43 protein-coding genes, 6 tRNA genes and 1 pseudogene (1 of these 50 running past the window's edge) are annotated in these 57,671 nt (G+C 60.3%); 17 read left to right on the forward strand and 33 right to left on the reverse strand.

Annotated features, from left to right (window positions below):
• Together G1C97_RS10165 and G1C97_RS10170 are read right to left on the reverse strand one after the other, a co-directional pair.
• Window positions 1-286: pseudogene (locus tag G1C97_RS10165) on the reverse strand (carbohydrate ABC transporter permease); the annotation flags it as partial.
• Between the two features lie 189 nt (window positions 287-475).
• A complete protein-coding gene (locus G1C97_RS10170; RefSeq protein WP_169241655.1) occupies window positions 476-1,825 on the reverse strand; it encodes an ABC transporter substrate-binding protein in 1,350 nt (449 codons plus the stop codon).
• Between the two features lie 446 nt (window positions 1,826-2,271).
• Between G1C97_RS10170 and G1C97_RS10175 the strand changes: the two genes are divergently transcribed.
• The gene (locus G1C97_RS10175) at window positions 2,272-4,452 is read left to right on the forward strand and encodes a sugar porter family MFS transporter (protein WP_169241656.1); all 2,181 of its coding nucleotides are present in this window, start codon (window positions 2,272-2,274) and stop codon (window positions 4,450-4,452) included.
• A gap of 40 nt (window positions 4,453-4,492) precedes the next feature.
• Here the strand turns inward: G1C97_RS10175 and G1C97_RS10180 are convergent, their stop codons facing one another.
• On the reverse strand, window positions 4,493-8,278 hold the full coding sequence (locus tag G1C97_RS10180; protein ID WP_169241657.1) for a thiol reductant ABC exporter subunit CydD/CydC: 3,786 nt from the start codon (window positions 8,276-8,278) through the stop codon (window positions 4,493-4,495).
• Between the two features lie 226 nt (window positions 8,279-8,504).
• Window positions 8,505-10,094 carry a sugar porter family MFS transporter gene (locus G1C97_RS10185; RefSeq protein ID WP_169241658.1) on the reverse strand — a complete coding sequence of 530 codons (1,590 nt, stop codon included), beginning with the start codon at window positions 10,092-10,094 and terminating at the stop codon, window positions 8,505-8,507.
• A 479-nt stretch (window positions 10,095-10,573) separates the two neighbouring features.
• Between G1C97_RS10185 and G1C97_RS10190 the strand changes: the two genes are divergently transcribed.
• Window positions 10,574-12,397: an AMP-dependent synthetase/ligase gene (locus G1C97_RS10190; protein ID WP_100496433.1), complete on the forward strand. Its 1,824-nt coding sequence runs from the start codon at window positions 10,574-10,576 to the stop codon at window positions 12,395-12,397.
• A gap of 104 nt (window positions 12,398-12,501) precedes the next feature.
• Here the strand turns inward: G1C97_RS10190 and G1C97_RS10195 are convergent, their stop codons facing one another.
• A complete protein-coding gene (locus G1C97_RS10195; protein WP_169241659.1) occupies window positions 12,502-13,362 on the reverse strand; it encodes a hypothetical protein in 861 nt (286 codons plus the stop codon).
• 189 nt (window positions 13,363-13,551) lie between these two features.
• On the opposite strand from G1C97_RS10195, the gene G1C97_RS10200 reads away from it, so the two are divergent.
• Together G1C97_RS10200 and G1C97_RS10205 are read left to right on the forward strand one after the other, a co-directional pair.
• Complete coding sequence (locus G1C97_RS10200; protein WP_165775858.1) at window positions 13,552-14,241, forward strand: response regulator transcription factor; 690 nt, start codon at window positions 13,552-13,554, stop codon at window positions 14,239-14,241.
• 3 nt (window positions 14,242-14,244) lie between these two features.
• Window positions 14,245-15,654: a hypothetical protein gene (locus G1C97_RS10205; RefSeq protein WP_169241660.1), complete on the forward strand. Its 1,410-nt coding sequence runs from the start codon at window positions 14,245-14,247 to the stop codon at window positions 15,652-15,654.
• 383 nt (window positions 15,655-16,037) lie between these two features.
• Here the strand turns inward: G1C97_RS10205 and araA are convergent, their stop codons facing one another.
• The 8 genes from araA to G1C97_RS10245 all read right to left on the reverse strand — a co-directional run bounded on the left by araA (window position 16,038) and on the right by G1C97_RS10245 (window position 25,169).
• A complete protein-coding gene (araA, locus tag G1C97_RS10210) occupies window positions 16,038-17,555 on the reverse strand; it encodes an L-arabinose isomerase (RefSeq protein WP_169241661.1) in 1,518 nt (505 codons plus the stop codon).
• A gap of 230 nt (window positions 17,556-17,785) precedes the next feature.
• Window positions 17,786-18,478 carry an L-ribulose-5-phosphate 4-epimerase gene (locus G1C97_RS10215; protein ID WP_100496438.1) on the reverse strand — a complete coding sequence of 231 codons (693 nt, stop codon included), beginning with the start codon at window positions 18,476-18,478 and terminating at the stop codon, window positions 17,786-17,788.
• A 45-nt stretch (window positions 18,479-18,523) separates the two neighbouring features.
• The gene (locus G1C97_RS10220) at window positions 18,524-20,170 is read right to left on the reverse strand and encodes a xylulokinase (RefSeq protein ID WP_169241662.1); all 1,647 of its coding nucleotides are present in this window, start codon (window positions 20,168-20,170) and stop codon (window positions 18,524-18,526) included.
• A 268-nt stretch (window positions 20,171-20,438) separates the two neighbouring features.
• Window positions 20,439-21,554: a LacI family DNA-binding transcriptional regulator gene (locus G1C97_RS10225; RefSeq protein WP_169241663.1), complete on the reverse strand. Its 1,116-nt coding sequence runs from the start codon at window positions 21,552-21,554 to the stop codon at window positions 20,439-20,441.
• A 143-nt stretch (window positions 21,555-21,697) separates the two neighbouring features.
• Entirely contained in the window at window positions 21,698-22,426 is a 729-nt protein-coding gene (locus tag G1C97_RS10230) for a ribonuclease HII (RefSeq protein WP_335341361.1), read from the reverse strand.
• Window positions 22,427-22,519: 93 nt separating this feature from the next.
• Window positions 22,520-23,398 (reverse strand): signal peptidase I, encoded by an 879-nt coding sequence (lepB, locus tag G1C97_RS10235; protein WP_169241665.1) that lies wholly within the window; start codon window positions 23,396-23,398, stop codon window positions 22,520-22,522.
• 185 nt (window positions 23,399-23,583) lie between these two features.
• Window positions 23,584-23,949, reverse strand: coding sequence for a 50S ribosomal protein L19 (rplS, locus tag G1C97_RS10240; protein WP_033891529.1), 366 nt, complete (start codon window positions 23,947-23,949; stop codon window positions 23,584-23,586).
• A gap of 206 nt (window positions 23,950-24,155) precedes the next feature.
• Window positions 24,156-25,169: a LacI family DNA-binding transcriptional regulator gene (locus G1C97_RS10245; protein ID WP_169241666.1), complete on the reverse strand. Its 1,014-nt coding sequence runs from the start codon at window positions 25,167-25,169 to the stop codon at window positions 24,156-24,158.
• Between the two features lie 298 nt (window positions 25,170-25,467).
• On the opposite strand from G1C97_RS10245, the gene G1C97_RS10250 reads away from it, so the two are divergent.
• The gene (locus G1C97_RS10250) at window positions 25,468-26,730 is read left to right on the forward strand and encodes an MFS transporter (protein WP_169241667.1); all 1,263 of its coding nucleotides are present in this window, start codon (window positions 25,468-25,470) and stop codon (window positions 26,728-26,730) included.
• 163 nt (window positions 26,731-26,893) lie between these two features.
• Window positions 26,894-28,471 (forward strand): alpha-N-arabinofuranosidase, encoded by a 1,578-nt coding sequence (locus G1C97_RS10255; RefSeq protein WP_169241668.1) that lies wholly within the window; start codon window positions 26,894-26,896, stop codon window positions 28,469-28,471.
• A gap of 90 nt (window positions 28,472-28,561) precedes the next feature.
• On the opposite strand, the gene G1C97_RS10260 is transcribed toward G1C97_RS10255, so the two are convergent.
• From G1C97_RS10260 to G1C97_RS10270, 3 genes are all read right to left on the reverse strand, one after another.
• Entirely contained in the window at window positions 28,562-28,990 is a 429-nt protein-coding gene (locus tag G1C97_RS10260; RefSeq protein WP_169241669.1) for a DUF1893 domain-containing protein, read from the reverse strand.
• Between the two features lie 101 nt (window positions 28,991-29,091).
• A complete protein-coding gene (locus G1C97_RS10265) occupies window positions 29,092-29,673 on the reverse strand; it encodes an ECF transporter S component family protein (protein WP_169241670.1) in 582 nt (193 codons plus the stop codon).
• Between the two features lie 47 nt (window positions 29,674-29,720).
• Window positions 29,721-30,338, reverse strand: coding sequence for a DUF362 domain-containing protein (locus tag G1C97_RS10270; protein WP_240951112.1), 618 nt, complete (start codon window positions 30,336-30,338; stop codon window positions 29,721-29,723).
• Between G1C97_RS10270 and G1C97_RS12350 the strand changes: the two genes are divergently transcribed.
• The gene (locus G1C97_RS12350) at window positions 30,337-30,642 is read left to right on the forward strand and encodes a hypothetical protein (RefSeq protein ID WP_240951113.1); all 306 of its coding nucleotides are present in this window, start codon (window positions 30,337-30,339) and stop codon (window positions 30,640-30,642) included. The genes G1C97_RS10270 and G1C97_RS12350 overlap by 2 nt on opposite strands.
• A gap of 138 nt (window positions 30,643-30,780) precedes the next feature.
• Here the strand turns inward: G1C97_RS12350 and G1C97_RS10275 are convergent, their stop codons facing one another.
• From G1C97_RS10275 to pgi, 3 genes are all read right to left on the reverse strand, one after another.
• On the reverse strand, window positions 30,781-31,737 hold the full coding sequence (locus tag G1C97_RS10275) for a class C sortase (RefSeq protein WP_169241671.1): 957 nt from the start codon (window positions 31,735-31,737) through the stop codon (window positions 30,781-30,783).
• A gap of 84 nt (window positions 31,738-31,821) precedes the next feature.
• Window positions 31,822-33,549: an isopeptide-forming domain-containing fimbrial protein gene (locus G1C97_RS12355; RefSeq protein WP_169241672.1), complete on the reverse strand. Its 1,728-nt coding sequence runs from the start codon at window positions 33,547-33,549 to the stop codon at window positions 31,822-31,824.
• 693 nt (window positions 33,550-34,242) lie between these two features.
• Window positions 34,243-35,943 (reverse strand): glucose-6-phosphate isomerase, encoded by a 1,701-nt coding sequence (gene pgi / locus G1C97_RS10285; protein ID WP_100496451.1) that lies wholly within the window; start codon window positions 35,941-35,943, stop codon window positions 34,243-34,245.
• A gap of 462 nt (window positions 35,944-36,405) precedes the next feature.
• On the opposite strand from pgi, the gene G1C97_RS10290 reads away from it, so the two are divergent.
• From G1C97_RS10290 to G1C97_RS10300, 3 genes are all read left to right on the forward strand, one after another.
• A tRNA-Thr gene (locus G1C97_RS10290) sits at window positions 36,406-36,478 on the forward strand.
• 76 nt (window positions 36,479-36,554) lie between these two features.
• Window positions 36,555-36,635: transfer RNA gene (locus tag G1C97_RS10295), tRNA-Leu, on the forward strand.
• A gap of 167 nt (window positions 36,636-36,802) precedes the next feature.
• Window positions 36,803-37,804, forward strand: a complete 1,002-nt coding sequence (locus tag G1C97_RS10300; RefSeq protein WP_100496452.1) for an AEC family transporter — start codon at window positions 36,803-36,805, stop codon at window positions 37,802-37,804.
• 144 nt (window positions 37,805-37,948) lie between these two features.
• Here G1C97_RS10300 and G1C97_RS10305 read toward each other — a convergent pair.
• The 3 genes from G1C97_RS10305 to G1C97_RS10315 all read right to left on the reverse strand — a co-directional run bounded on the left by G1C97_RS10305 (window position 37,949) and on the right by G1C97_RS10315 (window position 38,246).
• Window positions 37,949-38,021: transfer RNA gene (locus G1C97_RS10305), tRNA-Val, on the reverse strand.
• A gap of 45 nt (window positions 38,022-38,066) precedes the next feature.
• Window positions 38,067-38,138 (reverse strand) — tRNA-Val (locus G1C97_RS10310).
• A gap of 35 nt (window positions 38,139-38,173) precedes the next feature.
• Window positions 38,174-38,246 (reverse strand) — tRNA-Gly (locus tag G1C97_RS10315).
• Window positions 38,247-38,590: 344 nt separating this feature from the next.
• Between G1C97_RS10315 and G1C97_RS10320 the strand changes: the two genes are divergently transcribed.
• The 6 genes from G1C97_RS10320 (at window position 38,591) to G1C97_RS10345 (ending at window position 45,316) form a co-directional block, all read left to right on the forward strand.
• The gene (locus G1C97_RS10320; RefSeq protein ID WP_169241673.1) at window positions 38,591-39,151 is read left to right on the forward strand and encodes an NADPH-dependent FMN reductase; all 561 of its coding nucleotides are present in this window, start codon (window positions 38,591-38,593) and stop codon (window positions 39,149-39,151) included.
• Between the two features lie 381 nt (window positions 39,152-39,532).
• Complete coding sequence (locus tag G1C97_RS10325) at window positions 39,533-40,054, forward strand: methylated-DNA--[protein]-cysteine S-methyltransferase (protein ID WP_417852230.1); 522 nt, start codon at window positions 39,533-39,535, stop codon at window positions 40,052-40,054.
• 369 nt (window positions 40,055-40,423) lie between these two features.
• Window positions 40,424-41,791: a DUF2974 domain-containing protein gene (locus tag G1C97_RS10330; RefSeq protein WP_169241675.1), complete on the forward strand. Its 1,368-nt coding sequence runs from the start codon at window positions 40,424-40,426 to the stop codon at window positions 41,789-41,791.
• A 221-nt stretch (window positions 41,792-42,012) separates the two neighbouring features.
• Window positions 42,013-42,699: a TetR/AcrR family transcriptional regulator gene (locus tag G1C97_RS10335; protein WP_169241676.1), complete on the forward strand. Its 687-nt coding sequence runs from the start codon at window positions 42,013-42,015 to the stop codon at window positions 42,697-42,699.
• A 164-nt stretch (window positions 42,700-42,863) separates the two neighbouring features.
• Window positions 42,864-44,366, forward strand: coding sequence for an aspartate ammonia-lyase (locus G1C97_RS10340; protein WP_240951114.1), 1,503 nt, complete (start codon window positions 42,864-42,866; stop codon window positions 44,364-44,366).
• Window positions 44,367-44,518: 152 nt separating this feature from the next.
• Window positions 44,519-45,316, forward strand: coding sequence for a mechanosensitive ion channel family protein (locus G1C97_RS10345; protein WP_169241677.1), 798 nt, complete (start codon window positions 44,519-44,521; stop codon window positions 45,314-45,316).
• A 131-nt stretch (window positions 45,317-45,447) separates the two neighbouring features.
• On the opposite strand, the gene G1C97_RS10350 is transcribed toward G1C97_RS10345, so the two are convergent.
• From G1C97_RS10350 to G1C97_RS10395, 10 genes are all read right to left on the reverse strand, one after another.
• Complete coding sequence (locus G1C97_RS10350) at window positions 45,448-46,446, reverse strand: CPBP family intramembrane glutamic endopeptidase (protein ID WP_169241692.1); 999 nt, start codon at window positions 46,444-46,446, stop codon at window positions 45,448-45,450.
• Between the two features lie 369 nt (window positions 46,447-46,815).
• Window positions 46,816-48,063 (reverse strand): ABC transporter ATP-binding protein, encoded by a 1,248-nt coding sequence (locus G1C97_RS10355; protein WP_335341362.1) that lies wholly within the window; start codon window positions 48,061-48,063, stop codon window positions 46,816-46,818.
• Between the two features lie 45 nt (window positions 48,064-48,108).
• Window positions 48,109-48,996, reverse strand: a complete 888-nt coding sequence (locus G1C97_RS10360; RefSeq protein WP_100496457.1) for an ABC transporter permease — start codon at window positions 48,994-48,996, stop codon at window positions 48,109-48,111.
• On the reverse strand, window positions 48,993-49,922 hold the full coding sequence (locus G1C97_RS10365) for an ABC transporter permease (RefSeq protein ID WP_100496458.1): 930 nt from the start codon (window positions 49,920-49,922) through the stop codon (window positions 48,993-48,995). The genes G1C97_RS10360 and G1C97_RS10365 overlap by 4 nt, the downstream gene beginning before the upstream one ends.
• A 49-nt stretch (window positions 49,923-49,971) precedes the next feature.
• Window positions 49,972-51,138 (reverse strand): ABC transporter substrate-binding protein, encoded by a 1,167-nt coding sequence (locus G1C97_RS10370; RefSeq protein ID WP_100496459.1) that lies wholly within the window; start codon window positions 51,136-51,138, stop codon window positions 49,972-49,974.
• Between the two features lie 553 nt (window positions 51,139-51,691).
• Entirely contained in the window at window positions 51,692-52,885 is a 1,194-nt protein-coding gene (locus G1C97_RS10375; protein ID WP_417852231.1) for a D-alanine--D-alanine ligase family protein, read from the reverse strand.
• A gap of 137 nt (window positions 52,886-53,022) precedes the next feature.
• The gene (locus G1C97_RS10380; protein WP_169241679.1) at window positions 53,023-54,024 is read right to left on the reverse strand and encodes an NAD(P)H-dependent glycerol-3-phosphate dehydrogenase; all 1,002 of its coding nucleotides are present in this window, start codon (window positions 54,022-54,024) and stop codon (window positions 53,023-53,025) included.
• Window positions 54,025-54,113: 89 nt separating this feature from the next.
• Window positions 54,114-55,037, reverse strand: coding sequence for a lysophospholipid acyltransferase family protein (locus G1C97_RS10385; protein WP_100496462.1), 924 nt, complete (start codon window positions 55,035-55,037; stop codon window positions 54,114-54,116).
• Window positions 55,038-55,172: 135 nt separating this feature from the next.
• Entirely contained in the window at window positions 55,173-55,562 is a 390-nt protein-coding gene (locus G1C97_RS10390; protein WP_100496463.1) for a Rid family detoxifying hydrolase, read from the reverse strand.
• 301 nt (window positions 55,563-55,863) lie between these two features.
• Window positions 55,864-55,939, reverse strand: a tRNA-Arg gene (locus G1C97_RS10395).
• A 228-nt stretch (window positions 55,940-56,167) separates the two neighbouring features.
• Between G1C97_RS10395 and G1C97_RS10400 the strand changes: the two genes are divergently transcribed.
• Window positions 56,168-56,794 carry a CYTH domain-containing protein gene (locus tag G1C97_RS10400; RefSeq protein WP_169241680.1) on the forward strand — a complete coding sequence of 209 codons (627 nt, stop codon included), beginning with the start codon at window positions 56,168-56,170 and terminating at the stop codon, window positions 56,792-56,794.
• A gap of 62 nt (window positions 56,795-56,856) precedes the next feature.
• Here G1C97_RS10400 and G1C97_RS10405 read toward each other — a convergent pair whose 3' ends face one another.
• Window positions 56,857-57,671, reverse strand: partial view of a tetratricopeptide repeat protein gene (locus tag G1C97_RS10405; RefSeq protein ID WP_100496465.1) — the 3' portion only. It continues 145 nt past the right edge of the window; the window shows 815 of its 960 coding nt (coding positions 146-960); the start codon falls outside the window, past its right edge — the gene reads right to left on this strand; its stop codon occupies window positions 56,857-56,859.

Consider the following 57,671-nt stretch of genomic DNA (forward strand, 5'->3'; position numbering starts at 1 on the left):
GGGCCACACGACCCACCGACGACCAGAACTGCTGGTCGACCAGCAGGCGCGAGTAGTTCTCAAGCCCCACGAACCTCGTGCCGCCGATCATCTGCTTCTTGAAGAACGAAATGTAGATGGCGTACACAATCGGGATGATGAACACGAACACGAACACCACCGCGAACGGCCACATGAACTTCCACCCACGCCAATCCGCCTTATGCTTATTGACGCGGGCCTGAGCCGTATGCTGTCCCGTCATGGCGGGATCCGCGCCCGTGGCACCCAATGCTTGCTCCGACATGTTTTGCCTCTCTCTTATTACCTATCGGCTTGCTTGCCTTGTCCGGGCATGGAAGGAGCGGGGACGCTGGGGAGCATCCCCGCTCCTGTTTGCCTACCTATTGATCTACCGACTACCCCTCAGTCCGTCTGCGGCGTCCGTCTCCTCTGGCAAGGAGAACCGGGAAAAGCCCGGACTGCGGCACAGCCGTTACTTGACGGTGACGGTGTAGCCCTGCTGCTCACCCTGCTCGGCGAGCTTCTTGCCGTAGTTCTCCAGCGCCTGTTCCAGGGTGATGTCGCCGGAGTAAGCCTTGGAGACCTCATCGCCGTAGGCGCTCTGGGCGAACGGGTTGTATGGCAGGTACTGGAACTTCTCAGTCGGGCGCTGCGCCGCCTCGGAGAGCACTTCATTCACGTTCTGCCCACCGAAGTAGTCGTTGGTCTTCTTGTTGGCTTCAGTGGTCGGATCGGTGAAGGAGTCCGAGGTGAGGATCTTCTTCAGGGACGGGAAGGTGCCGGTATCGGCCATGACCTGAGCGCCATCGCCGTGGGTCATGTATTCGATGAACTTGTAGGCTGCGGCCTGGTTCTTGGAAAGCTTGACCACGGCGAGTGCGGAACCACCGTCTTCGGCGGAGACCTCCTTGCCTTCCTCCCATTGCGGCAGCTGAGCCACACGCCAGTTGCCAGCCTGGTCCGGGGCGCCGGTCATCAGGTTGATCGGCATCCAAGCGCCGATGGTCAGCGAGGCGATGGTGCCGTCGTTCAGCTCACGGTTCCAATCGTCGGACCAGTTCGGGGTCTTGGTATCGACGAGGTCTTCGTCGATGAGCTTCTGGACGAACTTGATGTAGCGCTGCATGCCTTCGTCCTTGGTCATGTTGATGGTGATCTTCTCACCGTCGACCTTCCAAGGCTGAGCGCCGGCCTGCCAAATCTGTGCGGTGAACGGCTGATAATCGTTGGAGGTGCCAGCCAGGTTGGTGATGTAGGAGCCGGTGGTGCGAATCTTCTTGGCGGCCTCGTAGTAGTCGTCCCAAGTCTTGATGGATTCGCCATCAACGCCGGCCTTGTCGAACACGGCCTTGTTGTAGAAGAACATTTCCGGGCCGGAATCAATCGGCAACGCGTACGGCTTGTTGTTGTACTGGAGCTTGTTCCACGGGCCGGCAGCGAAGTCATCGGCAAGCTTGTCGGCTCCGAATTCGCTCAGGTCCACGAGGCCATCGGTGACGGCAAACTGGGTGACGGTCGGATCTTCGAGCATCACGACGTCCGGAGCACCGTTGCCTGCGGCGATGGCGTTGGAAAGCGCGGTGGAGGTCTTCTCTGCGGTACCGGTGTTGTTGAACTTCACGGTGATGCCAGGGTTGGCCTTTTCGAACTTGGCGATGATGTCCTTCATCGAATTGCCGGAATCCCAGCCCCAGAATACGAGCTCAGCCTTGTCGGCATCACCCTTGTTGGCGCTGCCGTCCGAGCTGCTGCCGCAGGCTGCAATGCTGACGAGAGTGGCCACGGCAGCCGTTGCCGCGAGAACTTTCTTGATGGTACGCATGAGCGATCTCCTCCTGACTTCGAAAGCATGAAAAGCACGGAATACCACTATGCATCCGAACGCCTTACGCGCTTGCCGAAGACTCCTGTTTCCTTGGGTGTTTACTTTGGTACACCCGTGTACCAATACCTTTATGATACACCCGTGTACCTATTTGTCAAAACGCTAGAACACGCCGAGAATTCCAACAGAAAATCATCCTGCGCCCACCGACCCGCTCGTCGGCACGATACGCATGCACGCATGGCACAGGCCCGCGATGAAGCCGCATGCCATCCAAGCAGCACACCCATCATCACACTTTCACTCACGGCGGAAGCCGCCCACGCCGCCGATGTGAACGCTCATATGGCGGAAGAATACATCGTGAAATCTTCACGCATAACCTTCCGCGGTCCTCTAATATGGACACGTTCCCCCATAGCTGTGTTGAGAGGAAGAAGCACATGGCGGGTCTGTCTCGTGCCACCGCGCAACAGCGAAATCCGTTGGGTACGGCCATCCGCACCCAAGGATCAGGCAAATACACGTTCGGGCTGGCGCTCAGCGCAGGCCTTGCCGGACTGCTCTATGGCTACGACACCGTTTCCATCTCCGGTGCCATAGAATTTCTACGCGCCAAATATGGCCTGAATTCGCTGATGGAAGGACTGGTCATCTCCTCCATCATGCTCGGTGCCATCATCGGCGCGGCAACGGCCGGTTTCCTCTCCGACAAGTACGGCCGTCGCCGTCTCCTTATCATCGGCGGCGCGTTCTTCTTCATCGCCGCCATCTGGAGCGCACTGACCTGGGGGCCAATCGACCTTATCGTGGCACGCACGGTCGGCGGCTACGGCATCGGCCTGACCGCATCGTTGGCAGTTACCTACATCACCGAATCAGCACCGACCAATATTCGCGGTCTGCTTTCGTTCTCCTACCAGATGTTCGCCGTATGCGGCATCTTCCTCACCAACGTCATCAACTACATCATCGCCTCGCACGGCAACAGCAGCTGGGACATCAGCAACGGCTGGCGATGGATGCTGGGACTGGGAGCGCTGCCTTCCGCCGCCTTCCTGCTGGCCATGATCGGAGCCCCGGAAAGTCCGCGATATCTGATTCAGACAGGCAAAATCGACGAAGGATTCACGGTGCTCGAACACATTCTCGGGACCGAACGGGCACGTCTGCGTACCGACGACATCAACGCGTCAATCCAACTGGAGCGTGAGATGTCCAACGAATTCCACGACCTGTTCCGCCCCGGTCTTCGACGCGCGTTGGGCATCGGCATTTTCCTGGCGGTGTTCAACCAGCTTATCGGCATGAACGCCATCTCCTACTACGGCCCGGTGATGTTCTCGCAGATGGGATTCGGCGGTGACACAGAATTCTTGGCTGCGGCAAGCGTCGGCGGCGTAGAACTGATGGCCACCGTGGTAGGCATGTATCTGATCGACACGTTCGGCCGCAAACGTCTTATGGAGATAGGCTCAGGCATGATGTGCATATTCGCCGCCTGCATATCCGTCTCATACCTATTGCACAGCCCTCTGCTGATGCTGGTATCCGTGATGGCGTTCACAGCCGCGTTCGCGTTTTCGATGGGCCCGATTCCCTGGATCGTCATTCCCGAATTGTTCCCCACATATCTGCGCGGCCGGGCAACAGGCCTGTGCGTGATGTTTCTGCTGTTCGCCAATTGGATGATCGCCCAGTTCACACCAATATTGATCGACGGGCTGGGAGGTGGCGTCGCATTCGCCATATTCGGTGTGCTGGATTTGGTTTGCATGCTTGGCGTCATTCTGCTGGTGCCGGAGACGATGGGACGTACGCTGGAAGATATCGAACGTTTCTGGCAACCGAAAACCGAACTGGCTTCTGCCAAGTATGCGCTGAATTCAGCTGACGCGAATATCCGCCATGCGGAGGCGACGTTGCGGCGTGTGGAAAACGAACGTATGCAGGCATTGGGCATCATGTCCGCAGCGCAACATGCGCGCGCCGTCGCCCAACAACGTGTATTCGCACTCGAAGCGGCCGAGCGTGAACGGCTCGCTGCAATACATGCAGCCGCACAGCCGACCAAGGCGACGCAGTCAGTCGCCGCGTCCGCCCAGAATCCCCAACAAGACTCACCGCAAGAAGCCGCACATGGCACCGTCAAACAGTCACGCCACCGGTTGCCGCAACCCGCTCGCACAGCTACGAGCGCCTCGCATCAGTTGGCATGCAACGCCGTACCTGTGCCGCCGAATCCTCCGCTACCCGCCCGGCCGCACGAATCCGCCGGTACCAACGACACCGACCGCACCAACCGCACCGGCCACATCAGTGACGACAGCCATGATGCCGCGATGCTCAGCGGCTCAGACGCCGAAGATGCAGCTCGCGCAGCAGTCGATACGTTGGACGAGGAGATGCCCGACGATCTTTCGGCATTGTTCAAGCGTTCTCGCACCTCACATCTCGACGCCGATGACGATCCTACCGGCGGCATACTGCTATCGCCGGCCATCGAAGCGGCGTGCGCCGCACCGGCCTATACCGAACGCTTCGAGCATGAAACCGAAGACGCCCGCGAAGCCCGTGCCATCGATGCAGCACTGGATTCGCTGGACGCCTTCATCAAAGCCTGACCTGTTTCAGATAAGCCGCCTCGGAGTGGGTCAGTCTCGGCTACGCATCCAGCACCAGCACCGAGTCGGCGATACGCATGGCAGACTCGCGATGCGAGACCAGTACCACCGCACTGCCGTGATCGACAGTCGTCTGACGGATCGAGCGCAGGATCATCGCCTCGTTCAAGGCATCCAAACGACTGGTCGGCTCGTCGAACAGGATAAGGTCCGCCTTACGCAGGAACACGCGGGCAAGACCGATGCGCTGGCGTTCGCCTTCCGAAAGGCGGTCGCCCAGCTCCCCCACTTGGGTGTTCAGGCCCTCAGGCAATGAGTCGATAAGATCAAGTACCGAAGCTTTGGCCAATGCCTCGCGCAATCGAGCGTCGAGGATGTCAGGCTGGATGGATTCGATCTGTGATTGAGGCAGTGCGATCAGGAGATTGTCCCGAACCGTACCATCGAACAGATGGGTTTCCTGGCTCATCATCGCTTGAATGCTACGCCGATGGTGGGCGTCAATATCCGGCAGCGGCGTGCCGGAAAGCGCAACCTGTCCCGATTGCGGATCCCAGTAGCGCATCAATAGCTTCAACATCGTGGACTTGCCCCGACCGGACGGTCCCTGCACGCCCAGAATGCCATGGCGGGGGACGTCAAGATTGAAGTCCGCAAGAATCGGAGCGGTACCGCTGGAAGCGCCCGGATAGGAGAACGCCACGTGGTCGAGGCGCATGCCATCGTATTCGGGGGTGGCAGTGCCGGTTTCCGCAACGGCCGGAGTCTCGTCCATAATGCCGAACAGTCGGCGTGCGGCGGCAAACGTCTGTGTGAGATTCGCCGGCAGCGCACTCAGCGCGAGCGTTGGGCCGAACGAGCTGACAAGCAGCACGAATGCGGTGACCAGTGAGGGAATGTCCATCGGATTCGCTGCGGCGAGACGCAACGCCAGAACCGTCGTGATTCCCATCAGCAGGAATACCAGCAGGCCGCCGATGCCGGCGAACCGGCCGTTGATCCTGCTGAGCCGGGCATGATCACGCCACAAAGCGCGCGTACGCTCTTCAATACCATGGGCACGCTCCTCGCCGCGGCCGAAACGGATGATCTCGTCCAAGCCGCGCATATCGTCGAGCATCACATCATCCAGTCTGCCGGCCGCGCCTCGGATGGCAGGACCGAGATTATGCACACCGGTGGCGAAGAACTTCGGTACGATGACGCCGATCGTCAGATGGCTGACGATAAGCATCAACGCCATCCACGGGTTGAGCGTGGCGATTGCGATGGTGTACACGACGGTGGTGGTCGCGGCGATGGCCACCGGGCTGATGGTGTGGGCGAAGAAGATCTCCAGCAATTCCACATCCGTGGTGAGCATGGCAATCAAATCGCCCTTGCCCTTGCCGGAAAGCTTGGCCGGCGCAAGGCGACGCAACGACGCGAACGTCTTGGAGCGGAAGAGTGCGAGTAGATGGAAGGCCACATTGTGATTGAGATACTGCTCCACATAGCGAGTGGCACCGCGAAGCAGCGCGCAGACGATCATGCCGGCGAGCGCTGAGCCAACGCCCATATTCCACACCGGATGGCCGGCGAGCGCGAACCCGGCCACAATGCCGAACACCGGCAGGAATGTCGCCGCAAGATGTCCGACCGAGCCGGAAACGGAGGCCGCGACCATAAGCCTTGTCAGCGGACTGGCCTCTTTGAGCAGCCGTCCGACAACCTGCCACGTGGTGAGCGTGGCGGCGTCGGCCGCTTCGTCTTCCGCAACGCCGCGATGACCACCGGATGCAGCCACGTGCCGTTGGCCGGCAGCGGCGGAATCGTCGTTCACGATGTTCTCGATATCGGCCTGCGCGGTGTACAACTCGACGTATCGTCCGTCTGCGGCCATCAGGTCTGCATGCGTTCCGTTTTCGATGGAACGACCATGTTCGAGCACCACCACCTGATCGGCTTGTTCCGCATTGGCCATGCGATGAGTGATCATGATCACCGTTTTGCCGTGAGCCGCCGCGAGCTCACGGATGGTGTCGAGAATCATCGCTTCGGATTCCACGTCCACGCTGCTGGTGGCTTCGTCGAATACGAATACCGGAGAATCGTGCAGCAGCGCACGGGCGATCGCGATACGCTGACGTTGGCCGCCGGACAGGTTCGCGGCATCCGGTTCGATGACCATATCCAGGCCGGCCGGCTGCGCATGTACGAAGTCGGCGATGCGGGCCTGTTCAAGAGCGGCCCACAGACGACCGTCTACAGACCGGGAGCCCGAATCAACAGCGCCGGCACTCAAGGGCGACGCGGAACCGGAACCATCGCGCACTTCTCCGATCGGCAACGCCATCATCAGATTCTCGCGCAACGTACCGGCGAACAGATGACTGCGGGCACCGATCAAGGTGACCTCGCCCGCCAGCGCTTCGCCGGACAGGTCGCGGACTTCCGCACCACCCAGCGTCAGCGATCCCCGGTAACCGATCAGCGAACCGGACAGCAACGCGGCGGCAGTGGACTTGCCGGAGCCGGAAACGCCGACGATGGCGGTAAATCGGCCGGCAGGTGCGGTGAACGTCACGTCGGACAACGCTTCCGTACCGTCGTCGTACGAGAAGCCGACCGCATCGAAACGAACTTCAGGTGCCCTGCCGTCAGACGGCAACGCAGCAGTACCGTGCGCAGGTTCGGGAGCGTCAAGCAGCGCGAAGATACGCTTGGTCGAGGTCATGCCGTTCATGGCCACGTGGAAGAACGAGCCAAGCTGGCGCATCGGGATGAAGAATTCGGCGGACAGCAGGATGATGAACAGCAGGCCGGCCAGGGTGAGCGGGAAACCCGCACCGAACGGCATCAGATATTGCAAACCGTACGCCACATAGGTGAGCGGCCCATGCATGCTTGCGGCAGCCATTGCCGCAGACCATCCGCCGGCCCCGGCAGATACATGTACATGGGCGTAGCGCCACAATGCCACGCCGATGCCGGCTGCGGCACCACCGTATGCCACCACATCCATGGCGGTCAGGGAGCGCAGCTGAATCTGCAGCACGCGCATGGTCATCACGCGGAACGTCTCGGCCTTCTTATCCATTTCGGCGGCGGCCCGGTCGTCCGCATCGAAGTTCTTCAGCGTTTCAAGACCCTGCAGGTTATCGAGGAAGGCGGCCCCCATGTCCGTGTAACGGCCCCAGTATTTCTTGAATGCGCGGGCCGCGGTCATGGACACCATGCCGGTGACGATGATAATCAGCGGCGCACATAGCAGCATGGTGAGCGCGGAAGGCATGTCGATGGGCGCGATGACCGCAAACAAGGTGATCGGTGCCAGAATGGCGTAGAACAGCTGCGGCAGGAACAACTCGAAGAAACTTTGAATCTGTTCGACGCCTTCGCCGGCGGATTGGATCACGTCCGCCGTGGTCACACGAGATTTGTAAGACGGGCCAAGGGCCAACATCTTACGGTAGAGCTTGGAGCGCAGGGCCAGCTTGACCCGTTCAGCGGCTTCCGTACCAAGTCTGGCGGCGTGCGTGGTGGCGAGATAACGCACCCCCGCGCATACCAGCGCGAGCAGCACGTACACCATAAGATCGCCGGCCATGGGCAGCACATGGGAGCCGGAAACGTCGGACAGCGGCGTGGAACAGGCCGCATCCGGCGCGGTGTTACCGCATTGAGACGCATCGGGCGAGGCGACGCTCAGCAGACCATGCAGCAGCATGACCAGAGACAGCATGAAACCGATGTTGGCCAACAAGCTCACCCACATCAGCGCCACTTTGCCCACTACCAGCCGTCTTATGCCCGGCGCTATCTGAAACAGACGTTTATCGAACATGCCCGTCGTCCCTTCTCTTGCGTCAAGGCTCTACCGCACCGAGATCGAATCGATAATTCGCTTTCATGCACACGGTGTACGTTCGCTTCGTATCTCTCCGTTGCGAAGAGCGAGACGAACTGTTGCGAATAATCGCTTGATCTCGGTGCGGCAGAGCCTTGACATATTCAATGGCTGCTTGTCACCGTAGCGGAAGCGACAGGCACACGCCAGACTGACGCTGCTTCTAACGCTGCTTCTGCGCTGCCACAAGCGCTTCGGCGGCGGCCTTGGTGGCGATTGCACGCTCCTTGGCACGGCGGGCGCGGGCCAACTCGGCCTCGGCGGCCTTGATATCCGCTTCGGCCTGCTTGAGCTCGGCGGTGGCACGCACCACTTCCAACTGCGCGTTGGACTGATCGGACTTCGGCTTCCACAGTTCGGCGATCTCCTCCAAGGTCTTGTCCTTGGTCTCCGGAACGAAAGTGACCACGCCGAGGAAGCAGATGAGGTTGGTGCAGGCGAACACCAAGAAGGTGCCCATGCCGCCGATGGAGCTGATCAGCATCGGGGTGAACTGGCCGATGGCCCAGTTGGTGGCCCACAGGAACACGGTGCAGATACCGGTGGCGCGTCCACGCAAGTAGGTGGGGAACAGCTCCGGAATCATGATCCGCGGAATCGGGCCCATGGAGAAGGCGAAGCAGGAGGTGAAGCACATCACGAAGATGAGCATGAGCAGCTGATAGTTGTTCGCGTAGGAGAAGGAGATGCCCAAGGCGAACAGCACCATGAAGCCGGAGCCTACGGCCATCAGCTTCTTACGACCGGCCGTATCGATCAGGTACATGCCCACCACGGTGAACACGAGCTCGATGCCGCCCACCAGAGAAGAGGCCAGAAACTCGGTGTTGCCGCCGAATCCCATGTGGCTGAACATCACCGGGCCGTAGTAGGAGATGGCGTTCATGCCGATGGCCTGATTGAAGATGGCCAGGAAGATGCCGATGAGCAGGGCCTTGCGCAGGCCGGGCTTGAACAGGTCGGAGAATTGGGCGTTGGCTTCCTGCTCGGCCTTGATCTGGAGCTGGATCTCCTCGACGTCACGACGGGCCTTGTCCGAGCCGTTGATGCGTTCGAGAACCTTGTAGCCTTCTTCCACGCGTCCGGCCTGAACCAGGAATCGCGGAGACTCCGGGGAGAACCAGAGCGCGGCAACGAAAATAGCGGCCGGAATGGCGCCGATGCCGAGCATCCAACGCCAGCCGAAGTCGATGCCCCACTCATGGGAGCCGGAAGAAGCGATGAAGTAGTTGATGACGTTAGTCAGGAAGATGCCGGAGATGGTCAGCAACTGATAGGCGCTGGTCAGAGCACCGCGGATATTGGTCGGGGCCGACTCGGTGATGTAGGTCACGGCGAGCGCCGCGGCCAGACCGATGCCCACGCCGCCGATCACACGGGCCAGAATCAGCGTGAACGGGCTGAAGGTGAAGGCACTCCACAGAGCCGCCACAAAGAAGAACGCACCACCGAACATAAGGATCTTACGACGGCCGTATTTATCGGACAGGAAGCCCGAGAAGCCGGCACCGATCACGCCGCCGATCATGATGGAGCTGATGACCAGACCCTGCAGGGCCGGGCTCAGCGAGTACTTGGACTGCAGGAAGTCGATGGCGCCGGAGATGGACACGGTGTCGTATCCGTAGAGCAGACCGGCCAAGCCGGCGCTCAACGCCAGACCTACGATATAGCGGCCGGAGCCGCGGCGCTGATGTTCGTCACGTTCGGTGACCGTCGAGATGGTCTCGCTGGATTGTACTGCCTGACTCATGCAGCATCCTCTCGTTCTTCTCTATGTTTTTCCTCTGCTTAGCGTCGGTTTCAGCTCGCACTGCAGCTCATATAAGGGAGCATCTGACAGGTACCGGATGACGAAACAATCTGTCCGGCCCCGCTTGCGAGGGTCTTGTCACGGCCTTGGTACGGCCCCGCCTCAACCTCTTGTTAGCGCTAACAAAAACCGCCAATCGAGTATGATATCGCGCTTGAGCACCCCGCGCGGCCAAACGCGCACCCGATCATCGAATTGTTGTCAAACCGTTATCGATTACGGGTGGCGCCTTTCCTTCACCCCACATCGGCATCACCCTTGTAGACAACCGACAAAACCCACCCCGCAACTTCTCCGGTACCCACAACGCGCATCTTCCTACGCGAGCGTAACCTCATGGACAGAATGGCCGGAATCGTCAACAGCCATCTCCCCGAAGACGTACGATACGTCCCTTGAACCTAAGGACCCAGACAGCCATGCTCACCGAATACACCACCCCCGGCGAATCCATCGCACTCAACGACAATCAGACCATCTATTCCCTGCTGACGGATCGACTCGAACGCACCGGCGCGGACACGGTGATCGCAGCGAAAAAGCTCGGCCCCGGACACTGGCAGAACGTCACCACCGGCGAGTTCAACGACGCGGTGACCCGCACGGCCAAAGGCCTGATCGCACTGGGCATCGCCAAAGGCGACGCGGTGACCATCTTCTCCTCCACCCGCATCGAATGGGGCATTCTCGACTTCGCACTGGCTGCGGTAGGCGCTGTGAGCGTACCGATCTACGACACCGACTCCGCCTCCCAAGCGCAGAACATCATGAACGATTCCTCAGTCAAGCTGGCCATCGCAGACAACCGCGAGCGCTTCGACCGACTCGACTCAGTGAAGGACCGTTGCCCGTCGCTCAAGCAGATTCTGATGATCGACGGCAACGCACTGGGCGCACTGGAAGGTTTCGGCGTGACCGTCTCCGACGAGGAACTTGCCGAGCGCGTGGCCAGCGTGCATATCGACGATCTGGCCACCATCGTCTACACGTCCGGCTCCACCGGCAATCCGAAAGGTGTGGAGCTGACGCACAAGAACTTCGTATCCATCACCATCGCGGCCTCGCAGGCGCTGCACGAGATGATCCTGGACGACCATCCGCGACTGCTGCTGTTCCTACCGCTGGCTCACTGCTTCGCGCGCTTCATCCAGTACGCCTCCATCGCCTCGGATGACGGCGTGGTGGGCTATCTGCCGGACACCAAGTCGTTGCTGCCGGACCTACGTTCCTTCGAGCCCACGTATCTGCTGGGCGTGCCCCGCGTGTTCGAAAAGGTGTACAACGCCGCCTCGCACAAGGCCGGCGCGGGCTTCAAGGGCCGGCTGTTCCTCAAGGCCGCCGAAGCCGCTCGCGTCTGGAGCCGCAAGGAACAGGCGGGCGAGAAGCACACGTTGGGCGAGATCGCCGAGCACGCGAAATACGAGACGCTGGTCTACCGCACAGTGCGCGGCGCATTGGGCCCGCGCATCAAGTACGTGGCTTGCGGCGGCGCTCCGCTGTCCTTGGATCTGGCGCACTTCTACAACGGCATCGGCCTGCCGATGATTCAAGGCTATGGCATGACCGAAACTGCCGCGCCGTTCGCCGCCACCCGCGTGAGCGACAATGTGATCGGCACCGTAGGCCAGCCCGCCCCTGGCTCCTCCATCCGCATTTCCGATGAAGGCGAGCTGCAGGTCAAGGGACCGAACGTGTTCCGCGGCTATCACAACCTGCCGGAGAAGACGGCCGAGGCGTTCACCGCTGACGGTTGGCTGCGCACGGGCGATCTGGCGGAGATCGACGACGAGGGCCGCATCACCATCACCGGCCGCATCAAGGACATCATCATTACGGCCGGCGGCAAGAACGTCTCCCCCATCCCGCTGGAAGAGGAGATCGCCAAGTGCCCGATCGTGGAGCATTGCGTGGTGGTGGGCGACCAGCGTCCGTTCATCGGCGCCCTGGTGACGCTCGACCCGGAGTCGCTGGCCGTCTGGCTGCCCGCGCACGGCCTGTCCACCGACACCCCGGTGGACCGTCTGGCCACGAACGCGGCGGTACGCGAGGAGATCCAGCAGTACGTGGACAAGGCGAACGCCACGGTCTCCCGCGCCGAGTCGGTGCGCAAGTTCGCGGTGCTGGACACGCAGTTCACCCAGGAGAACAAGTGCCTGACGCCATCCCTGAAGGTGGTGCGCCCGGCCGTGAACCGCGTGTTCGCAGATGTGATCGACAGCGAGATCTACAACGGCAAGCGCTGAGCGGCCCGAATGCTCAAATAGCCCAACAGTGAAGTGGCTGGTTTTCCACCGCATAGTTCGTCGGTGGAAAACCAGCCACTTCGCGTATCTGCCGCCAACCGCCGTCAGCCACCGAGCGCGTAGAGGACTTCGTCGTACTCGATGATGATCGTCTCATCCTTCTCGGTATCTTCGCCGGTTGCGCCGGAGTTGTCGGACTCCGTTTTGCCGGTCCGTCCATCACCGGTAGCGGCGGACTGCCCGCCTGTGACGGTAGCCGGTACCTGCGGCTGATGCCTGAGCACATAGGTGGTGTTCGCGTCATCGGTCCGTTCGATGCCACGCGCGAACCGCTTGTCCGAGGTGACGATCCGCCCCTTACGCCACCACCATTCACGAATCTGCCCTTTGCCGTCGTGGTGGACGGTCACCGGGTCGAGGGTGCTCGGTTTCTCGGCCCAGTCGGCGCTGATGTTCGGGTCGTACCAGAGGATGCGCACCGAAATGCCGCCCGCGTCGTCGGACGAAGCGCCTCCCTGCGCATCATCGGCGACTTGTTGCGCCGGCCCCACGCCACGCACCACGAGCTTCAGTACGGATTCGCGCCCGGCCCGTACATCATCGATGAACTTGTCGATGCGCTTCTGATCCGGGTTGAAGTACCACGGGTACGATTCGCCGCCGGAATAGCCCTGCCAGCCGTCCACGGCCTCGCCGCCGTACGCATAGCCCTGCGATTCCAGCTGCGCTTCGGTGACGTTCGGGTCAAGGGCGACCAGTTCGTCATAGATCTTCTGGGAGGTCATGCGCGTGGATCGCTGCCAGACGAACGCGCCGGTCACGATGACGGCGAACGACAGAAACGCCGCCAGCAGCCACCACCACAGAGGGCGAGCGGTACGAACGCCGCCCGACTGACGTTTCAGGCTACAGTTCTCATTCGGCACGGGCGTATGGTTGCGCAGTGCCTGCATTGCCTTGTTCATCGCGGGCCTCCTTGCTCGGGTGATGGTTGTCGGTCGTCCAATCCATCCGTGATGCCGGTTCATACAGCACCCATCGGGTGAATTGATGGTTCCAGACTATGGCCCGTCTTTCCAAGAAGCATAGCCGCTGACATGCGCCGCATGACATCGGTTACGGCTCGGCGTGGCGAGCGCCATAGACTATGGGTTATGAAACAGGGGAACACCGGCCGCATCACCATCGCCTTGGTGGACAACGACGCGATGGCGTTGATGGCGTTGCGTTCGCTGCTGGCCCGCGAGGGGTTCGCGGTGCTGTGGACCGCGCAGTTGGGAGCGGCCGCAATTCAACGATGCATACGCACGCAAGACCGTCCGGATGTGCTGCTGGTAGACATGGCGCTAACGGATATGACCGGCGTCGATGTATGCCGGGCCGTGCGTCGCTGGGCACCGGAGCTGCCGATGGTCGGTATGACCGCTTATGACCCGGCTGTCTACCGTGACGCCGCGCTCGACTCCGGGGCGACCGATGTCATCAGCAAAGACGACATTGCGGCCATCGCCCGAATCATTCGTCATCTTGCCATCCAACATGCCGCCGCTGGACTCCCGGACAACGCCGCACCATCCACCGCACCCACCGTGCATGCCACCGGCATGGAGCCTCGGACGACAGGCGAATCGGACAGACATCCGGCGCGATCATTCGCATTGTCCGCGCAGCAAGCGACCATCATGCGGCGGTATGCGGACGGCCGTTCCACCGAAGAGATCGCCGCCGAGCTTGGCATCTCGAAAGGCACCATCTTCTCGCAGGTCGCCAGGGTGCGCGAGAAGCTGCACGCGAGGGACCGCGACGAGGCGGTGGCCCTATGCCGCCGATACTTAAGGATGTGAATCATGGGCACCATCGATTTCGGCGGCAAAGATGCTCGCAAACGTTTGCTTTGGGATGCGCGCACCCGACTGCTGCTGGCGTGCGCGGTGATTCCGGCGGCAATCGAGACCGCGTACCTGCATGCGGCGGGTGAGGCCGGCGATGTCACGTTGCTGTTCACCTTGCTCGCTACCGTATGCAGTCTGCTCATGGCACTGCTGCCGAACGTTGGCGGCTGGGCGATTGTGGCGCTCTGGGCGGCACGGTGCGTGGTACCGCAGGCCACGCCGTTTTCGATACTGTTCTGTCTCTTGATGGCCGTCACGGTCATGACGTATCTCAATGCGGGCATGGCTCTGGCCGCGGCGGTGATCGCCGAGGGGGCCACGGCGGCACGTATCTGGCTGTACCCGTGGGATTCCTCGGTATTTACCATCGTGTGCGCTACGGCCGCGTTCCTGATGGTGGCGATCTGGCTTGGCTCGATGATGAGCTGGCGCGAACAACAGGAGATTGCGGCCCAAGAGCGTGCGGAGCTCTTGCATGAACTGGCCGATCGTGAGTTGGCGACGCAACTGCATCATTCGGTGGCCAACGATCTGACCACAATTCTGCTGCTGGCCCGGCAATTGGATTCGGATGCGGTACGACGTGAGGCTCACGGCGAGACGGATGCGTCGGAGAGCATCAGCATGCCAAACGGCGGGCAGTCGGCTCCCATACATGATTCTGGTCTGGAACACACCAATCCGATCGAACACATCGATGAGGCCGAGACCATCTCCCTCATCGAACGGACCGCAACCGAATCATTGGTCAAGGTCCGCGCGCTTATCGCGGAATTGGATCGGACCGACTCGGTCGGGGCAGACACGGAATTCGCGACGGCACGGTCCTCGGCAGCCAACGGAGACGGCCATGATTCCTCCGCAAACGGTAGCGCACCATCAGCTTGTGGCAAATCACGACATAAGCACGCAGTCCTACGACCATCGCACATCACAGAGATTTCAACGACCGAGTTGCGCGAGCTCGGCGTGACCCTTGACGAACGGCTGCACGCGAACGGACTGGTCGGCGAGACCATCATCAGTGGGGAAGAATCCTCGGAGTGTACGGATGAACGCAAGGGCGCGTTGTTGGATATTCTGCACGAAATCGTCGGCAACATGATGAAATACGCCGATCCTGCAGCGGGCTACTGCATCGCAATCACGCTTGGGGCGGGGCTGGCCACGGTGTCAGCATCGAACGGCAGCGCAGCAGAAGGTACGGCCGAACCAGCCCACACCGGCAACACTGATAGCCCGGCATTGACCGGCGGCACGGGGCTTAACCGATGCCGGCAGGCTGCGGAATCGCTGGGCGGCGAATTCACCGTCTCCACCGATGGCCCGGCATGGACGGCGCTCGTGAGATTGCCGCTGATCTGACAGCCGGCATCTCGATGATGTGGGTGAGGCACTTGAGAATGACTGTCGGGTCCGTTTTCGTGTCACAACAAGCGAAATCGGGCGTTTCAGTATTTTCGTGACAAGCGACTTCGGAACCTCGGCACGTACTCATCCCCATTTGCTTGCCACAAGATAGGAAAAGAAGTCATTCTCGGCTTATGTGGCACGAAGAATTGTCACAAAACCGCAATATCGACATTGTGGAACGATTGTGACAAAAAAAGGGCCGCTCCGGTTTCCCGAAGCGGCCTCTGAAACGCTCAGCACTCACCTCAATTGACGAGTGCGGTATCGATGCGGCGGAAGGTGAAGGAGTACGGAGGTACTTCGAACCTTCCACCGCACCGATGACGCTCCGTCAATCAGTGCTGGTTGTTGAGACGGTGGTACATCTCGGACAGCTCCAGCTCCTTCTCGAACTGGCGGGCGGTGGTGTTCTCGTCGATGACGGCGAGTTCGACACCGGCCATGCGGGCGAAGTCCTCCCAAGCCTCACGACCGACGGAGGTGGTCATGCAGGTGTGGTGAGAGCCGCCGGCGGTAATCCAGCACTGGATGGCGGTCTTCAGGGACGGCTGAGGCTTCCAGACGGCGCGAGCGCACGGCAGCTCCTTGAGGGAGCCCTGATGCTCGACGACGTCCACGACGTCCATGAGCAGACGGAAGCGTTCGCGCTCGTCGGCCATGGAGACCACGACGGCGTCCTTCTTCGGAGCGCCGGAGAAGACCAGACGCACCGGGTCGGCCTTGCCGCCGATGCCCAGCGGGTGGATCTCCAGCTTCGGCTTGGCGATGGTGCCGATGGACGGAGAGACCTCAAGCATGTGGGAGCCCATGTCGAGCTCGTTGCCTTCGGTGAAGTTGTAGGAGTAGTCCTCCATCAGGGAGGCGCCGCCGGGCAGACCGTAGCCCATCACGGCACCGATGCGGACGAGGACGGCGGTCTTCCAGTCGCCTTCAGCGGAGAAGCCCCAGCCGTACTCGGACGGGAAGCGCTGCGGGCCAACGCCCGGCAGCTGCGGCAGAGCGCCCAGATCCTCGAAGTTGTCGACGCCGGCGGTGCAGCCGTTGGCGCGCATCATGTTGACCATGGCAGCCTCTTCCTTGGCTGCGATGAACAGGGAGTCGTACTTGGCGTCCAGCAGGGCCGGGTCAACGTCGTACTTGGCCTTGTAGTCCTCGATGATGTCCTTGACCTGATCGTCCTTGACGGCGTCGTAAGCGGCGACGAGCTCGTTGACGGCCCAGGTGTTGATGGAGGCGCCGAACACGCGCTCGGCTTCGGTCTTGTCGCCTTCGGTGACGGCGACGTTACGCATGTTGTCGCCCCAGCGCATGACCTTCATGTTGTTGGAGGCATCCCAGCCGGCGCAGGCGCGGGCCCAGGTGCCGACCTTCTCGGCGACTTCCGGATCGGTGTAGTGGCCGACGACGATCTTGCGCGGGATGCCGAGGCGGGAGACGATGTAACCGAACTCGCGGTCGCCGTGGGCGGCCTGGTTCAGGTTCATGAAGTCCATGTCGATGGTCTCCCACGGAATCTCCTTGTGGTGCTGGGTGGCCAGCTGCAGCAGCGGCTTGGTCAGCACTTCGAGGCCGCGGATCCACATCTTGGCCGGGGAGAAGGTGTGGCACCAGGCGATGACGCCGATGACGTTCGGGTTGGCGGAGGCTTCGACCATGAACTGCTTGACGCCGTCGGAGGACTTCAGGGTGGGCTTCAGAACGATCTTGGCAGGGATCTTGCCGGTGGCGTTCAGGTAGTCGACCATTTCGGCGGAGTGAGCGGCGACCTGGCGCAGCGCTTCCTCACCGTACAGGTCCTGCGAGCCGACGCCGAACCAGATTTCCTTGCCCTCAAAGGGGTTTTCCATTGCCATAATGGCTCCTTCATTTACTTCGTTGTGTGGAGTGTTTAAAAATCAGTACTGACAGAGTCAACGGTTATTTGATGCGTGCGACCTCTAGGCGTGGAAGGCGAAGGAGCTGAGCCGTCTAGCAGACAGTCCAGTGGACTGTCTGTAGGCGAGGGGAGCGGCTTGACGCGACGGTTGCGCGAAGCGCAACAGGTACTTCAAGCCTTCCACGACGACGAGGACGCTCCATCAAATCAGTGCTGTCCGTAGACGTTGGTGTAACGGTCGTTCAGCTTCGCAATATCCTCATCGCTGATCGGGATGATGTCGCCGAGCTGCTTGGCGGCCCACATGGTGTGAGCGACCTCCTCGGTCATGGCAGCGGCCTTGACGGCGGCCTCGGCATCCTTACCGATGGTGAAGGGGCCGTGGTTCTGCATGAGGACAGCCGGGGACTTCGGGTACTTCTTCAGGGTCTCGACGACGCCCTCGCCGATGGCTTCGGAGCCGATGAGACGGAACGGTCCGACCGGCACCGGGCCGCCGAACTCGTCGCCCATCATGGTCAGGCCGCAGGGGATGTTCTGACCGGTGGCAGCCCAGGCGGTGGCGTAGGTGGAGTGGGTGTGAACCACGCCGTAAACGTCGGGCATGTGACGGTAGATGTAGGCGTGGGAGGCAGTGTCGGAGGACGGAGCCTCAGCGCCGTCGACCACATTGCCGTCCAGATCGCACACGACCATGCTGGACGGAGTCAGGTACTCGTAGCGCAGGCCGGAGGGCTTGATCACCATCAGATCGGCGGTGTGCAGACGCTGGGAGACGTTGCCTGCGGTCCACACGACCAGATTCCACTTGATGAGCTGCTCGTGCAGGGTGGCGACAACCTCGCGAACCTGCTTGACTTCGGCGCGAACCTCGGGGCCGTAATCAGCCAGAGTTGCCATTGTTGGTTTCCTTTCCAATGAGTTGGATAGACGTTTACTGAAAAATTACTTGTCTTCGAGATCGATGGACTCGATGGCGGTGTGCTCGATGGGCAGACCCTTGGTGAAGCGGGCGAAGAAGTCCTCGAAACCGATCACGTCGGCAGCGACCGGGCTTTCAGTGGTGGACTCGGCGTCCTTGAACACGCAACCGTCCAGATAGTCGGCCAGGTTGGTGTGGTCCTCGTTGGTGTTCCACAGGTAGTTGGCGAGCACTGCCATGCCCCATGCACCGCCTTCGGCGGCGGTGGACATGACCTTGATCGGGGTGTTGAAGGCGGCGGCAAGAATGCTCTGCGCCACCTTCGGGGTGGTGAAGATGCCGCCGTGGCCCACGAGGGAATCCACCTGAACGTGCTCCTGCTTGGTCATGACATCCATACCGATCTTGACCGGGGAGAACGCGGAGAACAGCTGGGCGCGCATGAAGTTGCCGAGGGTCATATTGGCCTCGGGGCTGCGTGCGAACAGCGGACGACCTTCGGGCAGACCGGCCAGGAACTCGCCGGAGCGGAACGGATAGTTCAAAAGGCCGCCGCAGTTGTCGTCCACATCATCGGCGATGGCCGCACGGAACAGGGTGCCGTACAGCGTACCGGCATCCACCGGGGTGCCGAGCTCCTTGGCGAACTGACCGAACAGTCCAACCCAAGCGTTGAGGTCGGAGGTGAAGTTGTTGGCGTGGCTCATGCCGGCAAGATCGCCGGCCGGGGTGGTAACGAGATCCACTTCCGGATGCAGAGCCTTGAGCTTGTGCTCCAGAACCACCATGGCGAAGATGGAGGTACCGGCGGAAACGTTACCGGTGCGCACACGCACGGAGTTGGTGGCCACCATGCCGGTGCCGGCGTCGCCCTCAGGCGGGGCGAGCACGATGCCGGGCTGCAGAGTGCCGGACGGGTCGAGCAGCTTGGCGCCTTCCTCGGTGAGCTCACCGGCCGGCGTTCCGGCCACGAGCGGAGTGGGCAGCAGGTTCTCCAGCTTCCACGGCTGAGCCGCCACCTCAGGCAGAGCGTCGAACTTTTCGATGAAGTCGGTCTCGTAGGTGTGGGTGGTCGGGTCGATCGGGAACATGCCGGAGGCATCGCCGACGCCAAGCACCCTCCTGCCGGTCAGCTTCCAATGCACATAGCCGGCCAGTGTGGTGAAGTAGGCGATCTTGGAGACGTGGCTCTCCTTGTTGAGCACGGCCTGATACAGGTGGGCGATGGACCAACGCTCCGGGATGTTGTACTGGAACAGCTCGGAAAGCTTCTGATGGGCTTCGGAGGTGTTGGTGTTCTGCCAGGTGCGGAACGGGACGAGCAGCTCGCCGTTCTCGTCGAAGGCGAGGTAGCCGTGCATCATGGCGGAGAAGCCGATGTGTCCGATATGGGTGAGCTTCTCACCATATGCGGTTTCCACATCGTTGGCCATGGATGCGTAGGCGTGCTGCAGACCACCCCAAATCTCCTCGGTGGAGTAGCTCCACAGGCCATCTTCCAGATGGGAGGCCCAGCTGTAGTCGCCGGAGGCGATGGTGTGGAAGGTGTCGTCGATGAGGACGGCCTTGATGCGGGTGGAGCCGAATTCGATGCCCAGCGTGGTCTTGCCCGCGCGAATCTTCTCGGCAATAGTGGCGACCTGTTCGGCCGCGTTGTCGGTTGCTGCCATATCTTTCCTTTGCCTAGGAGCGCTTCCGGTCCCTTCCTTGGGAGGTTTTGTTAGCGCTCACAATTTCCAAAAATCATTGTACCGATAACCCGCATTCGACACAACTTATACCGTGTCCCGAAAGATAACGGTTTGATAAACAGGATTTCGCACCGGTCATAACCGTTGCAATTACCGGGATTCAGTACCAGTCATAGACGCGTACGGACACCACAGGCGCCGTGGCCTCCGTACGCGTCAGCCGTCGACGACGTACAGCAGCCAACGATCACCGGCGAGGTGCCGGCCCAAGCGAACGACGATTCATCACTTTGGCGGGGATCAGGCCCACACCGTGCTGACTGCTGGCGAACAGAGCCTCACCGCCCTCCCCCAACAGACGCAGCGTCTCGCGCATCGCAGCGACACCGAGCCCTTCGAAGTCCGGGCGCACCGTGGTCAGCGGCGGATACATGTTGTCCATGCCGGTCATGTCGTCGAAGCCCACCACGCTGATGTCTTGCGGCACACGCACGCCATGCTCATGCAGTGCGCGTGCGATGCCCATCGCCTGCGCATCGTTCGCCGCCACCACCACCGTGGGCAACAGCCTGCCGACTCGTCCGTACTCGTCGATGAGATGGTTCATATGCGCATATGATTCGTCCGCATCCCACGTATGGCAACGCACGATCTGCGAGTCGATGGATTTGAGCGCGGCGAGCTTGCGCCACGCGTCCAGTCGTGTATGCGCATCTCGCCAATCGTTCGGACCGGCGAAATACAGCGCCGACTTATGACCGTATTCGGCAAGCAGCTCCACGACTTTCGTCATGGCACCCCACTGATCGAGCCCCACCAATGCAGTGCGTCGACGGTCGTCCGGTGACAGCAGGCTCAATCCCTCACGCACGGTCATCTGCCCGTGGGTGGAGGTCACGATCACACGCGGCTGGCCCACTTTGGCACGGCATGCGGCGGCGAACATCACATCCGTAGGCGTCAGGAAGATGAACGCATCCACATTCTGCTCGTTGAAGGTGTCGCAGAGATTGTCGAAATCAGCTTGGGTACACAGCGCCTCGTGCACCATCATCACGCTCATGAACAGGCCATGTTCGCGGGCCATCGATTCGATGGAGGAGATGGCCGAGATGGGTCCGAAGAACTTGAGACCGCCGGCGATCAGGCCGATGGTACGCGAACGGCGCGAGGCCAAGGCACGGGCCGAGTTCGAGGGACGATACCCCAGCTCGTCGATGGCGGCCTGCACGCGGGCGCGCGTAGCGTCGGAAACATCCGGGGAGTTGTTGATCACACGGGATACCGTTTGATGGCTGACTCCAGCGAGTTTCGCCACCTCGAACATTGAAGGACGCTTGTTAGGCTTGCGGCTGGCTACCATAACGACTCGAACTTTCCCGCTGGCAATCGGCATTCGTTGCCGGCTGCGATGAACCTGATGACTCTTTTGACTTTAGCGCGATTACCTTATTTTTGCGTTAGCGCTCACACAGCCGTGTCGCGCCCGCTTGCCCACGCCCAGCCTTACACCAGATGCCAGCTGACCCGGTGCAGCGACGTAGGCCCATATTGTGCGATGGCCTCCCGATGCGCCGCCGAACCATATCCTTTGTTCTGCGCCCATCCATAGGCCTCATACCGTTTATCCCCACCGAGCTCAATCATCAGCTGGTCACGGGTCACCTTGGCGATCACCGCCGCCGTGGCCACCGAGGCGCAGTATCGATCGCCTTTGACTTTGGTGACCACATCCGCCGGTACAGGTACATCCGGCGCGTCAAACGTGTTCAACGCTTTGGTAATGTAATCACTGGGACCATCCAGAATCGCGCCGACACGAACCAAGCCCGGCTCCAAGCCCGACCGCGGCGAATCACCATCAGCACCAAGTCCCAAAGCATGTTCGGCCTGCTCCAAAGCTCGCAAAGCCGCCACACCAAGCGCATAGGTGATACCCCATTCATCGATTTCGGCATTGCTGGCCTGCCCTACCGCCCACGCGGCGCACCAGTCGCACAGTTCACCGAAGATGGCTTCACGGGCGTGTTCGGTCAACAGTTTGGAGTCGGCCACACCATCCGGCACAGCGAGAGGAGTGGGTGCGTCGTCAGCCAGATCACGCGCGTGAACCATTGCGCACCCGACCATCACCGGGCCGGCGAGCGCTCCGCGTCCCACCTCATCAAAACCGGCGATCAAATCATAGCCTTGGTCAGCCAGCTCACGTTCCAGCTCAAGCGTCGGGGTAATCACGTTGCCTCCTTCAGGCATACACGGGTTCAGTCTCGCCCTTCGCCGATGCCCAGAGACCCAGAGCGCTCCGGGAACAGCAGCTCCATGGCCCCATCAGGAACCTGACGACGAGAAATCAGGGACCTTGTCGAACACCTCATGGTGAGAGTCCAGTACGGAAATCCGGCTTAACGGCCAGTAGGTCAGCAATCCCACGGCCACCACATCCGATATCGGCACCAAGCCGCTATCGCCATCGTCCGTATGGTATCGGGAGTCGGAGGAGTTGGCGCGGTTATCCCCCAGCACGAACAGGTGGTTTTCGCTCACCGTCACCGAGAAGGGGAAGGCGCTTGGGTCGACACCCGGGCGAATATAGCTGGATTCGTTGATGGCCACGCCGTTGATGGTGATCGGTTCGCCGGCACCTGCGCAGGCCACCACGTCACCCGGCAGCCCGATGGCGCGTTTGATCAGGAACCCGCCGCCGATGGCGTTGCTCTGCTCGGCGCTCAGCCAGTTGTTCGGATCCTTGAACACCACGATGTCCCCGCGTTTGATGCCGGAGATCTTGGGCGCGTATTTGGCGGCGATCACACGATCCCCCGGCACTATGGTATCCATCATCGAACGCGAGGGAATCTCGTAGAAGCCGAAGAAGAAGATGCGCAGCAACAGCACGATGATCATCGGGATGCCGCACCAGATGAAGAAATCGCGCATGGTGAATCGGTCGTCGACACGGGCATGACGGGCGACGTGCCGTCCGCGAGCAGCACGTGATGTACGGGAGACCGGCACGGCCGGCGGTACCGGGGAAGGCGCGACACCATGGTCGGCAACCTGGAAGGTACGTCGGTCGCGGGCTTCATCGGCAGGGGTTTCGACGTAGGCTCCGGAAGGGTACGACGTCTCGTCTGCAGCAGCATCGGTCAGCTGCACGCCGTCGACATTCCAGTTCCAGAATCCGCCGTCATGCCGATCATCCTGCATAGCATCTCCTCCACCTACGCTTGTCTGCCGCCGGGCGAAGCCCTTCAGGGAGCAGCCCGGCAATCCACGACTATCGCCCCAAGCATACGGGGACAATACGAAATACGAATACGAGAAACGGTCTGAAACCACTTACGATTTCAGACCGTTTGCTCAGTTCAACTCGCGTATACTCGCGGACGAACTCACTTGGCGGAGTTGTCGCGGCGCTCGACGATACGAGCAGCCTTGCCGCGCAGAGCGCGCAGGTAGTACAGCTTGGCGCGGCGCACACGGCCCTTACGCACGAGCTTGATGGACTCGATGGACGGGGAGTGAACCGGGAAACGACGCTCCACACCGGTGCCGAAGCTGATCTTGCGGACCACGAAGGTCTCACGAACGCCAGCACCCTGACGGGCGATCACCACGCCGGTGAAGGTCTGGATACGGGAGTTGTTGCCTTCCTTGATCTTCACGTTCACGTCGACGGTGTCGCCGGGACGGAAGGCCGGGATCTCCTCGGCCGGCTTCATGTGCTTGGCGTCAAAAGCCTCAATAGCGTTAACCATTGTTGTTCCTTCAGTGCTGCCGCATACCAGCCCCAGGTTTGGGATCGCACGCCTGCCTGATTGCATTGCCGGGCGCGATCGCTCGCGTCAATCCCTTGGGTTTGCCCTTGGGAGGCCTGCCGATCCGCCGAAAGTCACGTTCGGCTGGACCCATGGAGAAGCCGACTTATGCGGCGGCCTGCTTCTCGACACAGCAAAGCAGAAGTTTACGGCAGCTTGCGGACACTTTGACGCACGATCAGATTCGTGGTCAGCTCAATATGCGCAGGCATGGAACCGCCTTTGCCCTCCAGCAGTTGCATCAACGTCGTGGCACCGAATTGCGCCATTTCCCGCACGGCATGATGCACGGTGGTCAGCGGCGGCAACAGCATGCGGCTGGTGGGTAGATCATCGAATCCGACGACGGAAAGATCGTCGGGAATCTTCAGACCGCGTTCCCACGCCACCGCATACACACCAGCCGCCTGCATGTCGCTGGCGGCGAAGATGGCCGTGGGAGGATTCGGCAAAGCGAGCAGCTCACGCGCATGTTCGCTGCCGTCCTCATACCGGAACTCGCCCGAGGTCACCAGCACCGGGTCGACGGCGATGCCGGCCTGGCGCATCGCGCCACGAAATCCATCCAACCGGGATGCAGCGGTCTGCAGATATGTCGGACCGCCGATAAAGGCGATGCGCGTATGCCCCTGAGCAATCAGATATTCCGTAGCCTCGCGCACGCCGATGTAATCATTGGATCCCACTGTGGGCACATTCTTCGGCACCTCACCGGTGGGATCGACCAGCACGGTCGGAATGCCGGAGCGAGCCAAACGCTCTTCGGCCTCCTTGGGAAACTCGAACAATGGAATAATCACGCCGGCCGACTTGCGCGCCAGCACCTCCTCCAGCCAATCGCTGATGTTCCAATCCTCACTGGTCCTGGCGGAGACAATCGGCACATATGGCTTGTTCAGGCCGGCCAGCACACCGGAGAGAATCTCCTCGGACCATGGAGTATCGAGATCGTCGAGCAGCAGTTCGACCATGGTGGTGGTGGTCTGCTCGGTACGACGGCGACGGCGATATCCGTTCTTTTCCAACAGCGCTTCGATGCGCTTGCGCGTGGCGTCGGACACACCCGGACGATTATTGAGCACCTTGGACGCCGTGGACAGGGATACTCCGGCCTCTCGGGCGATCTGGGCGAGTTTGGCATTGCCGGGTTGGGAAGTCATGGCCCTTACCATAGCGCAATTGGGGCACAGCACAGCCTTCCACAGCCCTCACGTTGACAATCCATCACGCAACCCACATCAAAGAAAAAGTTTTTAAGAAACTTTCTTTATCTTTGGCGAAAGTTCTTAATCCTTCCATAACCTTTATATTCCAATGGACACGCCGTATTTTTGATACCGATCAAGTCGGTATTACAGTCACGAAATGACAACGAAGTTTCTCTTGATTAGAGAAAGTTTCCAATCTTTGTAGTGCAGCGTTGTTACCACAGGGAACACAAGAAGAAAGGACTTCCCGATGTCTTCCAACGAAGCGGCCCCAGCAACAGTGGGCATCACCAACGAATCGCAGCCCAAGCTGCCCACCCGCATCGGCTGGGCGCTGGTCATCGGCCCGGCCTGCTGGCTCGGACCATACGTCGGTACCTCCGTCACCCTGCTGCCGGCCAAGATCCAGCAGCTCGCCCCGAACGACAAAGTCACCCTGGTGGCCACCTTCTCCGCCGTGGCCATGATCGTGGCCACCATCGCCAACATTCTGGCCGGCGCGCTGTCCGACATCACCCGCACCAAGCACGGCAAGCGCACCCCATGGATCGTCATCTGCTCCATCCTCTCCGGCGTACTGCTCTGGCTGCTGTCCATGGCGCCGAACATTCCGGTGCTGCTCGGCGTGTGGGCCGTCTACCAGGCCGTGCTGAACGCGGTCGTCGCCCCGATGATCGCCCAGCTTTCCGACCGTGTCGCACCGCGTTGGCGTGGCACCATCTCCTCCTTCTACGGCATCGGCATGGCATTCGGCAACTACGGCTCCGGCATCATCGCCTCCCAGTTCCTCGGCAACGTGGGCACCGGCATCCAGGTGCTCGCCGCATTCGCCGTGATCGGCGGCATTCTCTCCGCAGTCATCGCCAAGGAGCCCAGCAATCTTGACGAGCCGCGCGCCAAGTTCGACCTCGACACCTTGAAGCAGAACTTCATGTTCCCGACCCAGAACTGCCGCGACTACTATCTGGCTCTCGCCGGCAAGATTCTGATGGTCACCGGCCAGTACGTGATCGTGGGCTACCAGCTCTACATCTTCACCGACTACATGAAGCTGGACGACAAGGCCACCGCAAACTCCGTCTCCATCATGTCCGTGATTCTGATGATCACCGGCATCGTGTTCTGCGCCGTGGCCGGCCCGCTGGCCGATAAGTTCCACCGTCTCAAGGCCCCGGTCGCCGTGACCACCGTGATGCTCGGCGTGGGCGCGTTCTTCCCGTTCATCGCCGCCGAGCCGTGGACCATGCTCGCCTACGCGCTGGTCGCCGGCATCGGCATGGGTGCCTACAACGCCGTGGACGGCGCGCTGAACGTGGCCGTGCTGCCCGACCCGAAAACCGCAGCCAAGGATCTGGGCATCATCAACATGGCCAACACCTTGGGCCAGGTCTTCGGCCCGATGATCGCCGCCGGCGTGATCAACATCCTCGGCTACCGCGCCATCTTCCCGGCAGAGACCATCATCTGCGTGATCGGCGGCCTGTTGATCATGATGATCAAGCGCGTGAAGTAATCACATATACCTCAACAGCAATCGAGCCAAGCCTTGCCGTACGTGAGACTTGGCTCCAGTAATATTCCATTTATTCCAATCATCACCAGCCGGATAGCCACCGACGACCATCCCCGATTCTCTACAATCGAAGCAGCTTTCCCTATTCTCTAAGGACATTGCCATGAGCACCGCCACACCATCCAAGACCACCATCGCAACGTTTACCCCGGTCGCCGATATTCCGCGCCGCCTGTTCGGCTCGTTCGTCGAGCAGCTCGGCCGCAGCGTGTACGGCGGCATCTACGAGCCGACCCATCCCACCGCCGACGAATATGGCTTCCGCAAAGACGTGCTGGACCTCGTCAAGGAGCTCGGCGTCACCTGCGTGCGTTACCCGGGCGGCAACATCGTCTCCAACTACCGTTGGGAGGACGGCACCGGCCCGCGCGAGAAGCGCCCGGTGCGCCGTGAACTGGCCTGGCACCAGACCGAAACCAACGAAGTCGGCATCGACGACTTCTACCACTGGAGCAAGAAGGCCGGCACCGAGATCATGCTCGCCGTCAACATGGGCACCCGCGGACTGCAGGAGGCACTTGACGAACTTGAATACGTGAACGGCGCTCCGGGCACCACCATCGCCGATCGCCGTGTGGCCAATGGCATTCCCGAGCCGATGAACATCGCCATGTGGTGCATCGGCAACGAGATGGACGGCCCCTGGCAGGTGGGCCACATGACCCCCGAAGAATACGCCAGCCGCGTGGAGAAGGTGGCACATGCCATGAAACTGGCCGAATCCGGCTTGGAAATGGTGGCCTGCGGCTCCTCCAGCGCCCAGATGCCGACCTTCGGCACGTGGGAGAAAACCGTGCTCACCCGCGCCTACGAGTACCTGAGCTTCGTTTCCGCGCACGCCTACTACTACGATCACGACCACGATTCGCACAAGCCGGAAGGCATGCGTGAGTTCCTGGCCTCCTCCGAAGATATGAAGCAGTTCATCGCCACCGTGGCCTCCTGCGCCGATTATGCGCGCGAGCAGAACCACGGCACCAAGGACATCGCCATCTCCTTCGACGAATGGGGCGTGTGGTATCAGGACGTTTGGCAGAAGCAGGAGGCCGAATGGAAGGCCGCCGAAACCGAAGGTCTGCACACCGAGCCGTGGCCCAAGGCACCGCATCTGCTGGAAGACGTGTACAACGCGTCCGACGCGGTGGTCGAGGGATCCTTGATGATCACCTTGCTCAAGCATTGCGACCGCGTACGCTCCGCATCCCGCGCCCAGCTGGTCAATGTGATCGCCCCGATCATGGCCGAGGAGAACGGTCCGGCCTGGAAGCAGACCATTTACTATCCGTTCGCCGAAGTGGCCAACCATGCGCGTGGCGTCGCTTACGCCCCAGCCGTTGACGGCCCGACGTTCCACACCGAGACCTATGGCGATGTGCAGGCACTTGAATCCGTGGTGACTTGGGATGAGACCACGCGCGAAGGCCTGATTCTGGCCGTGAACCGCGACCCGGATGCCGCGCACGAGGTGTCTATCGACGTTACGGCTCTGCCGGGTGTTGATGCCGCACGCTTCGAAGTGACGCATGCCGAGATGCTGCATGACAACGACCCGTACCGCAAGAACACCGCAGCGGACCCGCTGGCCGTGACGCCGCAGGAGCTGCCTGTGGCGGCCGACGGTGCTGCAGTGAGTTTTGCGCTGCCGTCTATCGCTTGGTCGGCGGTACGTTTCACGGCATGAGTTTCTCGGTCTGCGCGCAGTTTGACAGCGGCACTCGAACCGTGCGCGGAAACCGCACATGTCTCTTATTGAGAATGATTCGACGCGGGGTCAGCCTTGCATGAGCTTGGCTACAGCCGCTCGAATGGCGGGCTCGGCGGCGACCGGATCGCCGATGCCCGCCACCGACTGCTCGATCGGGCACATGCCGGTGCCGGCACGATTGAGAATCATCGGCACCAAGGCGCCATAGGATGCTGCCATGCCGAACTGGCGCAGGGCAGCCAACCCCGCTTCGCTCATCGTCTCGGCATACACGGCTTCGGCACCAAGCTTGGCGTAAAGCAACGCCGCACCTTTGCCCACCACACGATCGGCTGCGGAGTAACCATCCAAACTTTGCCCGGAGGCAAGCCATTGCAGCAACGGCCGCACTCCCCTGCCCATACCGGTCAAAGTTTCGGCACCGCTGCGGCAAGCCACACAACCGAGCGCAACGTCGGCCTTCAGCAAAGCTTTCGCACGTTCAATATCAGACATAATCGCCTTTCTTTATGAGGAATCCCCCACCGACGCCGCCGTCAAAAAGACAAGCGGCAATCGGTGAGGAATTCACCCAGCGACATGACCTCCCAGCCGCACTAGCCACGCTTGCGATCCACGACAAACATAACCACCGGAATCGCAATCCACTGCAGAATCAGGCCCGGCAGTCCCGTAACGATCGCGGCACCAACCGAGGCAACAGACATCTGGGCGTTACCCAGCAGATACACCGCCACGGCAATCGCAATGGCATCGACCACACGGCCGGCGACCTGCGCGCCAAACAGCTTCACCAACCAAGCGAGCGGCGAGGGAATGGACTCCGGCAAGGCCACCCCGCGCAGCAGACCAGCGAACAGACCATAGGCGGCAAGTTCGATGACCATGAACGGCACCATCGGAGCCATCGGCATGCCGGTCAACGCAAAGCTGACGATCGGGGCGAGCGCACCGGTGGCCACACCGGCGTAAGGACCGGCCAACAGGCCGACAAGCAGCACCGGCAGGTGCATCGGCAGCAGCGTTTGGCCGAGTGCGGCACCCAAGCCGAGCGTCGCACCGGCAACATGGAAGATCTGCGGCAGCGCCACGGCGGCGACGACGGCGAGCACGGCGGCCGCGGACTGGAATGTGATGGACGGCAATGCATACGTGCGCGTTGCAGTATTGGTTCGCATAATAGAAACTCCTTGATAGACGACTGTGCGTATCGCGTCAACGCGCTTTACCGCTGGTCAAGATCGATGAGATGGTAGTCGCGCGAACCGAGGCCCATCTCCACGGCATGCTCGATGGTATGGATGCCGTGGCGGGATTCGATGCGTTCGATGAGCGGCTCTTTGTTGTCGTGCGAGACGTACACCATGTCCACACAGGCCTGATCTACGGCCACCGGGTCCAGCGAAGCGCAGATGCCGATATCCGCCATGACGGGCGGATGGGGGTTGCCGTCGCAGTCGCAATCCACGGAAAGGTTGTTCATCACGTTGATGAAGAGCATGTTGCCTTTAAGCGCATTGAACACGGCGGTCGCGGCCTCGGCCATGGCTTCCAGGAAGGAATCCTGATCGCCGCTGAACGGGTTGGGCAAGATCTCGTCCTGACCGGAATGCAGGCGTTTCTTGCCGTTCGAGGACGCCATGCCGATGGAGATGTTCTTCAATGCACCGCCGAATCCGCCCATCATATGACCCTTGAAGTGCGAGAGCACGGCGTAATAGTCGTAATTCGGGAAGTGGGAGCCCACAATGTCGCCGGTGATGCGTTTGCCGCCCTCGACCGGGATTTCGATCTCGCCCTCCTCGTCCTGAATGTCGCAGGGGGGCGATGTCGAGGAATCCATGCTCTTTGATGGTCTGCCAATGGTGTGCGCTGACGTCGCGCGTGCCGGGGTAGGCGGTGTTGCATTCCACGATGGTGCCGTTGAGATGCTGCACCAGATCCTTGATCAGCGCCGGCTGCAGATAATGCGTATTGCCGCCCTCGCCGGAGCTGAGCTTGACCGCCACCTTGCCTTGCGGCCGCGCGCCCAACGCCTCATAGATACGCATCAGGCCGGCTGGGCTGATATCTCGGGTGAAGTAGACGTTGGCGGCCATCGGATAATTGGTGTCGTGATCATGCGTTTCCACCTGATCATGCGTTGAAATTCCTGCCATGCTGTGCCTCCTTGCAATCGCTTCCATGATACGTCCGAATGCACAACAAGGCGTTTACTTACGACAGTCCGGCACCTGCCGTCGTTCTGCCCAGCAAGCTCGGCAACAACTCCTACTCTTACGCTCTTATGCCGCATGACTGGCCAATGGCATGGCCGGCGACTTGCGCCGCGCCGCCAGCACCACCATCCATCCCACCAGCAACACGCCTACGCCTACCGCGAGCCCGACGAACTGCGCCGTCCGTACATCAGCGGTGGTTTCCGCCTGTGGCGCCTGCTGATTGCGCACACGTATGCCGGAGACCAGCAACCGATGCGTGTTCAGCCGGTATGGCGTGCAGGTCATCAACGTCACTCGGTCTTCGCCTTGCGTCACTTTCAGCTGTGTGACGTCATCCGGCTTGATCACCGAAATGCGATCCACCTGATAGGTGAGCGTCTCGCCCATCACGTCAATGTAGAAGTAGTCCCCGGTGCGCACCTCATCCAATCTGGTGAACATGGCAGCCGTCACCAGTCCGCGATGTCCGGTGATCACCGCGTGCGTGGACGTGCCGCCCACCGGCAGGGAGGTGCCGTACAGGTGTCCTGCGCCTTTCGCCAATGCCTGTTGGGAAGTGCCGTGATAGACAGGAAGATCGATGGACTGTTTGGGCACGCGGATTCTCGCCATGATGCCGTCACCGGCGTTCAGCAACGATTGGTAGCGATTGTCTTTGGTCGACAATGCGGATTCGTAATCGATCAGGCCATTGTCGTCGACTTGCGTAGACCATGGGTCGCCCGCCTCGCCAAGCACGGGCTGCCCATCGTCGGCCAGCTCTGCATTGTATGATTCGGCGGCGTGCAAGGCCTTGGTTCTCTGGGCGGCTTCCAACGCCGCCATCTGCCGGGCCGTAGAGCTTGCGGTCTGCTGCGCAGTAATGCCGAATACCATCTGCATGGTCAACGGGATCGCCACACTGCCGATTGCCGCCACGATGCACACTATGGCGGCCAGGCGCAGCAGCGTTCGACGTCGCCGCTCCCGACGTTGCCAGGCAATATCGTCATCGATACTGAGGATCTGATCAAAAGTCATGGGTACGCACCGTGCATGAGCACAGGCGATGAGGAGGGGCCGTCGGTTTCGGCAGACCCTCCTCATCGCGTTATCGTTGCCGCGTTACGCGCGCATCACACGACGGGCGCGACGGGTGCCGCTCTTGACGAGCAGCGTGACGCCGACACCGGAGAAGACGATCGCCGCAGTCACGAACATCGTCAGTCCCGCGCCACCGGTGAGCGGGAGCTCGGATATGTTCTTGATATTCAGCACCTGAGCGGCGCCACCGACAACCTTCGTTGAGTTGGACGGCGTCACTTCCGCCCCGTCCGCATCGCGGAAGGTAACCAGCTTGTACTGGTCCTTGGCCTTGTCATAGTTGTACGTGCGCTGACCATTCTTGTCGATGGATACGCTGAACCCAGCGCGATATTGCTGGGCGTAGCCTTCGGCCACCTTCTGCTCGTATACCGAGTATCCGCCTTCAGCCAGGCCCCAGAAGTACAGCGCACCCCCCTGGCTGGTCGGCACGTTCTTGAAGTAGGTCACGTTGTCCACCTTGACGCTTTGGTCGGCGGCACGCACCCACTCGCCGTTGACATCGGTTTTCTCGAAGATGATGGCATTGCCGTCGCTGCCGGTCACGGAGAACTGAGCTCCGGCGATACCGTTGTGGTTCTTATCGATCTTCTTCAACGTGAACATGCCGAACTTGACGGTCACGGAGGCGGGAGCGGATTCCGCACCGCCATCGTAGCTGGCGGTCGCGGCGTTCGTCACCTGATTGTCGACGGCGTCCTTCGTGGTGGAGGCCTTGTACAGCAAGGTAAGCTTCTGTCCGTCCTTGCCGCCTACGTTCTTGACGTCCACCTGGGTGACGGTGCCGCTGTCGCTTGCGGTGGGGCCGGTCACCGTATAGTCCGTGTCCTTGGCGAGCAGGGTGTCGCCGGTGGCGTCGAAGTAATTGTATTTGTCATCGTCATCCGCATCGTAGAAGACTCTGATGCTGCTGGCATCGACGGTCAGCCCCTTGGATGCGGTGTCCTTGAAGGTGAAGGTCGGATCGGTTTGCCCGGTTGTGGTCGGAATAACGCTGGACACCACGTAGGTCAGAGTGTCGCCGACATTGGCGGTAGCGACACTGCCGTTCTTCTTGAAATAGGTGCCCATGTAAGCGCTTTTGGTGACGGTTACCGCAGACGCGGCCGGGTTGGGCTTGACGTTCACCACGCCAAGCGTCTGCTCTGTAGCCGGGTCAACGTTGGTGTTGACCAACGTGGTGTATGACTGGCCGCTGCTGGCAGTGAGCGCAGTGCCGACCAGCAGGTTCGTGCCGTTGCTGTCGGTCACGAAATACCAACCCTGGTCGGGTACGGTATTGTCGCCGATCTGCAGTTCGGTTGCGGTAACGGAAGGCTCATCGGAACCAAGTTTGGTGGGCACCGACAGATTATCGACGAAGTCACGCAGCTTGGCCTCGTCGCCGGAGGTGCTCAGACTTGCCAGCGCATACAGATTGCTTTTGTATCCGGTGGTGTCGATGTTGGCCGCCGTTATAGCCTCGCTGATCTTCCAATCCCATTGGCTGCTGTCCACGGGTTGCAGGCCGAACGAGGTCAGTTTGCCGTCGGCGTTCACGACCGGATCGGTGTATGCGGCGATGCGATACGCCGTATACGTGCTTTGCGAGGTGTTGGCATCGGCTGCTTTGTTGAGCGTGATGGTTGATGGCGTCGCGTTTTCCGGCATGGTCAGTTCGTCCGCGTTCGCCGTCATGGCGCCAAGCGCCATACCTCCCAGGGCGGCCGCTACGGCAGCGATGCCGGCGACCAGTTTCTTGTATTGCATATGAGCCTCTTCACTCCTTCATTGGCGTTAGCTTCTTGTCGGCCACGGCAATGGTCGAACAACCCCACGCGTGTCCTGATTATGGCGGGCAAGACCCGCTGGTATATGAAGCTTGCCGCCATCACAAATTCGTTGATGAGTTGTTGACCCGCGCGTCGTTGCGATTACTGATTAAGCCCCATAGATGAATGTTTGCGTTAACAAACACTTATGATTATACATGGGATTGAGGGATGCGCAATACGCGTATCGACGATGTCTATTTGCTCGTCGGCCTTGGCATTTCAGACATTCAATGCGTCATCGAACTATGTGGGACTGGAAGATTTAAGTAGCTCAGGCCATGGCATCGTTGCCACAGACTTCTATGTTTCCCCGAATGCGGGCACAGCGCCGAGCGCGGTATACCACCATTGAACACCTACTGAGCCCATCCCACTGAACTCACCTCACTGAGCCTTTGGGATGCAACGTGAAATGCAACATGGAACTTAAAAAGCCCGGCAGCATGATGCTGCCGGGCTTGGCCTCTCCCTTTAGTCACCTATCGGCGACGGCTTCCCTGCCTTCAGGAAGCCGGCAAGGAGCGAAGCGAAGATCAGAACTCGCACCGTGAATGGTCGCCAGACCATTCACCAAACAACACAGCTGCGGTCGCAAGAACCGCGAGTGCTGATTGGAGCGAAGCGAAGATCAGAACTCGCGGTTCTTGCGGTAGAACTGAATCAGGCTCTGAGTGGAAGCATCCTGGGCGGCCAGGGCCTCGTCATCCTGGGAGATGGCCGGGGTGATCTGCTTGGCCAGCTGCTTGCCGAGCTCGACGCCCCACTGATCGTAGGAGTCGAGGCCCCACACGGTGCCCTCAACGAAGGTGATGTGCTCGTACAGGGCGATCAGCTCGCCGACGGCGAACGGAGTCAGGGCCACACCGAAGATGGAGGTGGTCGGACGGTTGCCGGTGAACACGCGGGCCGGGACGATCTCCTCCGGAGTACCTTCAGCACGGACCTCGTCGGCGGTCTTGCCGAAAGCGAGGGCCTTGGTCTGAGCGAAGTAGTTGCCGAGGAACAGCTCGTGCACGTCCTGGTCGCCGTCCTTGGTCGGGTTCGGGGTGTTCACGAACGCGATGAAGTCGGCCGGGATGAGCTGGGTGCCCTGGTGGATCAGCTGGTAGAAGGCGTGCTGGCCGTTGGTGCCGGGCTCGCCCCAGAAGATCTCGCCGGTTTCGGTGGTGACCGGAGTGCCGTCCCAACGCACGGACTTGCCGTTGGATTCCATGGTCAGCTGCTGCAGGTAGGCCGGGAAACGGTGCAGGTACTGATCGTACGGCAGCACAGCGTGGGAAGCGACCTTGAAGAAGTTGCGGTACCAGACGTTGAGCATGCCGAGCAGCACGACGACGTTCTTCTCGAACGGGGTGTTGGCGAAGTACTCATCGATCTCGTGGAAGCCGTGCAGGAACTCCTCGAAACGGGCCGGGCCGAAGACCACAGCCAGGGAGGTGCCGACGGCGGAATCGACGGAGTAACGGCCGCCGACCCAGTTCCAGAAGCCGAACGCATTGGCCGGATCGATGCCGAACTCCTCGACCTTCTCCAAGTTGGTGGAGACGGCCACGAAGTGCTTCTTGATGGCTTCGGCGCGCTGAGCCTCGTCGCCTTCGGCGATGGCACCGTTGGCGGTAAGCTCCTCAAGCAGCCAAGTGCGGGCTTCACGAGCGTTGGTCAGGGTTTCCAGCGTGGTGAAGGTCTTGGAGACGATGATGAACAGGGTGGTCTCCGGGTCGAGGCCCTTGGTCTTCTCAGCCAGATCGTTCGGGTCGATGTTGGAGATGTAGCGAGCGGAAATGCCAGCGTCCGCATACGGCTTCAGCGCCTCGTACACCATGACGGGACCCAGATCGGAACCACCGATGCCGATGTTGACCACGGTCTCGATCTTGCGGCCGGTGATGCCGGTCCACTTGCCGGAGCGCACGTCATCGGCGAAGGCGTAAATACGGTCGAGCACCTCGCGCACATCCTTGACGGTGTCCTGACCGTCAACGATGTACTTGCCCTCATCCTCGACCGGGCGGCGCAGCGCGGTGTGCAGCACGGCGCGATCCTCGGTGTTGTTGATGTGCACGCCGGTGTACATAGCCTTGGTGCGCTCGTCCAGCTTGACAGCCTTGGCAAGGTTGGCGAACAGCTGGAGGGTTTCCGGCTTGATCAGGTTCTTGGACAGATCGAAGTGCAGATCGCCGGCCTCGAAGGAAAGCTTCTCGACGCGGGTCTTGTCCTCGGCGAACCACTTCTTCAGGCTGATGCCCTCGGCCTGAAGCTCGTCGTAGTGCTTCTGCAGGGCGGCCCACTCAGGGGTCTGGGTGGCGTCAACAGGAGGATTGATGGCCATGGATTCCATTCCTTTCATAAATGACTGGAGCGCCCACGCCCACGGCTTGGATCGCCCCGTATCACCAAACAGAATACTCACAAATTCGGACATGAACAGAACAAAAATATCCAGTGAACGGATACCCTCCCTACCAGACGGCTTTCATTGCCATCGTTTGCATCCGACTACCCCGCACAGGCACGCCACGGAATACAGCGCATCGCGCCAAAGAATCAGCTGAGTCAGCCACCAGCTTTACGACGCTGCACTACGCCGACGCCAACCAACACATCAATCACATCAATCACATCAATCACAGCCGCGGATCCACATACCGCAACATCTTCACCCCACAACTGCCACCAGTCATCCTCAGCCACCCGGCGACACTGCCGAATCACACGTCGATTGGACTTTTCCAGAGGATGTCGTATACTGTTTATCTTGTGCGCGGGTGGCGAAACGCCTTCCGCAAACCAAGCCACTTTAGCTCAGTCGGTAGAGCGGCTCACTCGTAATGAGCAGGTCGTCAGTTCGATTCTGACAAGTGGCTCGACTACCCTAGGTCGGTTCATCCGCCTAGGGTTTTGCATATAGGTTGCACTGCTCGTCCGAGGGGATGCAGCCACGCGCGAGTGGCGGAATTGGTAGACGCGCAGGATTTAGGTTCCTGTGTCTTTGACGTGTGGGTTCAAGTCCCATCTCGCGCACCTCTACAAGACCCTGCATTCCTAAGATCCCAAGCCGTGCGCGTCACGATGCCAATATGACAAGGCCGCATCGTCCACGCTGTGAGAGGAAACATCGCCATCGCTGCCGTCACGTCCGATACCGCGAGGATAGTGGTTGCCGTACCAGGGACGAGGAGGAGATAAGAGTGTCCGCCATACTTACACCCGCAGGACTGTTGCTGATCATCCTCGCCGGATACCTGTTCAAACGCTTCGGACTGTTCGGTCAAAGCGACTATCGTGTGCTGCAAACCGCCGAATTCAACATCGTGCTTCCCGGCGCAATCATCTATTCGTTTGCCACGAATCCGCACGACATTTCACTGATGTGGATTTCGCTGGTGGCCTTCCTGTTCGCCTTCATCCCGGTGGTGTGCATCTTCGTCGCTACGCGCCGGCGCAATGTGACCGACCGCGCGTTCCTGATGCTCAACGGCGCCGGATACAACCTCGGATGTTTCTGCTTCCCCGTCGTACAGTCGTTCTGGGGGCCTGGTGCTGTGGTGCCGGCAGCCATGTTCGATATCGGTAACTGCATTATGGTGGCCGCTGGCACCAATGTACTCACCCAACAGCTGCTGCACATCCAGCCCGGCAAAACGCTTGCGGAACAGCATGCCGGGTCTGCGCCCACACTGCCCTATGAGAAGCCCAAGGACCGCGACGCCCGTAGGCTCGCCCGGCATGCGCTGCTGCGCACCATCGCCAAAAGCTTCTTTGGATCCGTACCGTTCGACACTTACCTGCTGATGTTGGCGCTGACCATCGCCAACATACACATCCCCGATTGGATCGCCACGATCTGCCAACCGTTGAGCGGCGCAAACGCGTTGGTCTCCATGCTGATGGTGGGCATGTTGATGGATATGCCGCAATCCCGGCATGACGTTAAGGAAGTGCTGGCCGTAATTGCCTGGCGCGTACCGTTCTGCATAGTGTTCGCCTGCGTCTCGTGGTTCCTGATGCCCTTCTCCGCCTCGATTCGTGCGGTAATGGTGATTTGCGCGCTGGCACCGATCGCCATCTTCTCCACTCTGTTTACCGACAAGGTGCTAGGCAACGCCAAACTCGCCGGATTCTCGCTGTCGGTCACGGCCATTATCTCGCTGGTAATGATGGCCGTAGCCCATACGCTGATGGGCGTGTGATTCCTTGACTTCTCGTGGGCTACACTGCAATCGAGACGATTGGTGGACGATGGTCCAAATCGTGTAGCCCATGAATTCACATACATTGAATTCACATACAAACAAAAAATCCCGTAGCATCCAATGCCACGGGAACAACACGGGTGGGCGATGTAGGAATCGAACCTACGACCCCTTCGGTGTGAACGAAGTGCGCTAGCCGCTGCGCCAATCGCCCGAATATTTCGAGGCTTACCGGCTAACCCACCGATAAAACTCCGAGTGGGCGATACAAGATTCGAACTTGTGACCCCTTCCGTGTCAGGGAAGTGCGCTACCTCTGCGCCAACCGCCCGGGTCATCATCCGGCCGACGGTCCGGCCTTCCGAGAGCGGACAACGGGACTCGAACCCGCGGTCTCAACCTTGGCAAGGTTGCGCTTTACCAACTAAGCTATGTCCGCATGTGTTGTTTGAAGCAACAGATGAACAAGATACGCTATTTGGCGGAAAATGCATAATCCTCGCGTGTCTCCGCAGAATTTCAACGTTTTTAGCATCCGCAAAGTCAGCCCAGCACCATCATGCGCTCATACTCAATCAACATGTCAGATGTGACCCTGCTCACTCCGACCCGTCACACGCCGTATTCTACGCTCAACGCGAAGGAATTCTCGGATAGGACGACGCATAATAGGCATTGTTATATATCGACATGTGCACCGACGGCTAGCGGCATGACGTCAGAATGCCTTATCAGGCGCCAACTGCTTAGCCACTGTGCATGACATAAGACAAGGGGAATGCAATGACCAAGCTCCTGTTTGTTGTGGGAAGCCTGCACAAGAACGGCTTCAACCACCAGCTCGCCGACGAGGCCAAGGCTCTTATCGGCGATCGTGCCGAGGTGGAGTTCCTGAACTACGCCGATGTTCCGTTCTTCGATCAGGACGTGGAGTTCCCGAACCCGCCGGCTGCCGTCAACACCGCCCGTAAGGCCGTTGTCGAGGCCGACGGCGTGTGGATCTTCTCCCCGGAGTACAACTACAGCTACCCGGGCGTGCTGAAGAACCTGCTGGATTGGCTGTCCCGCCCGCTGGAGCCGTTCCCGGCCGAATCCGCCTCCGTGCTGGCCGGCAAGAAGGTTGCCATCTCTTCCGTGGCTGGCCAGTCCGCCGGTGCCGGCACTCGCGCCAAGCTCAACGAAGTGCTGGGCTTCAACAAGGCCGATGTGCTGCCCGTTGACGAGCAGGCCGGTTTCGCTCTGGCTCCGGAAGCCTGGGGCACTGGCGAACTGGGCCTGTCCGATGAGGATAAGGCCCGTCTGGCCGCCGAAGCCGACGCATTCCTGAAGTTCGTCGCAGCCTGAGACTTAACGTTCTAGTCTCCAACCTAAGATACCCCGCCAATCGAGACCGGTGGCGGGGTATCTGCATTACAAGGGGCCAATTTCCGCTGCCTGATACACCTATCTGCCCTACAAGGGGCTGCCGAGCAAGTACGCAAGCTCGCAAAACGGCATAACGGCGTCGGCATGTAGGACCGAATATGGGTATTCTCGTCCCAGAGTAGCCCCTTGTAGAACAGATAGATCTATCGGACAGCGGAAATCGACCCCTTGTAAGCGAGATATCCCACAATACGCTCCACGGTAAGTCGGCGAACGCTCGATAATAGACACATGGCACCATCATCGACGTTTCACACCATGTTTCACGCCACAACAGACACGCCTATCGGTCGAATGATCATGACGACGGACGGCAAAGCGCTGACGGAACTCTGTCTCGAAAACTGGTGGTGGGCACCGAGCAGCGTCGACACCGACCTCTCCGCAACCAATGCCGCAAGCCCCGATAGACAGCCCGACATGCCCGAAGCAGCCCGTATCATCGTCCACCAGACCCAAGCCTGGCTTGCCGCCTATTTCGCCGGCGAACACCCCACGCTGGATTCCGCTCCCCCGCTCAGCGCGCAAGGCACACCATTCCAACATGAGGTATGGGACCTCATCACCGAAATCCCCTATGGACAAACAGTCAGCTATGGGGCAATAGCCGCCGAACTTGCCGAAAGGCGCGGCGGAAGACGCATGGCCGCGCAGGCCGTGGGCGGCGCGGTAAAGCGCAACCCGATTACCATCATCGTGCCCTGCCATCGCGTAGTCGGCTCCGGGCGATCCTTCGGCGGCTACGGAGGTCACCTCGACGTCAAAGCCGAACTGCTCGACTTGGAAGGAGTGGATCTTTCACGGTTCGATCTGCCCCACTAGTCAAACCACATCGAGAGACCTCAGCAGTCTCGCCCGCCCCCCCACACACCTCACATATGCCGCCAAAATTCGACGATATTATTCGATTATTCGTACATGCCGCACAATTCCGCACCGCACGCACGTTGCGCCATGCCAGCAGAGCGTCGTCATCATCTCACGCCATGTCATGCACCACCATCACATCACGCCGCGCACCCCGCATAATCCCACAACCTCAGGAAAGATGCCGAGAAACACCACCACACATCGTTCGCCGAGGGAACATCCTCGAAGAGGCGCACCCGCCAAAAACGTACAATCTTGTCGTACAAAGTTTCCGGCATCACCCTGATGGATCGGCGCACCAAGGAGGATAAAGGAGGATAGATGACCAACATCATCGACTATTCGCGTACGGAAACGCGCTCCTTCTCCGACCTCGCCTTCAACGAAGTGGACGCATTGGTTTTCGGCACACTGATCTACGAGGATGTGGCCAATATATGCCCCGCGCTGATGCTGGATGAATCCCAGCCCGACACCGCTGCGGGAGGATCGTTCGCCGCACGTCTGCGCGCTTTCGAGCCAAAGCATCCGCTGATCTGGCTCAAAAGGCTCTGGCACCCGGTTCTGGAATCGGTCAGCCTTGAGGAGGCCAACACCGAGCTGCATCGCTCGCTCAGCACGGAAGCCGACGACAAGCCGCATGATCCGCAAGTGGTTTCGGTACTTGACCCACAGCTGACGCATCAGCTGTTCCAAGCCGCGGCGGGCAATCCACGATTCGCGCAGGTCCGCTTGGGGGCGGTCGCCGAGCATATCAACCGCGGAGAGCAAACCCAGTTCGCAGCGGCTACGTTCCAACTGCCGGATGGACGCAGCCGTCGCGACCCCACACATAAGGGCACGTTGGTGATTTCCTTCCGTGGCACCGATGATTCACTCATCGGCTGGAAGGAAGACTTCAATATGGCCTTCCAATACCCGGTACCGGCGCAACGGGCCGCCAGCGCCTATGTGGATACGGTGGCAAGACTGTGGGAAGGGCCATTGATACTGCTCGGCCACTCCAAAGGCGGCAATTTGGCGATTTACGCGGCCATGAACGCTTCAGACACTGTGCAACGACGCATTCGGCATATTTATTCGCTAGACGGCCCCGGCTTCCCGCCGGAAATCGTGGCCAGCCCGTCTTATCTCGCCATTCAGCCGAAGGTGACGAAAATCGTGCCGAGCTCGTCGATTGTGGGCATGGTATTCGAGACGCCCGAGCCGTGCCGCGTGGTCGCCTCCGATTCAGACGGCATCATGCAACATTCCGCGTATACCTGGCAGGTGGAGGGTGACCGATTCGTCACCGAGCCGACGGTGAGTTCCGGTTCGCAGCTGTTCAACGAGCAGCTCAATCATTGGATTGCAGCACTGACGCCCGAGCAACGCGAACGAGCCGTAGACGCGCTGTTCCGCGTGCTGCACGCCGGAGGAGCCAACAGTTTCAGCGACGTGATGCGCAATTTTCCGCTGTCGATACCCCCAATGCTGGGGGCATATGTAGGGCTTACGCCGGAAGACAGACGGCATTTGACCGAGGCCTTGGCATTGCTGATCAAGGCCTCCGCTACGAAGAACAAACGCACCGAGACGGCCCCGGCCCCGGATGACGCCCGCCCGTCAGAAGCAGCCACGAGCGACTCCACGCATGCCGACGAAGAGAGCAGCGAACCAGCAGGTCCTTCCGGAATCGACACCATATAAGGGCCCGCTTCACTGTCAATCGTTGCAATTGGACAAGGTGCGCAATATTATGAGTGGGCAACATAACTAGACAGTACGTCTGGACATGATGTCTAGACAATGCGCCAAGCCAATATGCCCAGACATCATGTCCATAACCATGTCGTCGCACCGGCACAGGCGCACGACGATGGCAGTACAGACAGGCGTCGCACTGCCCACAGCAAAGAGAGGGAGACCACATGCCACGTCCACGCCGTGATTCCGAAGTCCTGCCCGCACGCGAACGCATGGAAAACGCGTTCTGGGAATTACTGGCCGACCGGGATTACCGTAAGATCACCGTCACCGACGTGGTGCGCGAGGCCGGCGTGAATCGTAACTCGTTCTACTACCACTATTCCGACCTGCAGGAACTCGCCGATGCCTCCATCCTGCACCAGGTGGAAGCCACACCGATTCAGCACGCGCCCGATCCAAACGGCAATCCCGAAGAGCAGTGGCGCGAGCGCGTCAGCGCCATATTGTCCGATCCGGAGCAACGTCAGCGTCTTGACCGTCTGGCCCTGCTCGCCGGCCCCCACAGCACATTGGACCTGACCGAATCCTTACGCGACTTCGCCCGTCTGCAAATGCTCAGTACGCTGGAACTCGACCCCCAGCACGTCAGTCTGCAAACCGATCTCATGGTGGAATTCACCGTGGGCGGACTGTTGGCCGTGCTCCAACGCTGGCCCGAACTCAGCGGCACCATCGAGCTCGACGATCTGCTGAAGGAGGATGTGGCCGTGCTGGCCATGGGCATCTATCTGGCCATGAGCCGCGAAGACATGCTTTCCTACTGGAACCGTATTTTCGCCCAGCATCAATGGCCTGAGCTTGACGGGCAATTCCCCAAGCACACCCAATCACCATCGTTCCACGCCTAAACCCACGCCTAAACCCACACCTAAACCTAGGCCTAAGCCCAAGCCTAAACCTAAGCCCTCATCTCCCTCGCCCTACCGAATCAATCACGCTCAGTGACTGTTCTCACAGGGCGCAATCACGCGAGGCACTGGCGTTTCAGCATCTTCAACGGAATGATGGAACCATGAGCGAAATGACGAACACTGCATCAACGTATCCGGGATCCGCCGACCAAAAGCAAGCCAATCCCGCTGGCCCGGCCGCAACAGTCCCGACCCGCTTGGAACATGATTGCATCGGGCAATTGGAAGTCCCTGCGAATGTGTATTGGGGCATCCACACCCAGCGCGCCATCGCGAATTTCCCGGTTTCCGGCATCTCGGACGGCCAGCACCCTGAACTGATTCGCGCATATGCCACGGTCAAGCGCGCCTGTGCCAGCGCCAACGAAGAGCTCGGACTGCTGGAACCGGTTAAGGCCGAAGCGATTCGCCAAGCCTGTCTGGAGATCGAATCCGGCAAATTCGCCGATCAGTTCCCTGTGGACGTCATGCAAGGCGGCGCGGGCACCTCGGCCAATATGAACATGAACGAAGTGATCGCCAACCGTGCGTTGGAGATTCTCGGCCATGCTCGCGGCGAATACACCGTCATTCATCCCAATGACGACGTCAACGAATCACAGTCCACCAACGACACCTATCCGGCGGCATGCAAACTGGCGTTGATCGATGCGCTGGGGCCACTGGCCGAAGCCACCAAGAAGCTGGCTCGCGCCTTCCATGATCTGGCGGATAAGCACATCAATGATGTGACCATCGGCCGTACGCAACTTCAAGATGCGGTGCCGATAACGTACGGTCAGGAGTTTCATGCCTTCGCCACGTTGCTCAAATCCGATCTCGTGGCCTTCGACCGCGTGGTGCCTCAGCTCGCGCAACTGAACCTTGGCGCCACGGCCATCGGCACCGGCATCTGCGCGGATCTCAGGTTCCGCAAATCCGCCATCGACCATCTGGCGCGCATCACCGGACTGCCCGTTACCGCAGCCCCCGACCCTGTGGCCGCCATGACTGATATGGGTGCGTATGTGGCAACGTCAGCGGCGATCAAGAACCTCGCCGTGCATCTCAAGAAGGCCGCCGACGACCTCAGGCTGCTCAATTCCGGCCCGAGATGCGGCTTTAACGATCTCAATGTACCGGCCCGTCAGGCAGGTTCGTCCATTATGCCGGCCAAGGTGAACCCGGTTATCCCGGAATGCGTCAATCAGTGCTGCTTCATGATTTTCGGCATGGATGTCACCGTGAACTGGGCGGTGGCCGAAGGCCAACTGCAGCTCAACGCCTTCGACCCGGTGATGGTGCATGAACTGCTGACCGGCATGTCGCTGCTGACGCGCGCAATGACCACCTTCCGCGTCAACTGTGTGGAAGGCATCGAAATCAATACCGAACAGGGACGCGTCTATGCGCAGTCCTCCCCCTCGATCTCGGCAGCGCTCAATCATTACATCGGCTACGAAAAGGCCGCGGACATCGCCGCCGAAGCCGTACGTACCGGCCGAACCGTACGCGAAGTGGCCGGCGAGCGCACAGATCTGCCGGCCGAGCAGCTCGACGAGATTCTCGATCCGATTCGGCTGTCGCGCGGCCTCGGGCAGACCTGCCGCGAGCATCTCGTCTGATCATTCGCCGGTCCCTACAGTGAGTCGGCTGGCTTGGGGCCTTGCTGAACCAGCCGAATTACGTTCTGCAGACCCCCTCTGCCCCGCCGTCCGAAAAGTCACGTAGCCACGCATCCACGCTTCCTCCAAAAACGACTGTTACGGTGATGCGTATGACTGATTTTTCGAGCTTGGTGACGACTTGGTTCCACACGAACGCCGGCAAATTGATTTGGCTGTTGCTGGTGACGGCGGTGGCGTTCGTGGCAGACCGGGTAGTCAGTCGTGTCTTACGTAAGGTATTGGATCGTTCGCAGATTCCCAGCGCGTCGATTTTCATCAATCTGACGCGCACGGTGATCTGGGTGCTGGCGGCGGCCATGGTGCTGCAACCGGTGTTCGGCATCAATCCCACCACGCTGGTCACCGCTCTTGGCGTCGGCGGCGTCGCCCTTTCGCTGGGCCTGAAAGACACCATCGCCAACGTGATCGGCGGCTTCGGCCTGATGCTCGGCCGTGTGATTCAACCGGGCGACTTGGTGTCCATTCAGGGCGTCAGCGGCACCGTGGTCGATATCACGTGGCGTCATTCGATGATTGAGACTCGCGCCGGCGACCGTATGGTCATCCCCAATTCGATTCTCAATACGGCTTCGTTAACGAAACTGACTCCCATCAACGAAGGCATGGTCACGGTGGAGTTCACGGCCAAGGCTTCCAGCGACCTGAACGAGGTGAGTCGGGATCTGGTGGCCTGCGTGGCTCAGGCCACGGCCGGTGTGGCGCAGGAGGGGCGCGGGCCGATCGTCAAGTTCGTCGGCTTCTCGCCATACGGCGTCACCGGTCAGGTTCTGGTGTTCGCCGCGCCAGGCATCCTGCTTTCCACCGTGCGAGACCTTGCCACACGCGCCATTGCCGAGACAGGCCAACGGTATCTGGTGGAAGATGGTGGTTCGGCGGACAACGTGTGATCCGTCAAACCGCCTGACGTTGTTATTGGCGCTTGCGTTGGTGTTCGCGTTGGTCGATTCATAAGCGTTTGGCTGCGAACCGCCTTGTCCGCAGCCAAACGCTTTCGCCCAGTCACCTATTGCAGCAACGTCTACTGCAGCAGCGTCCAGACGGTCAATCCCACGGTGATCAGCAGATAGATGATCACACCAACATTGCCGTAGGCGGCGCGCACCACACTGCCGACCGGCAGCTGATCGGGCGCCGGATAGAATTCCCAGCTTTTGCGCTTGACAATCAACAGTACGATGCCGGCGATCATCAGACCGATCAACACCATGCCGTACAGGCCGAGAATGGCCATTCCTCCCATGCCGGCATCCGGTGAGGCGGCCATGCGCATGATCTCTTCCTCGCTCATGGTGCCGTTGAGGATACGCGGGTCGATCTGCTTGATCACCAGCGGAGCGATCAGTGAGCCATTGAGATTGATCAGCATGTGCAGCACGATGGTGTAGCGAAGACGCGACGTGCGCGTGTAGATGTATCCGAAGATCAGACCCAGACCAAACGCGTAGAAGAACTGGAACAGGTTGATGTGGAACAGACCGAATGCGATTGCGGAAAGCACAATCGCCGTCTTCTCGCCGTATCGGCGCAGTCGGGAGATGATCTGCTTGCGGAACAGCCATTCCTCGCAAATCGGTGCCAGAATGGCGATGAATATCGTGTTGATCCAGATATCGTCTCCGGACACCAAGTCGCCGATACGGTTCGTCGCCTGACCGTTCGTCACGCCAAGCGAGAGCACGTTGCCGATAATGCTGCCCAGATACATCACCGGTATGCACATGATGAACATCTGGAGGAATTCACCCAATCGCATCGGATACTCAATGGTTTCGATGGCGGGAACGCGCTTGAGCAGCAGCAGGCTTAGCGGCATGGCCACTAGGTAGAGCGGTCCGGAAGAGACCAACAGCAACACCCACGTGGGTATGTGATCATCGAACAGCGGGGCGATCGCGTGCGACAGGGCGATGTTGAGCCCCACCCACAGCACAACCACTGCGATAAGCGCCATGCCGATCAATGAAAAGCGGCGACGGGCGATAGTGAAGAACGTTTGACTGGAAGACACCGATGACATCGGCGATGGCGACGAAGGTGCAGGCGGCACCGGAGCTCCGGGCACAGGGGCTTGAGAAGGTTGCGACGGTGTAGGGACAGGGGGCAGGGTCGGCTCGCTCATGTGAATTCCCTTCATATACGGACTGATCGGGCGTATGCGTCCCGTGTTCGCGTTCAACGCCGCGTGCAATGTTCAATGTCGGACACTCGACACTGAACGCTCAGCGCTGGAAGCGAACACGGGGTTTCTCCCAATTTCAGAGTACGGCACTCTGCCCGAGCGGCCGGCAATCAGTACACATGAGTTGACACGGTACACATATGTTGAGCACCGCCCATCCGAATCGACATCGGCCAGCACCAACCAGTCCGATGGCCCAGCAGCCGATCAGCAGGCGAGCGCGGCTACCGGACGCGGCGCAACAACCACGTTGTCTCCGATGGCCAGACCGGCCGGCAATTCGCTGGCGGGCAGCTGCACAGTGACTTTCAGCTGGTTGCCCTTGTTCCACCGCAGATATTCACCGGAGGTAACCACCGTATCCACACGCACCAGAGAGCCAAGGAAGTGGATGACTTCCACGCGAGCCCGCTCTCCCACGTTGGAATCATTGCGGGAGGGCAACGACAGCGTCAGGTTCTCCGGACGCACGAGCACGGTCACGGCATCGCCCTTGGCCGAGCCGGGCAGCACCGGCAGACGCTGGCCGAACACCACTGCCTCATCGCCATTGGAGGCACCGGGCAAACGATTGGTCAGGCCGATGAACGTGGCCACGTATTCGGTGGCAGGACGCTGGTACAGGTCCTGCGGTGCGGCGATCTGCTCGATTTTGCCCTTGTTCATCACACCGATGCGGTCAGCCACCGCAAGTGCCTCCTCCTGATCGTGAGTCACGAACACGGTGGTGGTGCCGGTGTTCAGCTGGATGCGGCGAATCTCGTCGCGCAGCTGCACACGGACCTTGGCATCGAGGGCGGACAACGGCTCATCGAGTAGCAGCACGCGCGGCTTGATGGCCAAGGCTCGCGCCAAGGCCACACGCTGCTGCTGTCCGCCGGACATCTGCTGCGTGTATTTCTTGGCCTGATCAGCCAAGCCCACCAGTTCGAGCTGCTCCATGGCCACCTTGCGGCGCTCTTCACGTCCCATGCCACGCACTTCAAGACCGAACGCCACATTTTCAAGGGCGGTCATATGCGGGAACAGCGAGTAGGCTTGGAACACCATCGCCATCTCGCGCTTGTTCACCGGCACGCCGGTGACGTCCTGACCGCCCACCATGATGCGGCCACCTTGAATATCCTCCAAGCCGGCCAGCGAGCGCAACGCCGTGGACTTGCCGCAGCCGGAGCCGCCGAGCAACACCACCATCTCACCGGGCTTGATGTCGAGGTTGAAGTCGTCAAGGGCCCGCTTGGTGGAGCCGGGGTAGATTTTGACGACATCCTGCATCTGGATGGAGCCGCCGCCGCGTTCCGCGCTTTCCTTCAGCAACCGTTTGGCGGCTTTGGTGACGTCCTTGCCGCGCACGCCTTCGAGCGTGGCGGTGGGATCGTTCTTGAATTCGGCTTCCGTCTGCACGGGAGCCGTGGTGCTTGCCGCACCTTGAGCGGTATTGAATTCAACAGTCATAATGTCTTTGTTCTTTCCGTATTTCCGAATGATTCTGCAGTTCGCTTAGTTTTCCTTGGACTTGCGCATCGCATCCGAGATCAGGTCGAGAGCGACGAGCAACACCACGCCGAACAGCAGCGCCAGCAGCGACATGGCCGTGGAAATCTGCGAATTGGATTGGCCGAGCTGATACAACGCCACCTGCAGGTTCATACGGCCCAGCAGGGATGCCACGGTGTATTCGCCCAACACCACGGCGATGGAGATGAAGGATGCCGACAGAATCGACTGCCACAGGTTCGGGATGATCACCCGGAAGAACACCTTGACCCACGAGGCGCCGAGCGAACGGGAGGCCTCCACCAAGGTCTTGACGTCAATGGAGTTGAGTCCCACGGCAATGGCGCGGAAGGCGAACGGCATCACCAGCACCACGTAGGCGAAGCACAGCCAGATCGGGTTGGTGCTCAGCACATCGGCGGAAAGCCACCGGTAGATCGGGCCCAGGCCCACCACCAGCACGATGGCCGGAATGGTCAGCGGAAGCGTCGCCACCCATTCAATCGCGCGTTCCAGCGCTTTGGAGCGAATGTGCACAATCACCATCGTGGGCACCATCAGCAGCAGCATGATCACCACGGTCACCACACACAGGGCCAGCGAGGTGCCAAGGCCTTGCCACAGCACGGTCAGGTCCGCGCCCAACGACTCGCCGTTGCCGGTGAAGATCGCGACCCATGGGGCCAGCGACCAACGTCCGGACAGCGGGTGGCGCAAGGTAAAGATCAGCATCGAAAACAGCGGGATGAACAGGAAGCCCAACGTGACAAGCAGAATCACGAATTTGATGATGCTCTGCTTACGTACGCGGGCGGCACGCAACTGCGGCGGCTTGGTTGCGGATGCTTCGGTAGCTGCACCAGTTGCGGCAGTCGTAGAAGTTTCGGTCACTGCCAACGTCCGGCCCTCTTTTCCACAGCGTGGCTCAGCAGCATCACCACAGCCACGACGACGATCATTGCGAATGCAAGCACCTGAGCGAAGCCCTGCTGGTTCGGGTCCATTTCGTTGCGCATCGCACCCTGAATCATCAGCGGCACCAGAATCGAACGCTGGGAGAACAGGGCCGCCGCGGTGGCGTATGCGGAGAACGCGGAGGCGAACAGCAGCAGGAACGCGGAGATGAATCGCGGCGCCAGAATCGGCAGCGCCACACGGGTCCAGTACTGTACGGTGTTGCCGCCGAGCGATTCGCAGGCCTCACGCCACTGCGGACGGATGGAATCGACCGCGGGCAGGAAGATGATGATCATCAGCGGAATCTGGAAGTAGCAGTACACGGTCACCAAGCCCGGCAGAGAGCTCAGCCAGTTCGGGTTCACAGTCAGTCCGGTCACCTGCTTGATGAACATGGTGCCGATGCCGTTGATGCCGATGGTGGCGATGAACGCGAAGGCGAGCATCACGCCGCCGAACTGGGCGAGCACTGAGGAAATGGCGGAGACCATGCGGCGCATGAGGCCATTGGGCTTTGCACCGATCACCAGCGCATAGGAGGCGAGGCCACCCACCACGGCGCCGATCACCGAGGATGCGACGGACACCAGAATCGAAGTGACGAACGCGGAGACGGTGTTCGCCTCGAACAGCTTGGAGAAGTTGGCGAGCGTAAAAGCGCCGTCACGGGTCTGGAACGCACCGACCACGACGATCACGGTGGGTGCGAGCAGGAAACATGCGGTGTAGGCGAAGAACGGCAGGGTCACGGCGAAGGTGCCGAGCTCCTGACGATGCTTGGCCAGTGTGTCGGAGAGCGAGGAAGCGGACGGACCCGCGGCCTTGGCGGCGGGTCCGTTCTGTGCGATTGCGGCGGTCATGATTGATGCCTTGAATCGGTTGATCGATTGAGTCAAGCTCGAAACCGACTCAGTTGCCGATCGTCTTGTCCCAGTTGTTCTGAAGCCACTCGGTGATGCGCGTAGCGTCATCGTTGGTGTAGCTCACCGGCTTGCCTTCGATGGTGATGGCATCCTTCAGGGTGGCCTGATCAACGGTGCCGTCCTGCTTCATCGAATCAAGCAGCACCGGGTTGGCACCACCCTTGAACCACAGGTTCTGGGCATCGGCGGTGTACAGGTACTCCTCCCAGAGGCGAGCGGCGGCCGGGTGCGGGGCGTCCTTGTTGATGGCCTGGTTGTAGTAGCTCACGACCTGGGCCTTCGGGAAGGTCTTGTACTCCCAGTTCACGCCCTTGGACTTGAGTTCCTTCTTGTAGGAGGCCTGGTTGTAGGTCCAGTCCATCACCACGCCGGTCTGGCCGGAGTCGATGGTGCCGTTGGTCACATCCACGGTGGTCAGGTTGCCGGCGTCCTTGAGCTTCTTGAAGAAATCAAGGCCGGGCTGCACGTTGTTGATGTCGCCACCGGCCAGCTGGTTGACCATCAGGTAGCCGTTGAAGGCAGCGCCGGCTTCGGCGGGCTTGCCGTTGAGGGCCACGGTGCCGGCGAACTTCGGGTCGAGCAGGTCCTCAAGCTTGGTGATATCGCCGTACTTGTCCTTGTTCCAGCCGATGGACATGATGCCGGTGTAGTCGGCGTAGTAGGCGCCGTTGGCGTCCTTGTTCTCATCCGGGATCTTGTCCCAAGCCTGCACCTTGTACGGAGCGAAATCGTCCGTGGAGGTGGCGGCGATCTGCTGGCCAAGATCGAACACATCCGGTGCAGCATCGGTGCCCTTGTTGGTCTTGGCGGCGTCCAGCTCCTCCTTGGAGGAGGCGTTCGGGTTGAGCTCGGTGATCTTGATCTTCGGGTACTTCTTCTTGAAGCCGTCGATCACCTCACCGTAGTTGGACCAGTCGTGAGGCAGGGCGATAACGTTCAGGGCACCTTCCTCTTCGGCGGCCTTGACGAGGTCGTCCAGGGTGCCGAAATCAGCCAGAGAGGTGGCCTTGGCGGACTTTTCGTTCACTTTGACGGCCTTGCCGGTGGAACCGGAGTTGCCATCGGAAGAGGCGTTGGACGAACCGCAGGCGGCCATGGAGAACGCGAGTACGGCGGCAACGGAGGCGGCCGCGATCTTACGCAGGTTGTTCATTCATCATTCCTTTGTTCAACATACATCCGGACACGGCTGCAAAGCAGCCGAATCCTAGGAGTCGGGACGCTGACTTATTCCCGTTCGCGCATACTGCGAGGCGAATTCGCGCGGCCCATAATTCCAAGACACGAACGTATGCGGGTTATCTGTCCCGACACTGGCGCTCAAGTGAACTCTGCTCGCCGTTTGCGGTACAGCTGTTGAACAAAGGAAAACTGAGAGTGAATTAGTGACGATTACCGTCGATATGTCAATGCCACAGTTGACGCAACTGCCGTGGCCGGTGCAGCTGCTGCAACCACAGCCGTAAATCGCACCAAATTCGCGAATATGTACCACTGAGTCACGGTTATCGGTACATTTTCGCGAGGTAATCCCTAAATTCGCGAATATGTACCACTGAATCGGTATCAGTGGTACATTTTCGCGAGATAGGAGAAATAGGGGTTCCGAGAAAAGGTTGCCGAGATTCGGAACGATGCAGTAGAAACGCAACAACAAATGAGCCGCTGAATCGAAATTCAGCGGCTCATTGAAATTACCGTTACGCTCAGCGCAGCACACCTTCGATCAGGCGGGTGATGAGCTCGGTGTATCCGACTCCGGTGGCCTCCCAAGCCTTGGGATACATGGAAATCGGCGTGAAGCCCGGCATCGTGTTGATCTCATTGACCACCACGGTGCCGTCCGGCGTCACGAACGTGTCCACACGGCTTAGGCCGGCACCGTCCACCGCCTTGAAGGCGCGACGGGCCACGTCACGGACGTCCTCCAGCACGCTGACCGGCAGGTTGGCCGGCACCTCCACGTGGCTGGCGGAAGCATCCATGTATTTCGAATCGAAATCGTAGAACTGATCATCCGTACCTTGGTCGAGCACGATCTCGCCCGGCCAACTGGCCTCCGGCTCCTCGCCGGCCTTCGGGCACAGCACGGCGCATTCGATTTCACGACCGTCGACGCCCTGCTCGATCAGCACCTTCCAATCATGCTCACCGGCCGTGGCCACGGCAGCGGCCAGACGATCCTGCTGAGTCTCACGATCGTCGGCCTTATCGACCTTGGTGACGCCAAAGCTGGAACCGGCGCGCGACGGCTTGACGAACAGCGGGTAGGCAAGGCCCGCTTCCTCGACCTTGGCGAGCACATCGGCAGCGGTGAAGTTACGCGCATCCACCATAATGCCGGGTGCGGTGGGGATTCCTGCGGCGCTGAGCACGATCTTCGTGTAGTGCTTGTCCATGCAGGCAGCGGATGCGAACACGCCACAGCCCACGTACGGCACACCCATCATCTCCAGCAGCCCCTGCACCGTGCCATCCTCGCCGTACGGACCATGCAACACCGGCAACACCGCGTCCACATGTCCCATCGACGTGAGCACATGCTGCATTTCGGGGTCGTTCAGACTCACGAAGCTGGTGCCAAAGCCGGATTCGCCGGAAGTCAGGTGAGCGGGTTCTCCCATGAAGAAGCCGTCCTGACCACGGGAAACGTCCAGCAGCACCGGGCGGGATTCAGGTGTGACCTGCACGGTGGGCAACTCGCCGCCATCCAACTTCCAGCCTCGTGGATCCTCGCCGTTTACAATCCACTTGCCGTCTTTGGTGATGCCGACAGGAATCGGTTCGAAACGCTCGGTATCCATGGCGTTGAGCACGCCGGCGGTGGAGATGCAGGAAATCGAATGCTCATCCGCTCGTCCACCGTAGAGCACCACAACACGCTTCTTGGCCATAACCATCCTTATCTTTCGACTGTGTCGACTACTGTTTTCGACTATCGCTCAGAATTCTTGTCTTTTGGCGACGTTGCGCCGCCGCCCATCCGTGTCCTGAGTGTACTCGCGCCCCGGTCCTTAAATTACTCGAATCACTCGCTTCATTCGGCGGTGATTTCGCTGCCGAACAGTCCAGCGAGCATATCGGCGCAAGAGATGCCTTCATTGAGCACACGGCTCATCTGATAAGCCAACGGAGTCGGCACACCAAGCTCCTTGCCAAGCGCCACGACAGCATCCGTGGTCGGCACGCCTTCGGCCACGCCGTTGCTTACCTTGGTGGCTTCCTCAACGCTCATGCCCTTGCCCAGATTCGAGCCGAACGTGTAGTTGCGCGACAGCGGCGAACCACACGTGGCGATGAGATCGCCCACACCGGCCAGACCCGAGAAGGTCTTCGGATCGGCACCGGCGGCGGCACCCAGAGCGGTCAATTCGGCAAGACCGCGGGTTTCGATCATGGCGGCGGTGTTCTCGCCGTAGCCGGCACCGCGGGCCATGCCGACGGCGAGCGCGGTCACGTTCTTCAGGCTGCCGCACATTTCCAGACCGATTACGTCGGTGGTGACGAATGCCTTGAAATAGGAATTGGTACACGTCTCAGCCACGATCCGCGCATTGTCGATGTCTGCGCAGCCCACCACGGTGGCCGCCGGGTGACGTTCGGCGATCTCCTTGGACAGGTTCGGACCGGAGACCGCGGCGAACCGTTCTGCCGGCAGGTCCAAAGTCTCGCGCACGACTTCATCCATACGTTTGTTGGTGTTGCGCTCGATGCCCTTCATCAGGCTGACAACGATGGCGTTGCTCGGAATAAGACCCTTGAATTCGGTCAGAGCCACGCGTGCGAACTGGGCGGCGATGGCCACCACGATGATCTCGGCGTCCTTGACCGCTTCGGCACGGTCGCCGGTGGCGGTCATGTTGCTCGGCAGCTGTTCGACGATAGGCAGACGGACCGCGTTGCGGTGATGGTCGCGAATGCCTTCCACGATGTCGGGCTCGATGGCCCACATGGTCACTTCGTTGCCGGCGTCGGCCAGCACCTGGCCGAAGGCGGTACCCCATGCTCCTGCACCTAGAACCGTTACTTTTCTTCCCATACCAATTACTCCTTCGTTCGTCGCATGGGGTGCTGTTCTTCTACCCTCACTCGGCTATCGCCGCATTCAGTTGCACATCTCGTGCAATGCTACTCCAATTCCCCGGAGGGGAAAGGTCCACCGGTCTTCGGCCAAGGTTTGCGGCTCATCGTGCGATAATCCCAATACCCTTCGGCGGGGAAACGTTCGCCGCGCACCTCCTCCATCACCATATTCATGCGCTTGAGCACACGCCAGGTCAGTTCGTTGACGGCTTCGACCGGCGGCTCATCGCCCCATGAATCCACATCGTTGAGCAGGTCGGCGTAATCGATACGCTCGTCGTAGCACATCACCACGTTCTTGCGCGGCCAAGGCCACCAGTGATTGATGGAGGCAGCGCCCCACGTCACCGCCGGAAACAGCGGCACCTGCTTGCCCAACCTGCGCGAGGACTCAAGGGCGATATAACCTACGCCTTCCTTGATGCTCATCACCCATTTTTGCGGATCACGAGTCACCGTGCCTTCCGGCCATACCGTCAGTGGACGGCCGGAGGTGAGAATATCGATCGAGGTTTCCTCGATCTGCTTGGCCTTGCCAGAATGACGCTGGACGGGCTGCATGCCCACCAGTTGGAACCATTTGCCGATCACCGGCCATTTCGCCATTTCGGCTTTGGCCATATAACGCGGGCGGCGGCCCAAGTGGAACAGGCTCATCATCGGCACGAACACATCGAACATGGTCACATGGCTGGCGGCCGTGATGAACGGACCGGTTTCCGGCACACGCTCCAATCCCCAAGCGCGAGTTTTGCAGCTGGCGCGGAACACTACGGACACGCCGGCCAGCAGACGTTTGGTGGCCTTGGGATTCTGCGCATCGATTTCCGCCTGATTGGGCGTACGCGGACCGGTCGGATAATAATTCGTAGGGTCCACAAGCGTGTGACGAGCGGCCAGACGTGCGACCTGTTCGTCGGATAACGGGCTTACCGCCGAACGCGGCGAGGGTTTTCCTTTGGATGCCATGCCCATCATTGTGGCACGGCACGTACCCAGCCCCTCTTTATACGTTTTCGCGCGAATCGTGCGCATAGCACGGCTGCAACGGCCATTTTGCGTACGAATCGCGCGAAAAGCACATGAAAGTACGTCAGTCGGTCCTCAGAGCACCGCGATGGCGTCGATCTCCACCAAGGCACCCTTGGGGATCATGTTGTTGCCGAAGGCCACGCGAGCCGGCTTCACGGAACCGATGAACACCTCGGCATAGCGGGCGTCCACCTCCTTGAAGTCCTCCACGTTCTTCAGATAGATGGTGGCACGCACCACATGTTCGATGCCGGTGCCGGCCGTGTCGAGGATGTGCTTGATGTTCTTCAGCGCCTGAGCGGCCTGTTCTCCGGCCGTGTCGCCCGCCAGCTCGCCCGTGGCCGGGTCGATGCCCAGCTGGCCGGACACGAACACGAAACCGTTGGCCTTGACCGCCTGGCTGTATGCGCCCAACGCGGCCGGAGCCTCGGAGGTGGCCACCGCTTCCATCTTTTCGCTCATCAGATGCTCCTCTCTCTATGCCCATGGGCCCATCGATACGAGCTACATGGCCTGATTGATCTGGGAACGCCCCACATACGCCTGAGGCATCACCGCCCGGCTTCAAGCCGATTACGTTGCAGTCTAGCGATGTCCGCCACGTCATCGTCCGCCGATGCCCGCCATGCGGCCATTCGAGGTGCCGGGCAAACTGCCGAATCCTTAGTATGCGGCCGGCAACGTCGCCGACACTGCGTCTGAGTATGAGCACAGGCTTCACATACCGTGCTTTGCGCTTTGCCGGTGTGTGAAGCCTGCGTTCTGGTGGGCCCAAAGGGGATCGAACCCTCGACCTTCTGTTCCGGAGACAGACGCTCTATCCACTGAGCTACGGACCCAGACAACTTCTCTACTGTACACCATATTTCGTACGGTGGCAGCAATGCGGCAACGACGTGGGCGGCCATCGTCATCTCAGCGATCTGACGATAACCACAAGCGATTCCAAACTGATTGCACAGCGATAGGATCGAATGCCGGCAAACCACAGGCCAAAACCCGGCAAACGGCTGCACATACCCTCGGAAAATCGCCGATAACCGTATCGCAGACTCTACAATGGGGTTATGTCGGAACCTACAGATGACTTCGAATACGAACGCCGCTTCTTCTGCCGCGAGCTGCCGGCGGAGTACGACGACGGCGACGTGCCGACTCTTATCATTCAAAGCTATTACGTGCATACCGACAACTACGCTTTACGCATCCGACTGCTCTCACACGATATCCACATTGACATGACGTCCGATCTCGATCCGCTCGCCATACTCAATCAATACCGCGAGCGTTTCTCCGAAGCGTACATCACCGTCAAAGGCCCGTCCGTGGGCGGCACACGATATGAGGTAGAACGCGAGGTCGATACCCGTATAGCCGTCGAATTGGTTTGCCGCGGCGGCGCGATCATCATCAAGAATCGCTATTCCGTGTGGATTGCGGAAGACGGCTGGAGCGTCGATGTGTTCGGCGGGGCAAACGCGCCATTGATCGTAGCCGAAGCCGAGCGCGCCACACCGGTGACCAACCTGACGATTCCCAAATTCTGCATCACCGAAATCACCGATCAGCCCCGATTCAACAACGACGGGTTGGCCGGGCGTCCGTTCAGCGAATGGGCCGACGACTTCGAACGCGAACTCGCCCAGCAGGGACCGCATTTCCAGCAGTATTTCGGCAAGAATCGCATGGCCTGAATCCGGTGCGCCCCAGCGGCCGTGCTCGAACGCACCGGATTCAGCACCCCGATCAATACATCTCAGTACATCAACGTGGCCAAGCGACGACGTGCGCGCTTCAGACGCTCATCGGTGGGCTCGGGAATGGCGAAGTACTCCAGCAGACGCTTGCGCACCGTCTCAAGATCCGCCTTGTGCCCGGCAGCCAGGAAGTCCAGCAACCTGTCGAATGCGTCCTGAATCTGTCCGCCGATCATGTCGATGTCAGCGACGGCCAGCTGGGCGTCCACATCGTCGGGAGCGGCGGCAGCCGCGGCACGCACCTCACGTACATTGGCCTGACCGGAACGGGCCAGCAGCAAAGCCTTGGCACGTTCGCGGGCGGCAAGCGCATCGTTCGGATCGGATTCCAGCACACGCTCGTATTCGGCCGCGGCCCCGGCATAATCGCCTTCTTCCGCCAGTCGATGGGCTTCAGCATGTTCCGGCGGCACCTGCTGTTCGGCAGCGCCCGCGCTCTGCGCCGCATCCGAATCAGGATCGCCAGAGTACGGAGCAGTGCCGTTCACACCGGCCTGAGCGGCGGCGGCAATGATCTTGGGAATGACTTCGTCGCACAACTGCTTCAGTTCATCATCTCCCGGCAGTCCCTGCAGCAACGGCATCGGACGGCCGCCGATCAGGGCGAACAGTGCGGGCGCACCGGTAACCTGCAACGCCTGAGCAATCGAGGGATTGGATGCGATATCGATACGGGAGAGCTGGATCTGACCGTTCAGCTTGTTCACCGCGTCACCCAAGGCACGAGCCATCGGGAACAGACGATCATCGGTCGGCACCCACAGCAGCAGCAGAATCGGGAACGTGGCAGAGGTGGTCACCATGGCCTGGAACG

Origin of the sequence: Bifidobacterium olomucense (genome assembly GCF_012932375.1) — a bacterium.
In the GTDB taxonomy this organism is placed as follows: Bacteria; Actinomycetota; Actinomycetes; order Actinomycetales; family Bifidobacteriaceae; genus Bifidobacterium; species Bifidobacterium olomucense.

Excerpts from the sequence above, each read along its gene's own strand:
- G1C97_RS10170 (WP_169241655.1), bottom strand. The coding sequence starts at position 1,825 with ATGCGTACCATCAAGAAAGTTCTCGCGGCAACGGCTGCCGTGGCCACT.
- G1C97_RS10175 (WP_169241656.1), top strand. The coding sequence starts at position 2,272 with ATGGCGGGTCTGTCTCGTGCCACCGCGCAACAGCGAAATCCGTTGGGT.
- G1C97_RS10180 (WP_169241657.1), bottom strand. The coding sequence starts at position 8,278 with ATGTTCGATAAACGTCTGTTTCAGATAGCGCCGGGCATAAGACGGCTG.
- G1C97_RS10185 (WP_169241658.1), bottom strand. The coding sequence starts at position 10,094 with ATGAGTCAGGCAGTACAATCCAGCGAGACCATCTCGACGGTCACCGAA.
- G1C97_RS10190 (WP_100496433.1), top strand. The coding sequence starts at position 10,574 with ATGCTCACCGAATACACCACCCCCGGCGAATCCATCGCACTCAACGAC.
- G1C97_RS10195 (WP_169241659.1), bottom strand. The coding sequence starts at position 13,362 with ATGAACAAGGCAATGCAGGCACTGCGCAACCATACGCCCGTGCCGAAT.
- G1C97_RS10200 (WP_165775858.1), top strand. The coding sequence starts at position 13,552 with ATGAAACAGGGGAACACCGGCCGCATCACCATCGCCTTGGTGGACAAC.
- G1C97_RS10205 (WP_169241660.1), top strand. The coding sequence starts at position 14,245 with ATGGGCACCATCGATTTCGGCGGCAAAGATGCTCGCAAACGTTTGCTT.
- araA (WP_169241661.1), bottom strand. The coding sequence starts at position 17,555 with ATGGCAATGGAAAACCCCTTTGAGGGCAAGGAAATCTGGTTCGGCGTC.
- G1C97_RS10215 (WP_100496438.1), bottom strand. The coding sequence starts at position 18,478 with ATGGCAACTCTGGCTGATTACGGCCCCGAGGTTCGCGCCGAAGTCAAG.
- G1C97_RS10220 (WP_169241662.1), bottom strand. The coding sequence starts at position 20,170 with ATGGCAGCAACCGACAACGCGGCCGAACAGGTCGCCACTATTGCCGAG.
- G1C97_RS10225 (WP_169241663.1), bottom strand. The coding sequence starts at position 21,554 with ATGGTAGCCAGCCGCAAGCCTAACAAGCGTCCTTCAATGTTCGAGGTG.
- lepB (WP_169241665.1), bottom strand. The coding sequence starts at position 23,398 with ATGCAGGATGATCGGCATGACGGCGGATTCTGGAACTGGAATGTCGAC.
- rplS (WP_033891529.1), bottom strand. The coding sequence starts at position 23,949 with ATGGTTAACGCTATTGAGGCTTTTGACGCCAAGCACATGAAGCCGGCC.
- G1C97_RS10245 (WP_169241666.1), bottom strand. The coding sequence starts at position 25,169 with ATGACTTCCCAACCCGGCAATGCCAAACTCGCCCAGATCGCCCGAGAG.
- G1C97_RS10250 (WP_169241667.1), top strand. The coding sequence starts at position 25,468 with ATGTCTTCCAACGAAGCGGCCCCAGCAACAGTGGGCATCACCAACGAA.
- G1C97_RS10255 (WP_169241668.1), top strand. The coding sequence starts at position 26,894 with ATGAGCACCGCCACACCATCCAAGACCACCATCGCAACGTTTACCCCG.
- G1C97_RS10260 (WP_169241669.1), bottom strand. The coding sequence starts at position 28,990 with ATGTCTGATATTGAACGTGCGAAAGCTTTGCTGAAGGCCGACGTTGCG.
- G1C97_RS10265 (WP_169241670.1), bottom strand. The coding sequence starts at position 29,673 with ATGCGAACCAATACTGCAACGCGCACGTATGCATTGCCGTCCATCACA.
- G1C97_RS12350 (WP_240951113.1), top strand. The coding sequence starts at position 30,337 with ATGCTCTTTGATGGTCTGCCAATGGTGTGCGCTGACGTCGCGCGTGCC.
- G1C97_RS10270 (WP_240951112.1), bottom strand. The coding sequence starts at position 30,338 with ATGGATTCCTCGACATCGCCCCCCTGCGACATTCAGGACGAGGAGGGC.
- G1C97_RS10275 (WP_169241671.1), bottom strand. The coding sequence starts at position 31,737 with ATGACTTTTGATCAGATCCTCAGTATCGATGACGATATTGCCTGGCAA.
- G1C97_RS12355 (WP_169241672.1), bottom strand. The coding sequence starts at position 33,549 with ATGCAATACAAGAAACTGGTCGCCGGCATCGCTGCCGTAGCGGCCGCC.
- pgi (WP_100496451.1), bottom strand. The coding sequence starts at position 35,943 with ATGGCCATCAATCCTCCTGTTGACGCCACCCAGACCCCTGAGTGGGCC.
- G1C97_RS10320 (WP_169241673.1), top strand. The coding sequence starts at position 38,591 with ATGACCAAGCTCCTGTTTGTTGTGGGAAGCCTGCACAAGAACGGCTTC.
- G1C97_RS10325 (WP_417852230.1), top strand. The coding sequence starts at position 39,533 with ATGACGACGGACGGCAAAGCGCTGACGGAACTCTGTCTCGAAAACTGG.
- G1C97_RS10330 (WP_169241675.1), top strand. The coding sequence starts at position 40,424 with ATGACCAACATCATCGACTATTCGCGTACGGAAACGCGCTCCTTCTCC.
- G1C97_RS10335 (WP_169241676.1), top strand. The coding sequence starts at position 42,013 with ATGCCACGTCCACGCCGTGATTCCGAAGTCCTGCCCGCACGCGAACGC.
- G1C97_RS10340 (WP_240951114.1), top strand. The coding sequence starts at position 42,864 with ATGAGCGAAATGACGAACACTGCATCAACGTATCCGGGATCCGCCGAC.
- G1C97_RS10345 (WP_169241677.1), top strand. The coding sequence starts at position 44,519 with ATGACTGATTTTTCGAGCTTGGTGACGACTTGGTTCCACACGAACGCC.
- G1C97_RS10350 (WP_169241692.1), bottom strand. The coding sequence starts at position 46,446 with ATGTCATCGGTGTCTTCCAGTCAAACGTTCTTCACTATCGCCCGTCGC.
- G1C97_RS10355 (WP_335341362.1), bottom strand. The coding sequence starts at position 48,063 with ATGACTGTTGAATTCAATACCGCTCAAGGTGCGGCAAGCACCACGGCT.
- G1C97_RS10365 (WP_100496458.1), bottom strand. The coding sequence starts at position 49,922 with ATGACCGCCGCAATCGCACAGAACGGACCCGCCGCCAAGGCCGCGGGT.
- G1C97_RS10370 (WP_100496459.1), bottom strand. The coding sequence starts at position 51,138 with ATGAACAACCTGCGTAAGATCGCGGCCGCCTCCGTTGCCGCCGTACTC.
- G1C97_RS10375 (WP_417852231.1), bottom strand. The coding sequence starts at position 52,885 with ATGGTTATGGCCAAGAAGCGTGTTGTGGTGCTCTACGGTGGACGAGCG.
- G1C97_RS10380 (WP_169241679.1), bottom strand. The coding sequence starts at position 54,024 with ATGGGAAGAAAAGTAACGGTTCTAGGTGCAGGAGCATGGGGTACCGCC.
- G1C97_RS10385 (WP_100496462.1), bottom strand. The coding sequence starts at position 55,037 with ATGGCATCCAAAGGAAAACCCTCGCCGCGTTCGGCGGTAAGCCCGTTA.
- G1C97_RS10390 (WP_100496463.1), bottom strand. The coding sequence starts at position 55,562 with ATGAGCGAAAAGATGGAAGCGGTGGCCACCTCCGAGGCTCCGGCCGCG.
- G1C97_RS10400 (WP_169241680.1), top strand. The coding sequence starts at position 56,168 with ATGTCGGAACCTACAGATGACTTCGAATACGAACGCCGCTTCTTCTGC.